The 57,671-nt window shown below is 72.1% G+C and carries 51 protein-coding genes and 1 tRNA gene (1 of these 52 running past the window's edge); 16 read left to right on the plus strand and 36 right to left on the minus strand.

Annotation, left to right across the window (positions count from 1 at the left end):
- Positions 1 to 31: 31 nt before the first annotated feature.
- From BI06_RS21745 to rfbB, 6 genes are all read right to left on the minus strand, one after another.
- Positions 32 to 940, minus strand: coding sequence for a glycosyltransferase family 2 protein (locus tag BI06_RS21745; protein WP_030393291.1), 909 nt, complete (start codon positions 938 to 940; stop codon positions 32 to 34).
- Between the two features lie 5 nt (positions 941 to 945).
- A complete protein-coding gene (locus BI06_RS21750; RefSeq protein ID WP_030393290.1) occupies positions 946 to 1,344 on the minus strand; it encodes a DUF2304 domain-containing protein in 399 nt (132 codons plus the stop codon).
- Positions 1,341 to 2,030: a glycosyltransferase family 2 protein gene (locus BI06_RS21755; protein ID WP_030393289.1), complete on the minus strand. Its 690-nt coding sequence runs from the start codon at positions 2,028 to 2,030 to the stop codon at positions 1,341 to 1,343. Before BI06_RS21755 ends, BI06_RS21750 begins: the two co-directional genes overlap by 4 nt.
- Positions 2,031 to 2,101: 71 nt before the next feature.
- Positions 2,102 to 3,439, minus strand: a complete 1,338-nt coding sequence (locus BI06_RS21760) for a lipopolysaccharide biosynthesis protein (protein WP_199523334.1) — start codon at positions 3,437 to 3,439, stop codon at positions 2,102 to 2,104.
- Positions 3,436 to 4,371 (minus strand): dTDP-4-dehydrorhamnose reductase, encoded by a 936-nt coding sequence (gene rfbD / locus BI06_RS21765; RefSeq protein ID WP_030393287.1) that lies wholly within the window; start codon positions 4,369 to 4,371, stop codon positions 3,436 to 3,438. The genes BI06_RS21760 and rfbD overlap by 4 nt, the downstream gene beginning before the upstream one ends.
- On the minus strand, positions 4,368 to 5,345 hold the full coding sequence (gene rfbB, locus BI06_RS21770) for a dTDP-glucose 4,6-dehydratase (protein WP_030393286.1): 978 nt from the start codon (positions 5,343 to 5,345) through the stop codon (positions 4,368 to 4,370). The genes rfbD and rfbB overlap by 4 nt, the downstream gene beginning before the upstream one ends.
- 81 nt (positions 5,346 to 5,426) lie before the next feature.
- On the opposite strand from rfbB, the gene rfbA reads away from it, so the two are divergent.
- Positions 5,427 to 6,302: a glucose-1-phosphate thymidylyltransferase RfbA gene (gene rfbA / locus BI06_RS21775; protein WP_030393285.1), complete on the plus strand. Its 876-nt coding sequence runs from the start codon at positions 5,427 to 5,429 to the stop codon at positions 6,300 to 6,302.
- A complete protein-coding gene (rfbC, locus tag BI06_RS21780) occupies positions 6,299 to 6,907 on the plus strand; it encodes a dTDP-4-dehydrorhamnose 3,5-epimerase (RefSeq protein ID WP_030393284.1) in 609 nt (202 codons plus the stop codon). Before rfbA ends, rfbC begins: the two co-directional genes overlap by 4 nt.
- 82 nt (positions 6,908 to 6,989) lie before the next feature.
- Here the strand turns inward: rfbC and BI06_RS21785 are convergent, their stop codons facing one another.
- The 9 genes from BI06_RS21785 to BI06_RS21825 form a co-directional block, all read right to left on the minus strand.
- A complete protein-coding gene (locus BI06_RS21785) occupies positions 6,990 to 7,448 on the minus strand; it encodes a GtrA family protein (protein WP_051741572.1) in 459 nt (152 codons plus the stop codon).
- Positions 7,445 to 8,404, minus strand: coding sequence for a glycosyltransferase family 2 protein (locus tag BI06_RS21790; RefSeq protein WP_037779660.1), 960 nt, complete (start codon positions 8,402 to 8,404; stop codon positions 7,445 to 7,447). Before BI06_RS21790 ends, BI06_RS21785 begins: the two co-directional genes overlap by 4 nt.
- A 144-nt stretch (positions 8,405 to 8,548) precedes the next feature.
- Positions 8,549 to 10,606 (minus strand): hypothetical protein, encoded by a 2,058-nt coding sequence (locus BI06_RS21795; protein ID WP_030393281.1) that lies wholly within the window; start codon positions 10,604 to 10,606, stop codon positions 8,549 to 8,551.
- Positions 10,607 to 10,798: 192 nt separating this feature from the next.
- The gene (gene tuf, locus BI06_RS21800) at positions 10,799 to 11,992 is read right to left on the minus strand and encodes an elongation factor Tu (RefSeq protein ID WP_030393280.1); all 1,194 of its coding nucleotides are present in this window, start codon (positions 11,990 to 11,992) and stop codon (positions 10,799 to 10,801) included.
- Between the two features lie 195 nt (positions 11,993 to 12,187).
- A complete protein-coding gene (gene fusA, locus BI06_RS21805; RefSeq protein WP_030393279.1) occupies positions 12,188 to 14,293 on the minus strand; it encodes an elongation factor G in 2,106 nt (701 codons plus the stop codon).
- 39 nt (positions 14,294 to 14,332) lie between these two features.
- On the minus strand, positions 14,333 to 14,803 hold the full coding sequence (rpsG, locus tag BI06_RS21810) for a 30S ribosomal protein S7 (protein WP_030393278.1): 471 nt from the start codon (positions 14,801 to 14,803) through the stop codon (positions 14,333 to 14,335).
- Positions 14,804 to 14,805: 2 nt separating this feature from the next.
- Complete coding sequence (gene rpsL, locus BI06_RS21815) at positions 14,806 to 15,177, minus strand: 30S ribosomal protein S12 (RefSeq protein ID WP_014144289.1); 372 nt, start codon at positions 15,175 to 15,177, stop codon at positions 14,806 to 14,808.
- A gap of 381 nt (positions 15,178 to 15,558) precedes the next feature.
- Positions 15,559 to 17,157 carry a DUF2142 domain-containing protein gene (locus BI06_RS21820; RefSeq protein WP_030393277.1) on the minus strand — a complete coding sequence of 533 codons (1,599 nt, stop codon included), beginning with the start codon at positions 17,155 to 17,157 and terminating at the stop codon, positions 15,559 to 15,561.
- Positions 17,158 to 17,475: 318 nt separating this feature from the next.
- Positions 17,476 to 18,099: a DUF1707 and DUF4190 domain-containing protein gene (locus BI06_RS21825; protein ID WP_369826169.1), complete on the minus strand. Its 624-nt coding sequence runs from the start codon at positions 18,097 to 18,099 to the stop codon at positions 17,476 to 17,478.
- Between the two features lie 293 nt (positions 18,100 to 18,392).
- Between BI06_RS21825 and BI06_RS21830 the strand changes: the two genes are divergently transcribed.
- From BI06_RS21830 to BI06_RS21885, 12 genes are all read left to right on the plus strand, one after another.
- Complete coding sequence (locus BI06_RS21830; protein WP_094745521.1) at positions 18,393 to 19,202, plus strand: ABC transporter ATP-binding protein; 810 nt, start codon at positions 18,393 to 18,395, stop codon at positions 19,200 to 19,202.
- The gene (locus BI06_RS21835; protein ID WP_043470755.1) at positions 19,199 to 20,881 is read left to right on the plus strand and encodes a hypothetical protein; all 1,683 of its coding nucleotides are present in this window, start codon (positions 19,199 to 19,201) and stop codon (positions 20,879 to 20,881) included. Before BI06_RS21830 ends, BI06_RS21835 begins: the two co-directional genes overlap by 4 nt.
- A 72-nt stretch (positions 20,882 to 20,953) precedes the next feature.
- The gene (locus BI06_RS21840; protein WP_043470757.1) at positions 20,954 to 21,820 is read left to right on the plus strand and encodes a hypothetical protein; all 867 of its coding nucleotides are present in this window, start codon (positions 20,954 to 20,956) and stop codon (positions 21,818 to 21,820) included.
- Between the two features lie 73 nt (positions 21,821 to 21,893).
- On the plus strand, positions 21,894 to 22,634 hold the full coding sequence (locus BI06_RS21845; RefSeq protein WP_030393272.1) for a Sir2 family NAD-dependent protein deacetylase: 741 nt from the start codon (positions 21,894 to 21,896) through the stop codon (positions 22,632 to 22,634).
- Positions 22,635 to 22,857: 223 nt separating this feature from the next.
- A complete protein-coding gene (locus BI06_RS21850) occupies positions 22,858 to 24,243 on the plus strand; it encodes a hypothetical protein (RefSeq protein ID WP_051741573.1) in 1,386 nt (461 codons plus the stop codon).
- Complete coding sequence (locus tag BI06_RS21855) at positions 24,240 to 24,758, plus strand: hypothetical protein (protein ID WP_030393270.1); 519 nt, start codon at positions 24,240 to 24,242, stop codon at positions 24,756 to 24,758. Before BI06_RS21850 ends, BI06_RS21855 begins: the two co-directional genes overlap by 4 nt.
- A 50-nt stretch (positions 24,759 to 24,808) precedes the next feature.
- Positions 24,809 to 25,471, plus strand: a complete 663-nt coding sequence (locus BI06_RS21860) for a VWA domain-containing protein (RefSeq protein ID WP_030393269.1) — start codon at positions 24,809 to 24,811, stop codon at positions 25,469 to 25,471.
- Positions 25,472 to 25,520: 49 nt separating this feature from the next.
- The gene (locus tag BI06_RS21865; protein ID WP_051741574.1) at positions 25,521 to 26,786 is read left to right on the plus strand and encodes a protein phosphatase 2C domain-containing protein; all 1,266 of its coding nucleotides are present in this window, start codon (positions 25,521 to 25,523) and stop codon (positions 26,784 to 26,786) included.
- Complete coding sequence (locus BI06_RS21870) at positions 26,783 to 27,775, plus strand: hypothetical protein (protein ID WP_030393267.1); 993 nt, start codon at positions 26,783 to 26,785, stop codon at positions 27,773 to 27,775. The genes BI06_RS21865 and BI06_RS21870 overlap by 4 nt, the downstream gene beginning before the upstream one ends.
- Before the next feature lie 168 nt (positions 27,776 to 27,943).
- The gene (locus BI06_RS21875; protein ID WP_030393266.1) at positions 27,944 to 29,158 is read left to right on the plus strand and encodes a cytochrome P450; all 1,215 of its coding nucleotides are present in this window, start codon (positions 27,944 to 27,946) and stop codon (positions 29,156 to 29,158) included.
- 20 nt (positions 29,159 to 29,178) lie between these two features.
- Positions 29,179 to 30,180 (plus strand): ADP-ribosylglycohydrolase family protein, encoded by a 1,002-nt coding sequence (locus BI06_RS21880; RefSeq protein ID WP_233290254.1) that lies wholly within the window; start codon positions 29,179 to 29,181, stop codon positions 30,178 to 30,180.
- Between the two features lie 129 nt (positions 30,181 to 30,309).
- Complete coding sequence (locus BI06_RS21885) at positions 30,310 to 31,620, plus strand: serpin family protein (RefSeq protein WP_043470763.1); 1,311 nt, start codon at positions 30,310 to 30,312, stop codon at positions 31,618 to 31,620.
- A gap of 10 nt (positions 31,621 to 31,630) precedes the next feature.
- Here the strand turns inward: BI06_RS21885 and BI06_RS21890 are convergent, their stop codons facing one another.
- The 17 genes from BI06_RS21890 to BI06_RS21970 all read right to left on the minus strand — a co-directional run bounded on the left by BI06_RS21890 (position 31,631) and on the right by BI06_RS21970 (position 52,779).
- A complete protein-coding gene (locus tag BI06_RS21890) occupies positions 31,631 to 32,737 on the minus strand; it encodes an ADP-ribosylglycohydrolase family protein (protein WP_030393263.1) in 1,107 nt (368 codons plus the stop codon).
- 124 nt (positions 32,738 to 32,861) lie between these two features.
- A complete protein-coding gene (locus BI06_RS21895; protein ID WP_341845482.1) occupies positions 32,862 to 34,181 on the minus strand; it encodes a DUF2786 domain-containing protein in 1,320 nt (439 codons plus the stop codon).
- A 152-nt stretch (positions 34,182 to 34,333) separates the two neighbouring features.
- Positions 34,334 to 34,966: a hypothetical protein gene (locus tag BI06_RS21900; protein WP_051741576.1), complete on the minus strand. Its 633-nt coding sequence runs from the start codon at positions 34,964 to 34,966 to the stop codon at positions 34,334 to 34,336.
- A gap of 172 nt (positions 34,967 to 35,138) precedes the next feature.
- The gene (locus tag BI06_RS21905) at positions 35,139 to 35,759 is read right to left on the minus strand and encodes a response regulator transcription factor (RefSeq protein ID WP_051741712.1); all 621 of its coding nucleotides are present in this window, start codon (positions 35,757 to 35,759) and stop codon (positions 35,139 to 35,141) included.
- Positions 35,760 to 35,815: 56 nt separating this feature from the next.
- Positions 35,816 to 36,997, minus strand: a complete 1,182-nt coding sequence (locus BI06_RS21910) for a sensor histidine kinase (protein WP_063764193.1) — start codon at positions 36,995 to 36,997, stop codon at positions 35,816 to 35,818.
- A gap of 133 nt (positions 36,998 to 37,130) precedes the next feature.
- Positions 37,131 to 37,811: a hypothetical protein gene (locus BI06_RS21915; protein ID WP_030393258.1), complete on the minus strand. Its 681-nt coding sequence runs from the start codon at positions 37,809 to 37,811 to the stop codon at positions 37,131 to 37,133.
- 175 nt (positions 37,812 to 37,986) lie between these two features.
- Complete coding sequence (locus tag BI06_RS21920) at positions 37,987 to 41,877, minus strand: DNA-directed RNA polymerase subunit beta' (protein ID WP_030393257.1); 3,891 nt, start codon at positions 41,875 to 41,877, stop codon at positions 37,987 to 37,989.
- A gap of 101 nt (positions 41,878 to 41,978) precedes the next feature.
- The gene (rpoB, locus tag BI06_RS21925; RefSeq protein ID WP_030393256.1) at positions 41,979 to 45,455 is read right to left on the minus strand and encodes a DNA-directed RNA polymerase subunit beta; all 3,477 of its coding nucleotides are present in this window, start codon (positions 45,453 to 45,455) and stop codon (positions 41,979 to 41,981) included.
- Between the two features lie 825 nt (positions 45,456 to 46,280).
- Positions 46,281 to 46,664: a 50S ribosomal protein L7/L12 gene (gene rplL / locus BI06_RS21930; RefSeq protein ID WP_030393255.1), complete on the minus strand. Its 384-nt coding sequence runs from the start codon at positions 46,662 to 46,664 to the stop codon at positions 46,281 to 46,283.
- A 90-nt stretch (positions 46,665 to 46,754) separates the two neighbouring features.
- The gene (gene rplJ / locus BI06_RS21935) at positions 46,755 to 47,318 is read right to left on the minus strand and encodes a 50S ribosomal protein L10 (protein ID WP_030393254.1); all 564 of its coding nucleotides are present in this window, start codon (positions 47,316 to 47,318) and stop codon (positions 46,755 to 46,757) included.
- Between the two features lie 350 nt (positions 47,319 to 47,668).
- A complete protein-coding gene (locus BI06_RS21940) occupies positions 47,669 to 48,547 on the minus strand; it encodes a hypothetical protein (RefSeq protein ID WP_030393253.1) in 879 nt (292 codons plus the stop codon).
- A gap of 145 nt (positions 48,548 to 48,692) precedes the next feature.
- Positions 48,693 to 49,523, minus strand: coding sequence for a hypothetical protein (locus tag BI06_RS21945; protein WP_030393252.1), 831 nt, complete (start codon positions 49,521 to 49,523; stop codon positions 48,693 to 48,695).
- A gap of 182 nt (positions 49,524 to 49,705) precedes the next feature.
- Positions 49,706 to 50,428: a 50S ribosomal protein L1 gene (rplA, locus tag BI06_RS21950; protein WP_030393251.1), complete on the minus strand. Its 723-nt coding sequence runs from the start codon at positions 50,426 to 50,428 to the stop codon at positions 49,706 to 49,708.
- Positions 50,429 to 50,504: 76 nt separating this feature from the next.
- Complete coding sequence (rplK, locus tag BI06_RS21955; protein ID WP_030393250.1) at positions 50,505 to 50,939, minus strand: 50S ribosomal protein L11; 435 nt, start codon at positions 50,937 to 50,939, stop codon at positions 50,505 to 50,507.
- A 167-nt stretch (positions 50,940 to 51,106) separates the two neighbouring features.
- Entirely contained in the window at positions 51,107 to 51,940 is an 834-nt protein-coding gene (gene nusG, locus BI06_RS21960) for a transcription termination/antitermination protein NusG (RefSeq protein WP_043471356.1), read from the minus strand.
- 286 nt (positions 51,941 to 52,226) lie between these two features.
- A complete protein-coding gene (gene secE, locus BI06_RS21965; protein ID WP_030393248.1) occupies positions 52,227 to 52,559 on the minus strand; it encodes a preprotein translocase subunit SecE in 333 nt (110 codons plus the stop codon).
- A 147-nt stretch (positions 52,560 to 52,706) separates the two neighbouring features.
- Positions 52,707 to 52,779, minus strand: a tRNA-Trp gene (locus BI06_RS21970).
- 257 nt (positions 52,780 to 53,036) lie between these two features.
- On the opposite strand from BI06_RS21970, the gene BI06_RS21975 reads away from it, so the two are divergent.
- Positions 53,037 to 54,281, plus strand: coding sequence for a pyridoxal phosphate-dependent aminotransferase (locus BI06_RS21975; protein WP_030393247.1), 1,245 nt, complete (start codon positions 53,037 to 53,039; stop codon positions 54,279 to 54,281).
- A gap of 142 nt (positions 54,282 to 54,423) precedes the next feature.
- Complete coding sequence (locus BI06_RS21980) at positions 54,424 to 55,452, plus strand: adenosine deaminase (protein WP_043470765.1); 1,029 nt, start codon at positions 54,424 to 54,426, stop codon at positions 55,450 to 55,452.
- Positions 55,453 to 55,477: 25 nt separating this feature from the next.
- On the opposite strand, the gene BI06_RS21985 is transcribed toward BI06_RS21980, so the two are convergent.
- The 4 genes from BI06_RS21985 to rpmG all read right to left on the minus strand — a co-directional run.
- Positions 55,478 to 56,524 (minus strand): UDP-N-acetylmuramate dehydrogenase, encoded by a 1,047-nt coding sequence (locus BI06_RS21985; protein WP_043470767.1) that lies wholly within the window; start codon positions 56,522 to 56,524, stop codon positions 55,478 to 55,480.
- Positions 56,525 to 56,627: 103 nt separating this feature from the next.
- Complete coding sequence (locus BI06_RS21990) at positions 56,628 to 57,050, minus strand: MaoC family dehydratase (protein WP_030393244.1); 423 nt, start codon at positions 57,048 to 57,050, stop codon at positions 56,628 to 56,630.
- Positions 57,051 to 57,055: 5 nt separating this feature from the next.
- Positions 57,056 to 57,517 carry a MaoC family dehydratase N-terminal domain-containing protein gene (locus BI06_RS21995; protein WP_030393243.1) on the minus strand — a complete coding sequence of 154 codons (462 nt, stop codon included), beginning with the start codon at positions 57,515 to 57,517 and terminating at the stop codon, positions 57,056 to 57,058.
- 129 nt (positions 57,518 to 57,646) lie between these two features.
- On the minus strand, positions 57,647 to 57,671 hold the 3' end of the coding sequence (gene rpmG / locus BI06_RS22000) for a 50S ribosomal protein L33 (RefSeq protein ID WP_006604855.1). It continues 140 nt past the right edge of the window; the window shows 25 of its 165 coding nt (coding positions 141-165); the start codon falls outside the window, past its right edge — the gene reads right to left on this strand; its stop codon occupies positions 57,647 to 57,649.

The raw sequence follows: 57,671 nt of genomic DNA on the forward strand, positions 1-57,671 counted from the left end.
CGTTCTGTTCGCCGTCGCCGGCGCGGGAGGCTCAGGCCTCGTGCCGCTGCCCCGAGGTCAGGGCGTGGCGCACGAGCACCTTGGCCCCGCCGCTCTTGCCGCGGCGCAGCGCGCCCGGCAGCATCGTCAGCGCGTGCAGGCGCGAGGCGCTGCGGAACCGGGCCGCCCGGGCGGCCTTCGGCCAGCCGCGGGCGTCCATCCGCTCCGCCACCGCGTTGAAGTACTTCTCCGCCTCCGCGAAGCGGGTGCCGGAGAACGCCTGCACGGAGGACTCGCTCACCGCGTGCCGGCGGTACTGGAAGACGACGGTGGTGTTGTCCACCATCATCGTCTCGCCGCGCTCCAGCAGGTCCACGACCAGTGCCAGGTCCTGGATGACCGAGTACTCGTCGCGGAAGTTGACCTGCCGCAGCACCTCGCCGCGCCAGCAGATCGACGGGAAGTACAGCCAGTTGCCGCGCAGCACGCTGGCCGCCAGCTCCTCGCCGCCCATCAGCCGTCGGCCCTTGACGCTCGGCGAGTAGAGCTTGTCCTTGACGTTGTCGGCCAGGCCGCTGGTGACCACGCCGGCGCCGTCGATCACCTCGACGCCCGGCTGCACCATACCCAGGTCGGGGTTGTCCTTGAGGACCGCCCGGACCGTCTCCAGGTAGTGCGGGTGCAGCAGGTCGTCGCAGCCCATGATGACCACGTGGTCCGCCGTGGAGAGCTCCACGCACTTCTGGAAGTTCTTGGTGATGCCGAGGTTCTGCTCGTTGCGCAGGTACCGGACCCGGTCGTCGCCGAGCCCGGCGAACCAGCCCGGGACCTCGGGCTCCTTGCCGTCGTCGACGACGGTCAGCCGGAAGTCCGGGTCGCTCTGGGTGAGGATGCTGCGCACGGCGGCCTGCATCAGGGCCACGTCGCCGTAGTACGGCAGCATGAACTCGAAGGTGGCCATGGAGGTCAGGCTCCGCTGCTGTTCACCGGGGCGGAGACCGGGAGGTCCAGGTCGAAGCGCTCCTCGTTCAGCCGGGCACCCTCGTTGATGGCCACGGTCCGGGCGAGGTCGGTGAGCTTCTTCTCCAGCGAGCGGAAGCGCAGGAAGGTGTTCAGGGTCAGGAAGCCCATGGCCAGGACCATCACGTACAGCACCAGGTCGGTGCCGCGGCCGACGCCCATCTTGTGGGCGAACCAGGTGACGTCGCTGGGGCGCAGGATCGCGTAGATGTTCGCGACCACGAAGACCGAGAACGCGATGCGCTTCCAGGCGCGGGTGTTCGCGGCGTCCCAGCGCCGGATGAACATGAACGCGAGGATGACCGCGCCAGCGATCAGGACCAACTGGATCCAGAAGTAGTTCATCGGCGGCCACGCTCCCGAAGCGAGATGTCGAAGATGATGTTGACGCCGTTGATCAGGGACTGACCCTTGGCGCGTGAGTAGTCGGTGTAGAGGATGTCGACCGGGAGCTCGGCGACCCGCAGGTCCGCGCCTGCCAGGAAGCTGACGATCTCCGAGGCGTGGGCCATGCCGTTCATGGTGATCCGCAGCCGGCCGGCCGCCTCACGGTTGAGCACTCGCAGGCCGTTGTGCGAGTCGGTCAGCTTGAGCTTGCGGGCGGTGGGGCTGACCGTCGCGGCGGTCCGCAGGACCACGCGCTTGATCCACGGCACCTGGCCGTTCTGCTCGATGAAGCGCGAACCGAGGACCACGTCGGCCTCACCGGTGCGCAGCAGCGCGACCATCTTCTCGACGTCGGCCGTCTGGTGCTGGCCGTCCGCGTCGAAGGTGGCGAAGTACTTGGCGCCCTGCTGGGCCAGGGCGTAGGCCAGGCCGGTCTGCAGCGCGGCGCCCTGGCCGAGGTTGACCGGGTGCCGCACCAGGTGCGCGCCGGTGCTCATAATGTGCTTGGCGGAGTCGTCGGCGCTGCCGTCGTCGACCACAACGATGTTCGGGAACGTCTTGCGCGCTCCCTCCACAACGTCAGCGATCACCTGGCCTTCGTTGTAGGCCGGGATCACCAGCCAGACATCGTCGTACTGGGACATGGGGGCTCCATGTTCGTGGTGTCTCCCGCGCTCGTGCGCGGCAAAAATCCGTATGTCGGGGGGCGAGGCGGTCATTCGCCGCTCACCCGGGCACTCATGGTGGGCACAGCCTGCTCCGACGTACTCGGCGCGGGACCGGCCTGGTTCGCCGTCGAACCGGGGAAGCTGCGCCTGAGAGCGGCAAGCATACCGAGCACGGTCGCCACCGATCCGGCGGTGTACGCCACCACCACCCGGGTGGCGACCTCGCCGGGCATGAAGGTGACGCCGGCGAGCACGCCGGTGCCGATCGCCCAGCAGAGCAGCTGCAGGTTGTGCCGCTTGAATACCATCAGCGCCTGACCCAGCACCATCGCGAACATGTACGCCACGGTACCGGCGGACATCCAGAAGAAGTCGAGGTGGCCGAGCACCGGCTCGGCCCCGAACAGCACCTGGATCAGCCGGGGTCCCAGGAGCACCGCCGGGATTCCGCCGAGCAGACCGAGACCGCCGACCACGACGCCGATCCGGCGAAGCATACCGGTGAAGGCCGCGCGGTCACCCACGGCGATCGCCGCGGAGAGGCCGCTGAGCAGCGAGGCCTGGAGCGAGCCGAACACGAAGAGCGGGACCCGGGCCAGCACCAGCGCGTTGAGCAGCGCCGCGATCAGCGCCGACTCCTCCGGGGCGAGCAGCTTGGTGCTCACCACCGCGGCGTTCACCACCACCTGCGACAGCAGGGTCGAGCAGATCAGCAGGCCGAGGCCGGAGCAGAGCTCGGACCAGGGGATCCGCGGGCCGGGCCGGACCGCCTTGAACAGCGGCGGCAGCGTCAGCAGAGTGGCCGCGACCGGCGCCAGGGCGAGGATCAGGCTGAACGCCAGCGCGGAGTGCACCCCGGCCAGGCCGGCACCGAAGGCCAGGCCGATCCGCAGACCGCCGTCGATGCCGAGCTGGGTGCCGTAGGCGCCGAACCGGCCGAGGCCGGCCAGTACACCGCGGGTGAGGTAGCAGACGGCCATGCCGGCGAACGCGCCGCCGAGGGCCAGCACCAGCGAGCGGTCGCCGTGGAACATCACATCGGCGATCTTCCGCGAGCCGATGCCGAGCGCCAGCAGGACGGCGGCGAGGATCCCGCCGGTCAGCAGCGTGGCGCGGCGCAGCACCGGTGCCGCGCCGTGGCCGAGCGCGGCGCGGGCCGCGACGATCCGGGTGAGTTCCTGCTCGATCGGGAAGAAAACACCGATCCCGACGGACATCACGATCGTCCACAGCAGGGAGACGTTGGCCATGTCGTCGACGGACAGGCTGTGCCCGGCCACCCCGAGGTGGATGTACGAGGCGGCCCCGAGCACCACGGTGCCGCCGGCCACCGCCAGGGTTCCCGGCGGCAGCGCGGCGGCGACCTTGGTCAGCGGATTCTTCACTGAGACCTGTCACTCTCGGTCGACCGGGCCACCGAGCCCAGCTCGGCGAAGACCGGCGTGCCGAGCGCCTCGGCCAGTTGCTCCCGCCAGTCCGGCAGCGGGCTCAGCCCGGCGTCGGCCCAGCGGTCGTGGCCGAGCACGCTGAACGCGGGCCGGACGGCCGGCGTGACGTACGCGGCGGAGGTGGTCGGGCGGATCCGCTCCGGGTCCAGCCCGCTCAGCCGGTACGCCTCCCGGGCCAGGCCGTACCAGGTGGTCCGGCCGCCGCCGGTGCCGTGGTAGACGCCGGCCGGCGCCTGCCCGGCGAGCGCGGCCAGGCCGAGCGCGACGAGCTGCCGGGCCAGGGCCAGCGACCAGGTCGGCTGGCCCTGCTGGTCGTCCACCACGTCGAGGCTGTCGCGCTGGGCGGCGAGCCGGAGCATGGTGGCCACGAAGTTCTTGCCGTGCTCGCCGTACAGCCACGCGGTGCGGACCACGTAGCCGTGCTCGGGGAGGAGCTCGGCCACGGCCTGCTCCCCCACCAGCTTGCCCCGGCCGTAGGCGTTGACCGGGCCGGTCGGCGCGGTCTCGGCGTACGGCTCGGTGGCGTCTCCGGGCAGCACGTAGTCGGTCGACACCTGGATCAGCCGGGCGCCGGTCTTGGCGCAGGCGGCGGCCAGGTGGCGGACACCGGTGCCGTTGACGGCGGTGGCGGCCTCCTCGGCCGTCTCGGCGCCGTCGACGTTCGTCCAGGCCGCGCAGTTGACGACGACGTGGTGGCCCTCGACGGCGGCCAGCACGGCCGCCGCGTCGGTGATGTCGAGGTCGGCCCGCCCGAGGGCGGTCACCTCGGCCGCCGGGTCGCCGGCCAGGACCGTGAGCAGGTCCTGACCGAGCATCCCGGCCGCGCCGGTGACCAGCCAGCGGACCGGACCCGAGGAGGTCCCGGTCACTTCTCCAGAGCCGCCTTCGTCTTCAGCGGCTCCCACCAGGCGCGGTTCTCGCGGTACCAGGTGATGGTCTCGGCGAGGCCGTCCTCGAAGCGGACCTGCGGCTCGTAGCCGAGCTCCTCGCGGATCTTGCTGATGTCGATCGAGTAGCGCAGGTCGTGGCCCTTACGGTCGGCGACGTGCTCGACCATGTCCCAGCCCGCCCCGGCGGCCTCCAGCAGGAGCCCGGTGAGCTCCTTGTTGGTGGCCTCGGTGCCGCCGCCGATGTTGTAGACCTCGCCGGCGCGGCCCTTGCGCATGGCCAGCTCGATGCCGCGGCAGTGGTCGGAGACGTGCAGCCAGTCGCGGACGTTGCCGCCGTCGCCGTACAGCGGCACCTTCTTGCCGTCGATCAGGTTGGTGGTGAACAGCGGGATGACCTTCTCCGGGAACTGGTAGTGCCCGTAGTTGTTGGAGCAGCGGGTCACCACGACGTCCATGCCGTGCGTGCGGTGGTAGGCCAGCGCCAGCAGGTCCGAGGAGGCCTTGGAGGCCGAGTACGGGGAGTTCGGCACCAGCGGCCACTCCTCCGTCCAGGAGCCCTCGCTGATCGAGCCGTACACCTCGTCGGTGGAGATGTGCACGAAGCGGCCGACGCCGTGCTTGCGGGCGGCGTCCAGCAGGACCTGGGTGCCGACGACGTTGGTCAGCACGAACGGGCCCGCGCCCGCGATGGAGCGGTCCACGTGCGACTCGGCCGCGAAGTGGACGACCACGTCATGCCCGGGCATGACGTCGTCGACGGCCGCGGCGTCGCAGATGTCGCCCCGGACGAAGGTGTAGCCACTGTGCCCCGCGACGGAAGCCAGGTTGGCCTCGACGCCGGAGTAGGTGAGCTTGTCGAAGACGGTGATCCGAGCCTCGGCGTCGGCTCCGAGGAGCTGACGGACGAACTCCGACCCGATGAACCCGGCGCCGCCGGTCACAAGGATGCGCATAATGCGCGCAGTCTATCGTCGTCCCGCACCCGCCAAGGACCCCGGCCGTACCCCCTGCCCGTTCTCGCATAAGGTGCACGCATGCGTGGAATCCTTCTGGCCGGCGGCACCGGCTCCCGGCTGTGGCCGCTGACTCGAGCGGTGTCGAAGCAGCTCCTCCCGGTCTTCGACAAGCCGATGATCTACTACCCCCTCTCGACCCTCGTGATGGCCGGGATCAGCGAGATCCTGATCATCACGACCCCGAACGACCGCGACCAGTTCGAGCGCCTGCTCGGCGACGGCTCCCAGTTCGGCCTCCGCCTGGAGTACGCCGTCCAGGAGAAGCCCGAGGGCATCGCCCAGGCCTTCGTCCTGGGCGCCGACTTCATCGGCGACGAGTCCGTCGCGCTGATCCTCGGCGACAACATCTTCCACGGCAGCGGCCTCGGCACTCGGCTCTCCGAGCACACCGGTGCCAAGGGCGGCCGGGTCTTCGCCTACCCGGTGGCCGACCCGACCGCCTACGGCGTGGTCGAGTTCGACGAGGACGGCCAGGCCATCTCCATCGAGGAGAAGCCGACCGAGCCCAAGTCCCGGTACGCCGTCCCCGGCCTGTACTTCTACGACAACCGCGTGGTCGAGATCGCCCGCGGCCTGAAGCCGAGTGCCCGCGGCGAGCTGGAGATCACCGCGGTCAACGAGGCCTACCTCCAGGCCGGCGACCTGCACGTGACGATCCTCGACCGGGGCACCGCCTGGCTGGACACCGGCACGTTCGTCTCGATGGTGCAGGCCTCGGAGTTCGTCCGGGTCATCGAGGAGCGCCAGGGCTTCAAGATCGGCTGCATCGAGGAGGCGGCCTGGCGGGCCGGCCTGATCGACGACGCCCGACTGCGCGAGCTGGCCGAGCCGCTGCTGAAGAGCGGCTACGGCCAGTACCTGGTGGCGCTGCTGGACGAGGAGGGCACCCGATGAAGATCCGCGAGCTGTCGATCGAGGGCGCCTGGGAGCTCACTCCCCAGGTGCACGGTGACGCGCGTGGCCACTTCACCGAGTGGTACCGCTTCGACCGGCTCGCCGAGGTGGTCGGCCACCCGCTGCGGCTGGCGCAGGCCAACCTGTCGCTGTCCAGCAAGGGCGTCGTCCGCGGCATCCACTTCGCCGACGTCCCGCCCGGCCAGGCCAAGTACGTCACCTGCGTGCGCGGCGCCGTCCTGGACGTCATCGTCGACCTGCGGGTCGGCTCGCCGACCTTCGGCAAGTGGGAGGGTGTGCGGCTCGACGAGACCGAGCGCAAGGCGGTGTACATCTCCGAGGGCCTCGGCCACGGGTTCTGCGCGCTGAGCGACGACGCGACGCTGACCTACCTCTGCTCGGAGACCTACAACCCGACCGGCGAGCACGGTGTGCACCCGCTGGACCCGGACCTGGGCATCGAGTGGCCGGCCGACGTGCCGCAGCTGTCCGCCAAGGACACCGAGGCCCCCTCGCTGGCCGAGGCGCTGGCGAGCGGCCTGCTGCCCGACTACAAGGCGGTCAAGGCGTTCACCGACGGGCTGGGCGAGGCCCACCGGGCCTGATCCGGAACGCTCAGAACGAGGAGGGCCCGGCCGCGTCGAACGCGGCCGGGCCCTCCTCGTCGTCGCGCGGCACCGGGCGGCCTCAGCGGCCCCGGAACACCCAGACCTTCAGCAGCAGGAAGCGGACCACCGTGGCGAGCCCGTTCGCCAGCACCAGTCCGGCCACCTCGACCGGGCGGGAGGCCTCCGGCGCCAGCCGGTCGAGCAGCTCCAGCACTCCCATGCTCAGGCCCAGCGCGATCAGGAAGGCCACCGCCCCCTGGGCCTGGTGGCGCAACGCGCCCTCGCTGCCGGTCACCCCGAAGGTGAAGCGCCGGTTGGCGGCCGTGTTGGCGACCGCGCTCACGGCCAGCGCGACCAGGTTGGCCACCTGGGCCGAGGCGACCTGGCGCAGCCCGACGAACAGCGCCAGGTAGAACAGGGTGCTCAGCGCGCCGATCACCAGGAAGGACGGCAGCTGCCGCCGGGGGCCCCGGCCGGGCGGTGCCGGGGGCGGTGCGGGTGGCGGCGTCGACGGCGCCGGATCGCCGGTGAACGTCATCGAGAATTGTCCCGGCGTTCATCGTCGACCGAGTCGTAGCCGACGAAGTAGGCCGGTCTGGCCTGCACCGCCGAGTAGATCCGCGCGGTGTACTCCCCCAGCAGGCCGACGCAGATCAGCTGCACCGCGCCGAGGAACAGCATCCCCATGAAGAGCGAGGACCAGCCGGGGACGGTGACCCCGATGGCGAACGCGACGGCGGTGTAGACGCTCATGACCAGGCACACCGCGAAGCTCAGCAGGCCGAGCCAGGTGGCCAGCCGCAGCGGGGCGGCCGAGAAGTTGACGATGCTGTCCAGCGCGAGCCGGACCATCTTCCCGAGCGGGTAGTGCGTGGTGCCGGCCACCCGCTCCTCGCGGACGTAGACGACCTCCCCGCTGGGGAAGCCCAGCCACGGCACCAGCAGCCGGTAGACCGGCTGGTGCTCGGGCAGGGCCTTGAGCGCGTCCACCGCGGCCCGGCTGAGCAGCCGGTAGTCGCCGGCCTGGTTGGGCATCCGCTTCCCGACGAGCTTGCGCATCAGCCAGTAGTAGGCACCGGCCGAGCGCCGCTTGAACGAGCTGTCCGTGGTGCGGTCGCCGCGCACGCCGTAGACGATGTCGAGGTCCTGCTCGCGGGCCAGCGCGAACATCTCCGGGATCTTCTCCGGCGGGTCCTGCAGGTCGGCGTCGAGGCTCACCACGTAGTCGCCGAGGGCGCGGTCGAGGCCGGCCTTCAGCGCGGCCTGGTGGCCGGAGTTGCGGGCCAGCCGGATGATCCGGAACTCCGGCCAGTCCTGGCGGATCTTCTGCATCAGCACGGGAGTCGCGTCGGTACTGCCGTCGTCGATGCCGACCACCTCGTAGCCCACCCCGAGCGCGTCGAGGATCGGCCGTAGCCGCTCGACGGTCCTCGGCAGCGCCTCCTGCTCGTTGTAGATCGGCATGACGACCGACAACTGCGGCGCTGTCGACATGAGTTGGTCCCGCTTTCGGCCGGGGCTGCTGGATCGTGGCCGACACTAGCAGCCGGTGCTGAGCCCGGAATGAGACCGGATGAGCAGTGCATGAGAGCCGTCCCCGCCGGTCGGGACGGGGACGGCTCCTGGTACCGGGCGGGGTCAGACCCCGGGGAAGCTCCGCTCCCACGGCTGGACCCAGTTGTTGCCCGGCTTGACCACGATCGTGATCTGCGGCTGGAAGCCCACGAGCTCGCGGCGCATCCGGTCGCCGGTCGCCTGGTCGGCCACCACCACGGTCATCGGCTCGCCCAGCCTCTCGGCGGCCTTCCTGACGTGCTCCATCGCCGCCTTGTGCTCCGGCTCGGCGCGCTCGGCGGCGCCGATGTTCACCCAGTGCGTCTCATAGAGCGGCAGCATGTCGCCGCCGCGCGAGCGGAGCAGGGCGGCGAGCCAGGTGGACTTGAGGTTCTTGTAGTCGTCGTTCGAGTAGAGCACCATCATCGGGCCCTGGATGCCGTCCAGGTCGCCCATCACGGTGGCGCCTTCCCTGGGGCCGATGTCGCTCCAGGCGTCGCCGCGGCTCCAGGCCATCAGCGGGTTGTTGCGCCAGGCCGAGGGCATGCCCTTGAACGAGTCCATGCCCCACTGGACGCCGGCGAACAGGCTGAGCGCCGTCGCCACCGCGAGCACCGAGAGCACGGCGTCGCTGATCCGGCGCCGCAGCACCGGGACCCGGGCGGGCGAGACGGTGCGCAGCAGCGGGCCGACCGCGCCGATCGAGATCAGCGCGATCACGATCCCGGTGCCGGCCAGCTTCTCGAAGTAGTAGGAGACCTGCCCGATGGTGCGGATCTGCCACCAGGCGAAGCCGCCGACCGCGGCCCCGGTGGCGAGCACCACCACGAACAGGGCCTGCCCGGTCGCGGTCCGCCGCAGGCTCGGCGACAGGGCGGCCAGCGCGCCCAGCAGCAGACCGCCGATCATGATGGCCCGGTCCGCGCCGACGCTGGGGCCGCCGAGGTTGGAGGTGCTGGCGACGTCGAGCTGGGAGAGCACGGACACCAGGCTGGGCAGGCCCGCGATGCCGAGTGCGACCGCGGCGGCCAGCGCGTAGCGCAGCCAGTGCGCGCGCCGGAACCGGCGGCGGTGGACCACCAGGGCCCCGACCACGGCGAGGCCGGCCACGGCGCCGAAGAGGTTGTAGACGTAGGTGACGGTGATCAGGCCGAGCGCCGCGACGAGCAGGAACTCGACCGTTCCCATCGCGGGCCGCACCATGAAGGCCGCGAGCAGGGCCACCATCAGCAGGCCGACGACGGTGGAGTCGAAGCCGTGGATGACCAGGTGGGTGTAGTTGCTGGAGAACACCAGCGCGGCGACCGTGCCGCACACCGCCGCCGTGCGCCAGCCCCGCAGTCGCGGGCCGCCGATCCAGCGGGCCGCCCAGACCAGGGCCGTGCCCAGCAGCGCGTACGCGGCCAGGACGTAGAGCAGGTAGCGGTTCATGGTGTCGAGCGGAGCGCCGAGGTCGGCGGCGGACCGCACCAGCGAGTCGACCCAGGCGAGCAGGAAGTGGGTGCCCTGCGGGTAGACCGCCTCGGACGGCGACATCATGTACGCCTTGGCGGCCTCCTGGTGCAGGAAGTTGTAGCCGCCGACGTGCTGGATGCCCACGAAGTACGAGAAGTGGTTGAGCCGGTCCTCGGCGGTGGTCAGGAACTCCAGGCGCCAGCCCGGTCCCTTGCCGATCAGCGGCTTGTACAGGTAGTGCCACATCACGTACGTGGTGCCGACCACCATGAGGTCGGAGGGCCGGAACCGCAGCGGCAGCCGCGGGGCCCGGCGGCCGAGCCAGCCGGTGAGGACCACGACGGTGAAGAGTCCGCCCGAGGTCGGAACGGGGTCGATGCCCCAGGGCCAGAGCGAGAACAGCAGCCCGAGCACGAGCACGCCGCCGGCCACGACCAGGGTCGCGGCCACCAGCCGGTCGAGCAGCACGCCGCCGGTCCTCAGCAGCGAGGCGACCGCCAGGACCAGTAGCGGCAGGACCAGGATCCCGACGCCGAGCGAGATCAGCGCGGCGGGCAGCAGCCAGCCGGCGACCAGCGCGCCGGCCAGGACCGGAAGACTGCGGGCCGGCCTGCGGGCCGGGGGACGGGAGCCGGCCGCCGGGTCCTCGGGAGTGTCCTCCTCGACCGAGGAACGCGCGGCCATCATGGTGCGGAGTCTTTCCATCGAGACCCTGAATCCCATCCCCTGCGTCGGACAAGTCCGTACGGCCGTTGACCCGCCGTTACGGAGCGATCCTAGTTGACCAAATGTTTTGCCAATGACAGAGGGCTTGACGAGGACCCCTGGGGGTCCTCGTCAAGCCCTCCTCGACCGGGGTCGACAGGTCAGAGCATCGAACTACTTGATGATCTTGGTGACCTGGCCGGCGCCGACGGTCCGGCCACCCTCACGGATGGCGAACTTCAGGCCCTCCTCCATGGCGATCGGCTGGATCAGCGCGACCGTCATGCCGGTGTTGTCGCCCGGCATGACCATCTCGGTGCCCTCGGGGAGGGTCACGACGCCGGTCACGTCCGTGGTGCGGAAGTAGAACTGCGGGCGGTAGTTGTTGAAGAACGGGGTGTGACGGCCACCCTCGTCCTTCGACAGGATGTAGGACTGGGCCTCGAAGTCGGTGTGCGGCGTGACCGAACCCGGCTTGATGATGACCTGGCCGCGCTCGACGTCCTCGCGCTTGATGCCGCGGAGCAGCAGACCGACGTTCTCACCGGCCTGGCCCTCGTCGAGCAGCTTGCGGAACATCTCGATGCCGGTGACCGTGGTGGTGGTCTTCTCGGTCTTGATGCCGATGATGTCGACGGTCTCGTTGACCTTGAGGATGCCACGCTCGATACGACCGGTGACGACGGTGCCACGACCGGTGATCGTGAAGACGTCCTCGATCGGCATCAGGAACGGCTGGTCCACGGCGCGGGCCGGGGTGGGGATGTTCTCGTCGACGGCGTGCATCAGGCCGAGGAGCTTCTGGCCCCACTCGGCGTCGCCCTCGAGGGCCTTCAGCGCGGAGACGCGGACGACCGGCAGGTCGTCGCCCGGGAACTCGTACTCGGAGAGCAGCTCGCGGACCTCGAGCTCGACGAGCTCCAGGATCTCCTCGTCGTCCACCATGTCGGCCTTGTTCAGGGCGACGACGATGTAGGGGACGCCGACCTGGCGGGCCAGGAGGACGTGCTCCTTGGTCTGCGGCATCGGGCCGTCGGTGGCGGCGACCACCAGGATGGCGCCGTCCATCTGCGCGGCACCGGTGATCATGTTCTTGATGTAGTCCGCGTGACCCGGGCAGTCGACGTGGGCGTAGTGACGCGCCTCGGTCTGGTACTCGACGTGCGCGATGGAGATGGTGATACCGCGCTGCCGCTCCTCCGGCGCCTTGTCGATCTGGTCGAACGGCGTGAAGGGGTTGATCTCCGGGTACGCGTCGTGCAGCACCTTGGTAATGGCCGCGGTCAGCGTGGTCTTACCGTGGTCGATGTGACCGATGGTGCCGATGTTGACGTGGGGCTTCGTCCGCTCGAACTTCGCCTTCGCCACTGAGTCCTCCTGAGGACAGTTCTGTACGCCGTGGTGACGTCAGTTGGTCTTTGATGTTTTGTGTGGGCTGTCCGGAGGACACCCCGTGCCGTCCCACTGGGTGGGGGGCCGGAGGCCCCGGGAGGATCCGACCGGATCCTCCCGAGTTGCCTCCCAATAGCCTAAGGGGTGGCTGTCGTCCCGAAAGTCGGGACGTTACTCGCCCTTGGCCTTCGCGATGATGTCGTCCGCGACGTTCCTCGGAACCTCGGCGTACGAGTCGAACTGCATCGAGTAGCTCGCGCGACCAGAGGTCTTGCTGCGCAGGTCACCGACGTAGCCGAACATCTCGGAGAGGGGCACCAGCGCCGTGACGACGCGGGCACCGTGACGCTCATCCATGGACCGGATCTGGCCACGGCGAGAGTTGATGTCGCCGATCACGTCGCCCATGTAGTCCTCGGGCGTGGTGACCTCGACGGCCATCATCGGCTCCAGGAGGACCGGCTTGGCCTTCCGGGCGCCTTCCTTGAAGGCCATCGAGCCGGCGATCTTGAACGCGAGCTCGGACGAGTCGACGTCGTGCGCCGCACCGTCGAGGAGCTTCACGCGAACGCCCTGGAGCGGGTAGCCGGCGAGGATACCGAACTCCATGGCCTCCTGGCAGCCGGCGTCGACCGACGGGATGTACTCCCGCGGCACGCGGCCACCGGTGACCAGGTTGACGAACTCGTAGCCCTCGGCCTGCTCGAGCGGCTCGATCGCGATCTGCACCTTGGCGAACTGACCGGAGCCACCGGTCTGCTTCTTGTGGGTGTAGTCGATGCGCTCGACGGCCTGACGGATCGTCTCGCGGTACGCGACCTGCGGCTTGCCGACGTTGGCCTCGACCTTGAACTCACGGCGCATACGGTCGACGAGCACCTCGAGGTGCAGCTCGCCCATACCCGCGATGATGGTCTGGCCGGTCTCCTCGTCCGTGTTGACCTGGAAGGACGGGTCCTCCTCGGCGAGACGCTGGATGGCAACACCCAGCTTCTCCTGGTCACCCTTGGACTTGGGCTCGATCGCGACGCGGATGACCGGGGCCGGGAAGTCCATGGACTCCAGGATGACCGGGTGCTTCTCGTCGGACAGCGTCTCACCGGTGGTGGTCTGCTTCAGGCCCATGACGGCGATGATGTCGCCGGCGCCCACCGAGTCGATCTCCTCACGCTTGTTCGCGTGCATGCGGTAGATCTTGCCGATGCGCTCCTTCTTGCCCTTGACGGCGTTCAGCACCGAGGTGCCGGACTCCAGGCGGCCCGAGTAGACCCGGACGAAGGTGAGCTTGCCGAGGTGCGGGTCCGACATGATCTTGAACGCGAGCGCGGCGAGCGGCTCGTCGTCCGAGGCCTTGCGGGAGATCTTGACGGTGTCGTCGCCCGGCTTGGTGCCCTCGATGGACTCGATGTCCAGCGGGGACGGCAGGTACTTGACGACGGCGTCGAGCAGGGGCTGAACGCCCTTGTTCTTGAACGCGGTACCACAGAAGATCGGGGTGAAGTCCGAGTTCAGGGTGCCCTTGCGGATCGCGTCCTGCAGCAGCTCGACCGGGATGTCCTCGCCCTCGAGGGCGAGCTCCATGATCTCGTCGCTGACGTTCGACACGGTGTCGATGAGCTGCTCGCGGTACTCGTCCGCCTGCTCCTGCAGCTCGGCCGGGATGTCGACGATGTCGTACATCTCGCCCTTGGCCGCCTCGGCGGACCAGACCAGCGCCTTCATGCGGACCAGGTCGACAACGCCCTGGAAGTCCGACTCGGCACCGATCGGCAGCTGCATGACCAGCGGGGTCGCGCCGAGGCGGTCCACGATGGTCTTGACGCAGAAGAAGAAGTTGGCGCCCGTGCGGTCCAGCTTGTTGATGAAGCAGATGCGCGGGACGCCGTAGCGGTCAGCCTGCCGCCACACGGTCTCGGACTGGGGCTCGACACCGGCGACACCGTCGAACACCGTCACGGCACCGTCGAGGACGCGCAGCGAACGCTCCACCTCGACGGTGAAGTCGACGTGGCCCGGGGTGTCGATGATGTTGATGGTGTGGTCGGCGTCGTCGACGGTCCAGTGACAGGTCGTCGCGGCCGACGTGATCGTGATGCCGCGCTCCTGCTCCTGCTCCATCCAGTCCATGGTGGCAGCGCCATCGTGGACCTCACCGATCTTGTACGACACACCGGTGTAGAACAGGATCCGCTCGGTGGTGGTGGTCTTGCCCGCGTCGATGTGCGCCATGATCCCGATGTTGCGGACCTTGGCGAGGTCAAGGGAGGTTGCAGCCATGGTGGCTCGTTCTCTCTCTGTCTAGTGACGGGGTACGGACTACCAGCGGTAGTGCGCGAACGCCTTGTTGGACTCGGCCATCTTGTGGGTGTCCTCGCGACGCTTCACGGAAGCGCCCAGGCCGTTGCTGGCGTCGAGGATCTCGTTCATCAGGCGCTCGGTCATGGTCTTCTCACGACGGGCGCGCGAGTAGCCGACCATCCAGCGCAGCGCCAGGGTGCTGGCGCGGCCCGGGCGGACCTCGACCGGAACCTGGTAGGTCGCGCCACCGACACGGCGGGACTTGACCTCGAGGGCGGGCTTGACGTTCTCCAGCGCACGCTTCAGCGTGACGACCGGGTCGGCGCCGCTCTTCTCGCGGACGCCCTCGAGGGCGCCGTAGACGATCCGCTCGGCGGTGGAGCGCTTGCCGTGCAGCAGGATCTTGTTGACCAGCTGGGTGACGACAGGGGAGCCGTAGACCGGGTCGATGATGACCGGGCGCTTCGGGGCGGGGCCCTTACGAGGCATTCTTACTTCTCCTTCTTGGCGCCGTAGCGGCTGCGAGCCTGCTTGCGGTTCTTGACACCCTGGGTGTCGAGCGAACCGCGGATGATCTTGTAGCGGACACCAGGAAGGTCCTTCACACGACCACCGCGAACCAGCACGATGGAGTGCTCCTGCAGGTTGTGGCCCTCGCCCGGGATGTAAGCGGTGACCTCGATCCCGCTGGTGAGGCGCACACGGGCGACCTTGCGAAGGGCCGAGTTCGGCTTCTTCGGGGTGGTCGTGTACACACGCGTGCAGACCCCACGGCGCTGCGGGGAACCCTTCAGCGCGGGAGTCTTGTTCTTCTCGACCTTGTCCTGCCGGCCCTTTCGGACCAGCTGCTGGATCGTAGGCACCGTTTCTCCGTTTTCTGTGTGCCAAGGCTTGGTGGAACTAACCTGCGGTGTTCCCTCGCACACGACCCCGTGGTTCGACCCACGCGGTCGGGTGTGTTGGGTTTTTTCCGGCACGGAATCCCGTGGGCTGATGTACAGCGACGGCGCTCTACGCGCGGCGCGCCGTAAAAGGCGCTCCGGCTCGGCGCGGCGACCGGTGTGCATGCACGCACAAGGACCCGGGGACACCCCAGGCACAAGGTCAGAGCGTACCTAGCGCATCGGGCTCGGTCAAAACAAATGGAACATCGCAGGTCGTGGCCGTGGTGCCGGGGTCCCCGGCACCACGACCGCTGCTTATAGCACACTCCCTCGGAGCGCGCCCCGCAACTCGTCCCGCGCTCAGCCGACCGGGGTCATCGGACGGTGACCGACCGGACGCACCGAGCGTTCCCCGTCCGCCGGGGGCCGCGGGGTCACCGGCGGGCTCGGCGCCCGGTCGCCGGCCAGGGCGATCACGGCCAGGCCGGTCGCGCCGATGCCGTAGACCAGCAGCCAGAGCAGCCAGCTGCCCGGCGGCGACCAGTGCGCGGGGTGGATGAAGAACGAGCCGCCGTCGCCGACGGCGTTGCGGCGCAGCGTCCAGAGGAAGGCCGAGACGTTCGCCACGGTCAGCGTCAGCGCCATCCAGCCGATCAGCCGCCGCCACGGCAGCCCGCCGGAGGGCACCCGCAGGGCCGCCACGGCCGCCGCCGTCATCGGCAGGCCGACCATGAAGGGCAGCAGGTAGCGGCCCTGCCAGACCATGCCGAGCTTGCTCGCCTGGATCGACTGGGCGGCCACCGGCACCACGATCAGCGCGGCCATGATGGCGATCACCACGAGGGCCTGGCGCGGACGGCCGAAGCAGAGCGCCAGCAGGATCAGCAGGATGACCGCGGCCGGCCAGAGCAGCCAGGTGATCGCCGGGGCCGGGGTGTCCAGCCAGCCGAAGTTGCCGATCATCTGGTGGATGAAGATCAGCGAGTGGTCGAAGGTCAGCCGCGCGGCGTTCAGCGGGGTGAACCAGTCCGGGATCTCGATCACCGAGTTGTCCGGGTGCGTCATCGACCAGGCCATGGCGACGCCGGTGCTCGCCGCGAGGACCGCCGCGCACACCCAGGTCGCCCTCGTCCGCACCACCATGCGGATGGCGGAGCGCTGGGTCAGCAGCAGCGCGCAGACGACCGCGCCGGCGAACCAGACCAGGCCCAGCGGTCGGATGTTGATCAGCACCAGACCGCCGATCGCCAGCCTCAGCAGCCGGCGGTTCAGCAGGGCGCGGTCGGGTGCCATGAACATCGGCAGCGCGGCGCTCCAGACCAGGACACCGGCGGCGATCTCGGGACCGCTCGGGTTCACCACCCCGCCCATGTACAGGGTCGTCGGCGTCAGGGCGGCGAGCAGCCCCGCGATCACGATCCCCCGCCGGCGCCACTCGGCGGCCGCGACCACCGCGCTGGCCAGCAGCGCGGCGCAGAACACCGCGGAGGCCAGCCGCATCAGGTACAGCCCGGGCTCGCCGGAGACGATCCGGCTGGGCCAGCCGACCAGGGTGTAGTACAGCGGGTTGTAGCGACCCGCCGCGGTGGTCACCTCGACGATCTTCTCCGAGCTGCCCAGCGCCGGGGCGCAGTCGGCCGACTGCCACTGCTGGAAGGCGTAGCAGGTGTGACGGGTGGACAGCTCGCGGTACCACTCGGGCAGCTGGACGCCGGTCTCGGCGAACTTGCCGTCCATACCGGCGACCTGGTGCTTGACCATCACCTCGGTGCCGTTGAGCTGCCCGCGGGCGACCGCGGCGGCCCGGACCAGGTGCGCGTACTCGTCCGGCGAACCGCCCATCGGGGTGGACACCGACCAGGCCGAACCGAGGAGCACGAACAGGAGGAAGGAGATTCCCCACAGCCGTCGCGGGGAGTTCACCAAACGGTCGGCTATCCGCTTGAAGGTCTTCGTCATCGGTCGGTTGGGATTAGGAGTCACTGCCGTCTCTTCGTGTCAGCATCGAGCCCGTCACCGGACTTTCTCCCCGGCGGCACTGGCACCGCCCGTCGAGGTCCTTCGAGCAGGTACCGGCGGGAATGAGATCGCGTCTCATGGAACCGCCCCGGGCACGAGGTCCGGGGCAGCCTTCCCGGCATCCTAAGGCTTGGTCTCCACGGCGGGTCCACCCGGACCTTCACCTGACCGTCACACCTGGCGGGAGGGGTCGCCCGGCACCGTCGCGGCGCGCCCCCGGACCGGACCGGTCGCGGCGCGCCCCCCGGCGGGGCCCCGTCAGCCGAAGACGGCCAGCGTCATCATGATCGTCACCCAGAAGGCGATCGACAGCCAGCCGAAGACGATCCCGGTGACGGCCATCCCGTCACCCTCCTCGTTCCGCTCGGCCGCCTGCCGGCGTCCGATGTGACCGGCGATCACGGCCGGCACCCCCAGCAGGCCGCCGGTCGGCACGCAGAGCAGGCCGAGGACCAGCGAGGTCACCGCCACGGCGTTGGTCCGCCGCTGCGGCGGCGGGGCCAGGAAGGTCGGCGGCACCGGGACCATGACCGGTCCGGCCTGCGCCACCGTCATCTGCGGGGCGACCATCGGCCCGGCCGGCAGGTCGGCGACGAGCCGGGCGAGCTGGCCGTAGGTCTGCGCGGTGCTGGCCGCCTCGAAGCGCTCGCCGTACTCGGCGGCACTGAGCCGGCCCTCGGCGAACGCGGCCTTCAGCACGTCCACCGTGCGCTCGCGGTCCGCGGTCGCCGCCCGCATCGCCGACTGCGGCATCGCGACCTGGGGCGGGGCGGTCGGCGGCATCGCGGGGTACGGCATCGCGGGGTAGGGCATCGCGGGCGGGCCCGGAACCGGCGGCCGGGCCGCCCCGAACTCCTGCTCACCCCACGGCTGAACGGCCATCCGCCACCTCCCGGTACCCCCGCGCGAACACGGAGTCCCCCCGTTCGTCGGACTCTCATAGTGCAGGACGAACGGGGGCTCCGAGTAGTTGCCGATTCTCCCGATCCGATACACCTCCGGTTCCGCCCGTCCTCACCCGCCGCACGGTTCACCCGTTCGGTCCCGACACACCTGGGGCATCACCACAGGAGACAGGCCGGGCCGGGCGGTGGCAGGCTGTCGTGGGGCCCGTTTCGATCATGGAACGACCGATCGGCCCCCGCCCGGTCCGACCACCAGCAGAGAGAGCCGCCATGCAGGCATCGGCGCCGCCGCCGTCCCCCGACCCGACCACCCCCGTGCCCTCGGCCGTGTCCATCCAGGGCCTGTGGAAGCACTTCGGGAGCCAGGCCGCCGTCGCCGGGCTCGGCCTGGAGCTGCCGACCGGGGCGTTCATCGGACTGGTCGGCCCGAACGGCGCCGGCAAGACCACCACGCTGTCGATGGTCACCGGCCTGCTCCGGCCCGACCAGGGGACCGTGCTCGTCCACGGCGCCGACGTCTGGGCCGACCCGGTCACCGCCAAGGCCCGGATCGGCATCCTGCCCGAGGGCCTGCGCATGTTCGAGCGGCTCAGCGGCCGCGAGCTGCTCCAGTACAACGGCCGGCTGCGCGGACTGCCGGGCGACGAGGTCGACCGCCGCGCCGAGGAGCTGCTCGCCGTCCTCGACCTCGCCGACCACGCCGACAAGCTGGTCGCCGACTACTCCACCGGCATGCGCAAGAAGATCGGCCTCGCCGCCGCCCTGCTGCACAACCCGGACGTGCTCTTCCTCGACGAGCCGTTCGAGGGCGTCGACCCGGTCTCCGCCCAGACCATCCGCGGCGTGCTCAAGCGGTACGCGGCGGCCGGCTCCACCGTGGTCTTCTCCAGCCATGTGATGGAGCTCGTCGAGCAGCTCTGCGACTGGGTCGCCGTGATCAGCGCCGGCCGGGTGATCGCCCAGGGCCCGCTCGACACCGTCCGCGGCGGGCGCAGCCTGCACGAGGCGTTCCTGGACCTGATCGGCGTCCGCGAGGACGACGGCCGGTCGCTCGACTGGCTCGGCGGGGGCGAGCGGTGAGCTCCTCCCCCGCCCCGCTCCCGGCCCCGGCCCCGCTCCCGACCGCCGCCCCGTTCCCGGCGGCCGGGGTCCCCGACGACCGGACGGTCGTCCGCACCCTGGTCTCGCTCAAGCTCCGGCTGCTGCGCAACGGGCTGCGCCGCAGCCGCGGCCGCGCCGCCCTCTACGTGCTCGGCAGCGTCGTCGGCCTGCTCTTCGCGACCGGCATCGCCCTGCTGCTGACGATCCTCCACGACCACGTCGAGCACGGCGCCGCCGGTGACGCGGGCGTCGTCCTGGCCGGCGCGCTCACCCTCGGCTGGGCCGCGATCCCGCTGTTCCTCTTCACCAGCGACGAGAGCGCCGATCCCACCCGCCTCACCATGCTGCCGCTGCGGCCCGGACCGCTGCTGCGCGGCTCGGTGCTGGCCGCGCTGCTCGGCCCCGGACCGCTGATCAGCCTGGTGCTGCTCACCGGCGCCGCGCTGTCCGGCGCGAACGGCGCCGCCTCGGCGGTGGCCGGCGCGGTCGGGGTGCCGCTCGCGGTGCTCACCGTGGTGACGCTCTCCCGCGCGGTCGCCGCCGGCAACGCCCGGCTGCTCTCCAGTCGGCGCGGCAAGGACTTCGCCGTCTTCGGCGGCCTGCTCTTCGCGCTGCTGGCGCAGATCGCCAACATCGGCTCGCAGAGCGTCTTCGGCAAGGCCGGCGCGAACGGCGCCGACCTCGGCCCGCTGGCCCCCTTCGCCGCCGTGCTGCGCTGGATCCCGCCGGTGAGCGCCGTCGACGCGACCCGCACCGCGGGCGAGGGCCGGTGGCCGCTCGCGCTGCTCCAGCTCGCCGCGACCGCCGCACTGCTCGCCCTGCTGCTGCGCTGGTGGCGCGCCAGCCTGCAGCAGCTGATGGTCACCGCGGACGCATCGACGGTGGAGGTCGTCCGCGGCGTGCAGCGGGCGCGGCGCGGCCCGCGCTTCCTGCCGGAGGGCCGGACCGGCGCGGTGATGCAGCGCCACCTGCGCTACGCCTGGCGCGAGCCGCGGGCCAAGGCCGCCGTCTTCACCAGCATCGGGATGACGCTGGTGATCTGCGTGCTGTCGATCGTCCAGGGCTGGTCGACGGTGTACCTGGTGGCGATGACCGGGATGTTCCTCGGGCTGCAGATGCTGAACCTGTTCGGCATGGACGGCTCCGCGTTCTGGATGGTCGCGGCCACCCTGCTCACCCCGGCGGACGCCCGGGACGAGCTGCGCGGGCGCGCGTTCGCCGTCCTCTCCTACGCCGTCCCGGTCACCCTGGTGCTCGCCCTGGTGCTCGCCGCCGCCACCGGCGACTGGTCCGGGCTGCCGGCCGCCGTCGGCGTCGCGTTCGCCCTGCTCGGCAGCGGCCTCGCGATCGGCGCCGTGCTCAGCGTGCTCGCGCCGTACACCATGCCCGCCGACAACAACCCGATGCGCAACGCCGCCCCGGGCCAGGGCGGGCTGGTGATGCTGAACAGCTTCGGCTCGATGTTCGGCAGCGCCCTCGTCGCCGCCCCGGTCGTCGGCTACCTGGTCTGGGCCCTCGCCACCGGCGCCGTCACCTGGCCGCTGCTGCTCGCCGGCCCCCTCTACGGCGCCGCCGTCGCGGCCCTCGGGCTGCGCCTCGCCGCCGGGCGGCTGCTGGAGCGCCTCCCGGAGATCCTCGCCAAGGCCGTCGAACGCTGACCCCGACGACGGCGGGGTGCCGGGCCGCGGAATCCGCTGGAGTCCGGCACCCCGGCGCCGGACAATGGCGCGGTGATCGAGGTGGAGCGTGACAGCGCCGTCAACGTCAACGGCACCGGGCCGGAGCACCGGTCGTTCCCGCTGACCTTCAGCGTCCGCGCGGCGGGCGGTTCCTGGCTGGTCGACGCGACGGCCGCGACGGCCGGGGAGCTGGCCGGGCTGCTCGCCGACCGGGCGGCCGGTCCGGTCGCCGTCGTGGACCTGCACACCTGCAGCTTCGTGGACGAGCACTCCCGGTCCTGGTCGCCGTCCCTGATCGCGGCGGAGCTGGGCGTCGACGGCGCCGTCCACCCGGTCGGCGTGTGGGCGTCGGACACCATCGGGGTCGGCGAGGAGTTCCTGCTCCTGGACCGCGCCGAGCTGCCCCGCCTGCTGGACGACACCTGGACGCCCTACCAGGTGGCCGTGGTCGACCTGCCGGGCGAGGTGCCCCCCGAGCGGCTCGACGAGCTCGCCCTGGTCGTCGGAACGACCGCGTTCGACCAGCCGCTCCTCCCCCACCTCGACGGCTCCACCCTGTGGTTCTCCGGCCACGACGACTGCTACCTGCGGGTGGAGTCGACGGACCCGGCGGTGCCCGGCGCCCTGCTCGGCCGGCTGCTGGCCCTCATGGCCGGCTCGGCCCTGACCGACGCCGACGACGCCGTGCCGGTCCCGGAGCCCGACCCCGCCCTGACGGACCGGCTGATCGCCGCGGGCCCGCACTGGGCGGGCACGGTGGCGGCGGTGTCCGCGACCGAGGTGACGCTGACGCTGACGGCGCTCCCCCGGCGCCGGCGGCTGAGCGACCCGGCCCCGGCCGGGGCCTGGCGCGCGGTGACGCTCGACCTCGTGCGCGGCCGGTGGCGGCTCGGACCCGAGCAGCCGGCGGCCCGGTAGCCCGGTAGCCCCGAGGACCGTACCGGCGGATTTTCGGTGGCGGGCGCCCGGCACGGACCGTAGCGTCCCGGGCATGAACGCCAAGCGCCCGCTGATCGCCGTCCTCACCGGCGCCGGGATCTCCACCGACTCCGGTATCCCCGACTACCGCGGCCCGAACGGCCTGTGGCAGCGCGACCCGGGCGCGCAGCGGCTGGTCACCGCCGGCCCGTACCTGTCCGATCCGGAGGTACGCCGCGAGGCGTGGCGGCTGCGGGCCGCGACCGGCGCGCTCGCCGCCGAGCCGAACGCCGGGCACCGGGCCCTGGTGGAGCTGGAGCGGTCCGGGCTGCCGGTGCGGGTCCTCACCCAGAACGTCGACGGACTGCACCAGCGGGCCGGGCAGACCCCGCGCAAGGTGCTCGAACTCCACGGCACCGCGCGGGAGGTGCAGTGCGTGGACTGCCGCGCGACCGGCCCGATGGAGCAGGCCCTGGAGCGGGTCGCGGCCGGCGAGCCGGATCCGGCCTGCCGGGCCTGCGGCGGGATCCTGCGCCCGCGCACCGTGATGTTCGGCGAGCAGCTGGACACCGAGGTGCTCCGGCAGGCGGAGGCGATCAGCACGGCCTGCGAGCTGTTCATCGCCGTCGGCACCAGCCTGAAGGTCTACCCGGTGGCCGCGCTGCCGTACGACGCGGTGCGGTCCGGCGCCCGGCTGATCGTGGTGAACGGCGAGCCGACACCGCTCGACGAGGCCGCCGAGGAGGTCCTCCGGGAGCCGATCTCGACCGCCCTGCCGGCCCTGGTGGAACGGCTGGTCGCCCGCTTCGGCTGACCGCCCGCGCACGCCGGGCGCGGGCCTCGGGCACGGGCGTCGGAAAGGCCGCGATCTTTCCGAACTGCCAAGTCCCGGTGGCCTGTTCTGCGCTACGCTGCCGCGCGTAGCGGCGTGGTCGGTTTCCGGCCACGGGGGGAGGCCGCGCGGGCGGGGCACGCCCGCGCGCCGCACCGGGGCACGGGCGTGCCCGCTCCGCGGCGGCGCGTACGAAGGAGCCCTCATGACCCCAGGCCTGCTGCTGGACCGCACCGCGCTCGGGGGCGAACTGCGGGCGCTGGCCGACCGCCCCGGACTGGCGCACCGTCAGGAGGAGATCCGCGAACTGGGTCTGGCGCTCTCCGGCGCCGGCGACCTGGACCGCTGGGCCGAACTCGACCTGGTGCACAGTTTCGTCCGGCCGGAGAGCGTACGGGCCGCGGTCCGGCCCCGGCCCGCGCCGAGGTTCTGGGCCTGGGCCGAAGTGGCGCTCGGCGGCCTGGTGTTCGTCCCCCTGCTGGTCACCTGGGGCGGGCTGATGCAGGCCAGCGGCGCCTACCGGGAACTGATCGGCGCGGACCCCCGGCAGGCCGCGCGGCCGTTCCTCCAGCTCTGGCAGACCGGCTTCGAGGGCCGGCTGCCCGGCTGGGCCGGTTTCGGCGACATCGCGCGGTCCGCGACCCTGTTCATCGCGCTGCTGCTGGCGCTGTCCGTCGCGCACGGCCTGCGCAGGGCGGGCGCCGAGCGCCGCGAGGCGGCGGCCGAGGCCGAGGCGGAGGACCTGCTGGCCGAGCTGGCGCCCCTGCTCACCCGGGCCCAACTGGTACTGAACGAGCGCCGCCGCTCGACGCCGCAGCGCTTCGCGGCCGAGCTCACCGGTGCGGCGGAGACCCTGGAACGACTCGCCCGGCAGGCCGCCGACACCCAGCGCGAGCTGAGCGCGGCGGCGCTGGCCGTCGAGCGCTCGGTCGCCGGGGCCGAGCAGCGGCTGGCCGAGGCGCGCGAGGCGGTGGACCCGCTGCGCCGGGCCGTCGACGGCGTGGAGAAGGCGGTCGACGGCATCGGCCGGGCCGTGGACGGCGTCGGCCGGGCGGTGAAGGACAGCGGGGACCGGCTCGCCGAGACCGTCCGGGACGGCGCGGCGGCCACCGACAGCCTGGTCCACCGGAGCGGGAAGCAGGCCGCCGACGCGGTCGACCTGGTCCGGCAGGCCACCGACCGGGTCGGCACCGGACTCGCGGACGCCGGGGAGCGGGTGGAGGACGCGGTGCGGGACCTCGCGGTCGCCCAGCGCGGCTTCACCACCGGCGCGGAGACCGTCGCGGACGTCGGCGGGCAGGTGCTGGAGCGGCTCGACGGCCTGGCACGGGAGGTCGTGGCGATGGCGGACCGGGTGGCCGCCGCGGCCTCGGCGGCCACCGCGGCGGCGGCCCGGCTGGACGCGGCGGCCGACCGGCGGGGCGACGCGGCCCCGGGGATCGTCATGGTGAAGACCTCCGCCGGCCCCGGGCCCGACGAGGGCGCCGCCCGTTCCCGGGGCACCGTCGCGGCCGGCGGTACGGCCGACGACCTGGACGACCGGACGCTGCTGGAGCTGGACGAGGTGCCGGTGCACGGGCAGGGCCGATGAGGGGCCGGTTCCGGACCGCGCGGCCCGGCCCGCGCGGCACCCACCTGGTCGGCTGGCTGTTCGCCGACATGCTGCTGGTGCTCGCCCTGGTCGCGATGGGCGACCAGGGCGACCCGGTGGCCGCCGAACGGGCCGCCGCGACACCCACCCCCGCCGCCGGCGCGAGCGCCACCGCGAGCGCCGCACCGCTGCCCACCCCCACCCCCACCGGGCCGCGCGGGGTCGAGCACGACCCGGTCACCGTCGACGTGACCGGGGACTCCTCGGACACGGCGGGCCTGGCCGCGCAGATCCGCGCCGCCACCGAGCCGTACGCCGGACGGCAGGCGGCCGTGGTCCTCACCTTCGGCAGCAACCGCGACCCGGGCGCCGGCCAGGCCTACGCCCACACCGTCAACGGCCTGCTCGCGCAGGCCCGTCCGGAGATGTTCCGGGGCACCACCGCACGGGACTTCATCTCGCTCGCGGACAACCCCCGGCACGCCTCGCTGGAGATCTACTTCTACACCGGCTGACCGCCACAGCGGCCGACCGCCGACGCCCTGCCGTTCGAAGGAGAAGTGCAGTGCAGATCCTCCCGTTCTACGCCGTCTGCGACGAGTCCTCGTCCATGACCTTGCACATCGACACCCTCAACAAGGCCCTGTTCGAGCTCCACCAGGAGATCAGCACCAACCCGACCGTCGCCGACAAGACCCGGTTCGGACTGATCGGCTTCTCCACCGACGCCCACGAGCTCCAGCCGCTGGTCGACCTGAGCGACCTCGAGGAGCTGCCGGCCCTGGAGGCCTCCGGCCTGACGTCCTACGGCAGAGCCTTCGACCTGCTCCGCCGGGCGATCGAGCGGGACGTGACGGAGCTGAAGGCGGAGGGCCACGACGTCTACCGCCCGGTGGTCTTCTTCCTCTCCGACGGCGAGCCGACCGACAACGACTGGGAGCAGCCCTACCAGGACCTGCTCGCCGCCGCGTTCCGGCCGCACATCATCGCCTTCGGCATCACCGAGGGCGCCGACCGGACGGTGATCGCGCAGGTCGCGACCTTCAAGGCCTTCATGCAGGAGGACGGGAACGCCGATGTGGCGCCCGCGCTGCGGGAGTTCGCGGCCAGCCTGACCCGGTCGATCGTGCGCTCGGTGAGCGGCGCGACCGCCGCCGGCACCGGTATGAGCCTCCAGGTCGACGACCAGGTGCCCGGCTTCACCGCCGTCTCGCTCGACAAGCTCTGAGCCGGGCCGCCGGATGAATCCGCACGAGAGTCAGCCACCGGGCGGCCAGGTGCCCGAGCCCTGGCCGGAGCACGCGCCGACCCGCAAGGACGACCCGTACGAGGTCACCGCCCCCGTCCACGAGGACTGGGTCCTCAAGCCGCCGGACCTTGCGCCGGCCCCGGCTCCCGCCGACGCCGTCGTGGGGCCCGTCGTCACCCCCGGGCGGGTGACGCCCGAGAACTTCCTGCCGCGGCCGATCGGCCAGGGCCCGGCCGCGGTCCGCGAGCCCTGGGCGGACCCGGTGTCGCCGCTCGGCGGCCCGGTCGAACCGGCCGCCGCCGCACCCCCGGCCGCGCACCCGGCCGGAACGACCGCGCCCACCGGGAGCGCGCCCACCGGCGCCGACCCGGTCGTCCGGCCGCCCTCGTTCCGGAGCCCGGGACCGCTCGCCCACGTCGGCCGCAAGGCCCCCGCCTACCCCGCCGAACCGACCGACATCCCCACCGTCCGCGGCGGCGACCTCTACGGCGTCCTGCTGCCCGACACCGTCGTGGACGGCGGCCGGTTCGGCCCGGTCACCGTCCGGGCCGCCTCCGTGCGCGGCGACTCGCACCGCTACGCGGCCGAGTGCCGGCAGGACGCCGCGCTGGTCGTCCGGGCCGGCGGGCTGCTGCTGGTCGCGGTCGCCGACGGCGTCGGCTCCCAGCCGCACTCCCACCACGGCTCCAACGGCATCGTCCGGCTGCTGGCCAAGCAGGTCCTGCCGCGGGCGGACATCCTGCTGGACCTGCTGCGGACCGGCGCGGCGGTGGACTTCGCCGACCTGACGGGCCGGCTCGTCGCCGCCGCGGCCGCGGAACTCGCCCAGGAGGCCGAGCGGTTCGGACATCCACCGAAGACCTGGTCGACCACCCTCCGGGCGCTGCTGGTACCGGCCGACCCGGAGGTCCGGACCAGGGGCTTCGTCGCGGTCGGCGACGGCGGACTGCTGCGGCTGCGCGCGGGCGGCTGGGAGAACCTGGACGCCGACGGGGACGGCGGCGGCGCCGGCCCGGGCACGCTGATCAGCACCCGGACGGACTGCCTGCCTGAGGCGTACGAGCGCGCCCGGACGGCGCTGATCACCGACACCCGCCCCGGTGACGTGCTGGTGCTCTGCACCGACGGGCTCGCCCTCCCCCTGGTCAAGGAGCCCGAGCTGCGGGGGTTCCTCGGCGGGCGCTGGGGCCGCGAGGTGCCCGGCCTGGCCGAGTTCCTCTGGCAGGCCCAGGTCCGGGTGCGCAGCTACGACGACGACCGCTCGGTCGTCTGCCTCTGGGAGGCCCCGGCATGACCGCCGACATCGCCGCCATCGCCGGCGCGCTGGCCGGCGGCACGGACCTCGGCCTCGCCCTGCTGCCCGCCGGCCCCGAGGCCGGCCGGGGCGGCCAGGGCCTGGTGCGGCGGCTGGACGGCGTCCCGGGCGTGCTGTTCAAGCGCTACCTGGAACCCGGGCGGGTGCGCGGCCCGGCCCTGGCCGAGCTGGTCGCGCTGCGGCTCGCCCTGCCGCCGGACGACCGGGACCGGCTGGACGCGCAGGCCGCCTGGCCGCTCTGCCGGGTGGTGGACGGCCCGCACTGCGTCGGCTTCCTGATGCGCGAGGCGCCCGCCCCGATGACCTGGCGGACGGCCTCCGGCGGGTCCAGGCTCACCGAGGCGCAGTACCTGCTCTACCCGGAGAAGCCCGCCACCCAGGGCGTCGTCCGCCCGGACCCGGAGCAGCGGCTCGCCCTGGTACTGGAGCTGCTGGGACTGATCGACCGGCTGCACCGTCTCGGGCTGGTGATCGGCGACCTCTCGCACGCCAATGTGCTCTGGTCGGTGCGGCCCGCACCGGCGGTGCACCTGCTGGACTGCGACGGCATCCGCCGGGTCGGGGCGGCGCCGGTGCTGGAACAGGCGGACACCCCCAACTGGTCCGACCCGCTCTCCCCGCACGGCAGCGCCTCCTCGGTGGACAGCGACCGCTACAAGGCGGCCCTGCTGGTCGGCCGGATCCTGGCCCAGGACCCGTACCTGGTGCCGGGCGCGCCGTTCGAGCCGCTGCCCGGGGTGCTGACGGAACGGCAGCTGGGCCTGGCCCGCCGGGTCTGGGAGCAGGCCGGCGGACCCTACGGGACCCGGCCGGACCCGACCGCCTGGCTGCCGGCGCTCGGCACCCGGGGCAGCATCCCGCTCGCCCCGGCCGTCGCGCCGGTGCCGCGTCCGTCCCGGCCGGTCGACGCGCGGCTGTTCGACGGCCGGGCGCCCCGGGGCAGCATCCGGCTGCGACGGCCGGACTGACGGGCGAACCGACGGGCGGGCCGACGGCCGGACCGGCGGGCGGGCGCCGGGCAGGACAGAGGCCGGGCAGGGCAGGGCGACGGCGGGCCCTCCGCCCCTGGGGCCGGACCGAGCGCGTGCGTACGATGATCCTTCCGGCTCCCCCTCACGGCCTGGAGTGATCGACCGATGACGACGACGGTGAAGTTCGACCCCTGGTCGGCGGCGTTCGTGGCCCACCCCTACGACGCGTACGCCGAGCTGCGCGCCCAGGGCCCGGCGACCTATTTCGAAGCCACCGACCAGTGGCTGGTCCCGCGCTACGCCGATGTCGGCGCGCTGCTGCGGGACCGCCGCCTCGGCCGCACCTACACCCACCGGTTCAGCCACCAGGAGTTCGGCCGCCCCGAACCCGACCCGGCGCACGAGCCGTTCCACACCCTCAACGACAACGGCCTGCTCGACCTGGAGGCCCCGGACCACACCCGGATCCGCCGCCTGGTCTCCAAGGCCTTCACCCCGCGCATGGTCGAGGGCCTGCGGCCGACCGTGCGGCGGCTGGCCGGCGAACTCGTCGACGACCTGCTCGCGGCCGGCGGCGGCGACCTGATCGCCGCCGTCGCCGAGCCGCTGCCGGTCGCGGTGATCGCCGAGATGCTCGGTGTCCCGGAGTCCGACCGGCACCTGCTGCGCCCCTGGTCGGCCGACATCACCGGGATGTTCGAGCTCAACCCGTCCGAGGAGACCGCCCGCCGGGCCGTCACCGCGAGCACCGAGTTCTCCGACTACCTCCGCGCCCTGATCCGCGACCGCCGCACCGCCCCCGGCACCGACCTGATCAGCGCGCTGATCCAGGCCCAGGAGGGCTCCGACGCGCTCAGCGAGCAGGAGATGGTGTCCACCTGCGTCCTGCTGCTCAACGCCGGCCACGAGGCCACCGTCAACACCACCGGCAACGGCTGGTGGGCGCTGTTCCGCAACCCCGCCGAACTCGCCCGGCTGCGCGCCGACGTGGACGGGCTGCTGCCCACCGCCGTCGAGGAGCTGATGCGCTGGGACACCCCGCTGCAGATGTTCGAGCGCTGGGTGCTGGAGGACATCGAGATCGGCGGCGTGACCGTCCCGCGCGGCGCCGAGATCGCCCTGCTCTTCGGCTCCGCCAACCGCGACCCCGAGCGCTTCACCGACCCCGACCGGCTCGACCTCGGCCGCGCCGACAACCCGCACATCACCTTCGGCGCCGGAATCCACTTCTGTCTCGGCGCCCCCCTTGCCAGACTGGAGCTCACCGAGTCCTACGGCACCCTGCTCCGCCGCGCCCCGGGTCTGCGGCTGGTCCGCGAGCCCGAGTGGCGCCCGGGCTACGTGATCCGCGGACTGGAGGAACTGCTGGTCGAGGTGTGACACAAGAGGGGGAGCGGGCCGTGGGCGACAAGGCGACGGGGGCCCTGCTGGGGCTGGCGATCGGGGACGCGCTGGGCAAGGTCACCGAGTTCTCGGAGGTCGAGCTGATCGCGTGGCAGTGGCCGGACTGGCGGCGGCTGCCGCTGCCGGACGACGGGCTGGTCACCGACGACACCCAGATGACGCTGGCCCTGGCCCGCGCCCTGCGCACCGCACTGGCGGACCGGCCGCTCACCCCGCAGAGCCTGGAACCGCCGCTGCGCGCCGAGTTCCTCGCCTGGGCGAGCTCGCCCGAGAACAACCGCGCCCCCGGCATGACCTGTCTGCGCTCCTGCGACCGGCTCGCCTCGCCCGGGGTGCGCTGGCAGCTCGCGAGCGACGTCGGCTCCAAGGGCTGCGGCGCCAATATGCGGGTCGCCCCGCTCGGCCTGGTCCGCGAGCTGACGACGGCGCAGCTGGCCGGCGCGGCCCAGCTCCAGTCCGGCCTCACCCACGGCCACCCCACCGCGCTCGCCGCCAGCGAGCTCACCGCCTACGCCGTCCGCAAGCTCGCCGAGGGCCTGCCGCCGGCCGGACTGCCCGCCGTGCTGCGCGCGTACGCGCTCTCCCGCCGCGGCCGCTATGACGCGCACTGGCTCGACGACCTCGCGGCGCACGCCCAGGACCGCACCACCGAGGGCTTCGCCACCCGCGGCTGGGACGAGTGCCTGGCGGTGCTCGACCGGCTCGACGCCGCGCTCGCCGCGCCGGACGTCGAGGCCGACCCCTGCCTGGCCACCGGCGCGGGCTGGATCGCCGAGGAGGCGTTCGCCACCGGGCTGCTCTGCTTCCTGCTGCTCCCGGACGACCCGGTGGCCGCCGTCCGCCGGGCCGCGTACTCCTCCGGGGACTCCGACTCGATCGCCTGCCTGGCCGGCGCCTTCGCCGGGGCCCACCTGGGCGCCGACGCCTGGCCGGCGGACTGGGTGGAGCGGATCGAGCACCGGGACGAGCTGCTGGAGTTCGGCGCGCTCTGGGACTGACCGGCGCTCCGGCCGCTCGCCGCCCGGCGGCGCGGCCCTCCCGGCGGAACCGGGTCCGAGCGGGCCGCGTCGAACCGGCACCGAGGTACGGGCACCGGCCCGTGCCGGGACCCAGGGGCGAGGTCAGCCATGTCCGCCACGACCGTCCGCACCCGCCGCCCGGCGGTGCTCCTGCTCTGCTGCGCGGCGCTGCTCGCCGCCTGCGGCTCCACCGGCGCCGGGACCGGGGTGGTCCGGGCCGACTCCGCCTCGCTGCCACCCGCGGACCCGGCGGCGGTCGCCGCCACCGCGACGGCGACCGCCGCGTTCGGGCTCGACCTGCTGCACACCCTCACCGCCGCTCCCGGCGCGGCCGGCGGCAACCTGGTGCTGTCGCCGTCCGGCCTGGCGACCGTCCTCGCCATGGTGCTGCCCGGGGCCCGGGGCACCACCGCCGAGCAGCTGGCCGAGGCCCTGCACACCGGGCTCTCCCCCGAGCAGTACGCACTCGCCACCGGCGCCCTGAACCGGGCCGGCGCGCCGGGCGGCAAGGGCGGAACCGTCCTGCGGCGCTCCGACGACGTCTGGGCCCAGCGCGACTTCCCGCTCGACCCGCACTACCTCGGGGTGCTGGCCGCCGGCTTCGGCACCGGTGTGCGCACCACCGACTTCCGCAAGGACCCGGAGGGCGCCAGGAAGGCCGTCAACGGCGTCGTCGAGAAGGCCACCGAGGGCCGGATCAAGGACCTCTTCGCCGAGGGGCAGATCAATCCGGACACCCGGCTCGCGCTCACCGACGCGCTGTACCTCAAGGCCGACTGGGCCCACCCGTTCAAGGCCGGGCGGACCACCGGCCTGCCGTTCCACCGCCTCGACGGCTCCGAGGCGGCTGTGCCGACCATGGCCGGCACCGAGTCGCTGCGCTACGCCGAGGGCTCCGGCGGCATCCTCGGCGAACCCTGGCAGGCCGTCGAACTCCCCTACGCGGGAAGCACCCTGGCGATGGACCTGATCGTGCCCGCGCAGGGCGGCTTCACGGCGTTCCGGCAGGGGCTGGACCGGGCGCAGCTGGACCTCGTACTGGGCGCGCTCACCGAGCGGACGGTCGATCTCACCCTGCCGAAGTTCCGCTTCGACAGCGGGAACGAGCTCACACCCGTGCTGAAGGCGCTCGGCGTCACCGCCGCGTTCGAGGCCGACGCCGATCTCTCCGGCGTCCCGGGGCCGGGCGCCGCCGAGCGGCTCCGGATCGGCCCGGTGGTGCAGAAGGCCACCGTCCAGGTCGACGAGCAGGGCACGGTCGCGGCCGCCGGCAGCGGCGTCGGGGTGGAGGCGGCGGCCGCGCCGGCACCCCGGGACCCGGCCCGGCTGCACATCGACCGGCCGTTCCTGTTCCTGGTCCGGGACACCGCGACCGGGCTGCCGCTCTTCCTCGGCCAGGTCACCGACCCCGCGGCGTAGGGCCCGTCGGTCAGACCGGGTAGCGGTCCCCGAGCGCCGGGTGGCCCGGCTCCCGGCTGCCGAACAGCACCAGCAGGTCGTCCGCCGTCCGCAGCAGCGTCTCCCGGCCCTCCACCGCCTCGGTCCAGTCGGCCGGCAGCCCCGAGGCGCCGTACGCGGCGCCGACCAGGTTGCCGCAGACCGCGCCGGTGGAGTCGCTGTCCCCGGAGTGGTTCACCGACAGCAACAGCGCCGCCCGGGCCGGATCGGCGTCCTCGGTCCCCGCCAGCAGGCAGTACACCGCGATCGCCAGGCACTCCTCGGCGATCCAGCCGAGGCCGACCCGCTCCACCGCCTCCGCCGACGGCCCGGACTCCTGGGCCACCCGCACCGCCCGGGCCAGCGCCTGCACCGTCTCCTTCGAGGCCGGCCACTCCCGGGTCTGCTCCACCGTCTCGCCGACCGCCGCCCAGGGCTCCGTCCCGGCCGCCAGCCGCTCCACCAGCGCCGCGAAGGCGCCCGCCGCCAGGTACCCGGTCGGGTGCCCGTGGGTCAGCTGCGCGCACTGCGCGGCCAGTCCGAACGCCTGCTCCGCCCCCAGCCGGCCGAGGCCGAACGGGGCCGAGCGCATCACCGTGCCGCAGCCCTTGGAGTGCGCGTTGATCGGTCCCGGCTGCCCCAGCGCCACCGGCGCCTCGAACACCGGGTGGTACTGCACCCCGGTCAGGCAGGCGTTGCCGGGCGCCCGCCGCGCGTACAGGAACGGCTCGCGCAGCAGCCAGCCGTCGTACGGGTGGGGCAGCGGCTCGCGGTCGGGCGCGCCCTGCTGCTGGGTGAGCAGCCAGCGCCGGTACGCGCCGTGCACCGCCTCCGGCACCGAACCGCCGCCGCCCGACCAGCCCCGGACGAAGCCGCGGATCAGGCCCTCGGCGGTGAAGAGGGTCATCTGGGTGTCGTCGGTGACCTCGGCGACCAGCCCGCCGCCCGGCAGGCCGGTCACCCCGTCCGGCCCGAAGCGCTCCCGGATCTGGTCCAGCCGCTGGAACTCCACCGGCCAGCCCAGCGCGTCGCCGACCGCTCCGCCGAGCAGGGCGCCGCGCACCCGGTCCCGGTAGCCGGTCTCCGTAGTCGTACTCACACTGCCCGCCCCTCGTCGGTCCCCGCGCCCTGTTGTACCAGGCGCCCGGATCCCGGCCGAGGCTCCCCGCCGGGCGACCCGCCCCGGGATCGGCCCCGGGCCGGCCGCGGCGCCGACCGCGGGCTCAGCCGCGGATCTCTCCCGAACGGCCGCGCAGGGACGCCCGGTCGGCCGCCGCCCGGCCCGCCGCCCAGCCCTCGCCGTCGCTCACCCGCACCCGCTGCGACACCAGCTTGGGGAACATCCGGCCGACCTCGTGGTCCACCGCCTCGGTGCGCGCCTTCAGGGCCGGCAGCAGCCGCTCGTCCGGGACCAGCTGCTCCGCAGTGCCGTCCTCGCGCAGGTGCCGGCCGGCCGCCGCGTCGCTGGTCGTCCGCTCGGTCGCCTCGGTCAGCCGCTCCCGGATCCGCGCCGCGTACGCGACCAGGAAGGACTGCCGGAACGCCTTGGTGCGGGAGGCCCCGTCCAGGTGCTGCCGGGCCCCGGCCTGCTGCATCGCGTGGGTGGCCTGCACCAGCAGCGAGGTGTAGAGCAGCTCGACGCCGTCGAGGTCGGCGTCGAAGCCGATCACGGTGCAGAAGCCGAACTCCTTCGCCCACACCACCCGGCAGCGGTTGGCCGCCGCCACGGCGTCCAGCAGCATCGTCTTGGGACCCTCGTACGGGTTGTCCACCCCGATCCGCAGCGCACCCGGGGCGTGCGGGTCGGCGCCCTCGACGGCGAGCAGCGCCTCGTCGATGCTGTGCTGGGCCATCAGCTGCTGGGCCTTGGCGGTCAGCGCCTCGGCCTCCTCGGGGAAGTCGGTGGACTCGGCCTTCGCCAGCAGCGCGCGGATCCGCGACAGCATCCGGGGCTCGCCCGCCACCGGACCGCGCTGCCGCTGCTCCGCGCGCGCCGAGTGCGCCGAGTGTGCGGCCCGCCCGGGGGCGGGGCCGACCGGGGCGATCGGCGGCAGCCGGCCCCAGCTGCGCAGCAGCTCCAGCAGCACGGTGGCCAGCGCGAACCGGTCCAGCCGGTGCCGCTGGGCGAAGCCGGACAGGTACGCCTCGTCGGAGGGCCACCAGACCGCCGCCTCCAGCTCCCGCAGCTGCTCCTGCCAGCGGCGGTCGAGCACGGCGGCCGGGTGGCGGCGCCCCTCGGCGGCGATGAGGTCCACGGCGAGCGCCAGGTGCACCGGCTTCAGATCGCGCCGCACCACCCGCACCAGGTCCGCCGGGCGCCAGCCGGCCGACCAGCACCGGCCGACCGCCGTGTCGGCGTGGCCCAGCGCCGCCCGGCTCACCGCCGGCCACAACCCGGCGGAGGCCGCCAGCAGTGAGGCGCCGGTGTCCAGCGCGAGGTCGAGTCCCTCCTCGGGGGCCGTCACCACCCCGCGCACCGCCGTGTCCAGCAGCACCCCGACGTCCCCGCCCTCGCCGTTGCCACTCTGTCCACGCCTGCCCACGCCTACCTCGTCCCACGAACGGTCCCGTGCATCTCCCGCCCATGATGCCGGACCGCCCCGCCGGACGTCGGGTCTCCGGCCGGGCACCCTGCTCCGGGGTCCGCCGCTCGGGCAGCTCGGACCGCTCAGGCCGCTCGGACCGCTCAGGCCGCTCAGGCAGCTCGGGCCGCTCGGGCCGCGACCGGCCGGCGGGCCCCCGGGCCGAATCCGGCCAGCGGGGCCAGCGCCACCAGCTGGCAGACCGCGGCGAGCGGCAGGAACGCGAGGTCCGCCGCCGTCAGCACGGTCCCGACGGCCACCAGCACCGGACTCCACCAGCGCAGCACCCGCCCGGCCCCGACCGAGGCGCCCACCAGCAGCGCCAGCAGCCCCAGGTGGAACAGCAGCGGGAGCACCGAGTAGAAGGCCGGTTCGACGCCCGGCCGGCTCTGCACCGCCTCGAACAGCCGGTGCTGGTCCGCCTTGTCCACCGCCACCGCACCGACGTACAGGTCGATCCCGATCTGCCCCAGCGAGGCGGCGAGCCCGGTGAGCGCCGCGCCGAGCGCCACCCGACCGGCCACCCGGGCCGCGGGTGTCCGACGCGGGCCGGGGGCCCGCTCCAGCGCCACCAGCAGCGGGGCGAACAGCAGCAGGGCCAGCATCAGCAGGCTGTGGCCGACCAGCCAGCCGGGGCCGGGGTCGCGCGATCCGTCCAGCAGCCGGATGCCGCCGTACAGCCCCGCCAGCACGGGGGCGGCGAGGACGGCGACGGTGGTGAGGCGGGCGGGCGGCACGGTGTTCACGGGGCACTCCTGACGAGGTGGGGTCCGCCGGCCCGGCCGGCGGCTCCGGCGACGGCCGGCACCACGGATCCTGTCGGCCGGGACCCTCGTCGCGAATCGCCCGCACCGGCGAACCCGGCGGCTCCCCCGCGCGAGGGAGGACACCTCAGCCCCGCCCCCGCCCCGCGCGCGGTCAGCCCTCGCCTGCCACCACCGCGCCCGCCTCGTAGGCGAACACCACCGCGTGCACCCGGTCCCGCAGCCCCAGCTTGGCCAGCACATTGCTGACATGGGTCTTCACCGTGTGCTCGCTCACCACCAGCTCGGCGGCGATCTCGGCGTTGGACAGCCCCCGGGCCAGCAGCACCAGCGTCTCCCGCTCGCGCGCGGTCAGCTGCTCCAGCAGCCGGGACGGCGGCCGCGCCGGGCGCTCGCCGGAGCCGGGACGCCGGGCGGCGAACTCGCCGATCAGCCGGCGGGTCACCGAGGGCGCCAGCAGGGCGTCCCCGGAGGCCACCATCCGGACGCCGTGCGCCAGGTCGTCCCGGCGGACGTCCTTGAGCAGGAAGCCGCTGGCGCCCGCGTACAGCGCGTCGAAGACGTAGTCGTCGATGTCGAAGGTGGTCAGCATGATCACCTTGGTGCCCGGGTACTCGGCGCACACCCGTCGGGCCGCCTCCAGACCGTCCATGACCGGCATCCGGACGTCCAGCAGCAGCACGTCCGGGCCGTGCACGCGGACCGCCTCGACCGCCTCGGCCCCGTCCGCCGCCTCGGCGACCACCTCGATGTCCGGCTGCGCGTCCAGGATCATCCCGAACCCGGCCCGCACCAGCTCCTGGTCGTCCGCGACGACCACCCTGATCGGCTTCACGCCCCCACCCTCTCCTCGCCGCCCAGCGGCAGCCGGGCGGTCACCAGGAACCCCCGGCCCTCCGGCCCGGGACCGGCCTCCGCCCGGCCGCCGCAGGCCGCCGCCCGCTCCCGGATGCCGACCAGCCCCCGGCCGCCGGAGAGGCCGCCCGCCGCGCGGTCCGGCCGCAGCCGCACCCCGCGCCCGTCGTCGGACACCAGCACCACCAGTTCCGTCCCCTCCCGGACCACCCGGACCTCGATCCGGCCGGCCTCCGCGTGCTTGACCGTGTTGGTCAGCGCCTCCTGCACGATCCGGTAGCCGGCCGCCTCGATGTCGGCGGGCAGCGGCCCGGCCGGATCGTCGACCTCAAGCTCGACCCGCACCCCGGTGCGGCGCACCCGCTCGGCCAGCGCGGGCAGTTCGGCCAGCCGGGGCTGCGGGGCCAGCTCCGGCACCGCGCCGTCCTCCTTCAGCACCCCCAGGACCCGCCGCAGCTGGACCATGGCGTCCCGCCCGGAGTCGGCGATGGTGTCGAAGACCTTGATCGCCCGGTCCGGATCGCCGCGCACCACCAGCGGCCCCGCCTCCGCCTGGATCACCATCAGCGAGACGGCGTGCGCCAGGATGTCGTGCATCTCCCGCGCGATCCGGGCGCGTTCCTCGACCACCGCGCGGGCCGCGTCACTGGCCGCCCGCCGGCCGGCCTCCCGGGCCCGCTCCGCCTCCACCGCCGCCAGCCGGCGCAGCTCCCGCACCAGGCAGCCGAAGACGAACGCCCCGACCGAGGTGAGCAGCGAGAACAGCGCGCCGTTCGGCGAGCGGGTGCCCACCACATTGGCGACCACGGTCACCGCCAGCACCGTCCAGCGCTGCCGCTCCCCGGCCCGGTCGGCCACCGTGTAGAGGGCGATCACCGCGTACAGCGGCAGTTGCGGCATCGCCGAGTGGGCGAGCACCGAGAGCAGCGCCGACAGCCCGCCGCTGAGCGCCAGTACGGTGACCGGCGCCCGGCGCCGCCAGGGCAGCGGCAGGGCCGTCCCGAACGCCAGCAGGTAGACCCACCAGTCCCAGGCGGTGTCGTCGTGGTACACCGACCAGACCGAGACCGCCGCCGAGCCCACCGCCAACAGGCCGTCGACCACGTACGGGTCGACCCCGGTCACCCGGGCACGCCACTGCGCCACTCGTTCCGTCACAGCATCTCCCCCGTACCCGGGGAACCCGTCCCCGCCCAGAAGATCATGCCCGACCGGCAGCTCGGTGGGCAGTCCCGGCCCGGCCCCAGGCCCAGGCCCAGCCCCAGACCCGGAGCCCGGCCCGGCCACCGGTTCAGCCACCGACGACCGCCACGCCCCCGGTCCCGGCCCGCGCCGTGATGCTGCGGGCCGCGCCGGCCTGCCGGGGCACCGTCACCTCGACCCCGCCGACGTCGGTCCCGGCGTCCACCGCGTACGGCTCGCCGCCGGGCACCGCGACCCGGATCCCGCCGATCCCGGCCCGGACCTCCACCGAGGTCGGGCTCGCGGCGAAGGAGAGCTCGACCCCGCCGGTGTCCGCGACCACCCGGACCTTCGCCGAGGTCAGACCGCTCGCCTCCACCCCGCCGACACCGGCCGTGGCCTGCACCTCCCCGGCCAGGCCGCGCAGCCGGATCCCGCCGGTCCCGCTGTTCAGCCGCACCGCCGTGCCGGCCGGGACGGTCACCTCGTAGCCGACCCCGCAGTGCGAGCAGTCGTAGTCCAGCCGGAGCGTGCCGTCCACCAGCGAGTGCCTGGTCCGCGGCGGGTCGCCGCGGTAGTCCTGCTTCTCGACCACCCGCAGGGTGTCCCCGGCCCGGACCTCGATGCCGCCGGTCCGCCCGTCCACCACCAGCTCGTCCACCGGCCCGGCCACCCCGTAGGAGACCGTCAGCCGCTCGCGGCCCTCCTCCCACTCCCAGAAGCAGCCGACCGAGCCCAGCGCCACCGCCCCGGTGATCGCCGCCGCCCCCAGCACCCGTCGCACGTCCATGCCCGCGTCCTCCACCCGTCCTCGTTCCGACGGTTACGAGCCTGGCGCTCCCCGCCCCCGCGACGCCTCCCCCGCCGGACCGGTTTCCCGCCCTCCCCCGCGCGACGGAGTCCGGGAACGCCGCAGGGCGGCCACCCCGTTCGGGGTGACCGCCCTGCGATCAGGAACCTTCGACTCAGCCGGTGTACGGGCCGTAGTCGTAGTCGTCCAGCGGGACCGCCTGGCCGGAGCCGGCGCCGAAGGGCGACAGGTCGTAGTCGTCGTAGCCGACGGCCGAGTACATCGCGGCCTTGGCCTCCTCGGTCGGCTCGACCCGGATGTTGCGGTAGCGGGGCAGACCCGTACCGGCCGGGATGAGCTTACCGAGGATGACGTTCTCCTTGAGGCCCAGCAGCGGGTCCGACTTGGCGTGGATCGCCGCGTCGGTGAGGACCCGGGTCGTCTCCTGGAAGGAGGCGGCCGACAGCCAGGACTCGGTGGCCAGCGAGGCCTTGGTGATACCCATCAGCTGCGGACGGCCGGAGGCGGGGTGACCGCCCTCGGAGACCACACGACGGTTCTCGGTCTCGAAGCGGCCGCGCTCGACGAGTTCGCCCGGGAGCAGCTCGGCGTCGCCCGACTCGATGATCGTCACGCGGCGGAGCATCTGCCGGATGATGATCTCGATGTGCTTGTCGTGGATCGACACACCCTGCGAGTTGTAGACCTTCTGGACCTCGGCGACCAGGTGGATCTGGACGGCACGCTGGCCCATGATCCGCAGCACGTCGTGCGGGTTGGTGGCACCCATGGTCAGCTTCTGGCCGACCTCGACCGCCTCGCCCTCGCTGACGAGCAGCTTCACACGCTTCGAGACCGGGTAGGCAATCTCGTCGGTGCCGTCGTCCGGCGTGACGACCAGCTTGCGGGTCTTCTCGGTGTCCTCGATGCGGACCCGGCCCTGGGCCTCCGAGATCGGGGCCACACCCTTGGGGGTACGGGCCTCGAAGAGCTCGACGACACGGGGCAGACCCTGCGTGATGTCGTCACCGGCCACACCACCGGTGTGGAAGGTACGCATGGTCAGCTGGGTACCGGGCTCACCGATGGACTGGGCGGCGATGATGCCGACCGCCTCACCGATGTCGACCAGCTTGCCGGTGGCCAGCGAGCGGCCGTAGCAGAAGGCACAGGTGCCGACGGCCGACTCACAGGTCAGGATCGAGCGGGTCTTGACCTCGCTGATGCCGTGGCGGATCAGCTCGTCGATCAGCACGTCACCGAGGTCGGTGTTGGCGGTGGCAAGGAGCTTGCCGTCCACCGTGATGTCCTCGGCGAGCATGCGGGCGTAGACGCTGGTCTCGACGTCGTCCGTCTTGCGCAGGACGCCGTTCTCGACCGTGCCGATCGCCAGCTTGAGGCCGCGCTCGGTGCCGCAGTCCTCCTCGCGAATGATGACGTCCTGGGAGACGTCGACCAGACGACGGGTGAGGTAGCCGGAGTCGGCGGTACGGAGGGCGGTGTCCGCGAGACCCTTACGGGCACCGTGGGTGGAGATGAAGTACTCCAGCACGGAGAGGCCCTCACGGAACGACGCCTTGATGGGTCGCGCGATGGTCTCGTTCTTCGCGTTGGACACCAGACCACGCATACCGGCGATCTGACGCATCTGCATCATGTTTCCACGAGCACCCGAGTCGACCATCATGAAGATGGGGTTCGTCTTCGGGAAGTTCTCGTTCATGGCCTCGGCGACCTCGTTGGTCGCCCGGGTCCAGATGCCGATGAGCTCCTGCTTGCGCTCGTCGTTGGTGATCAGACCGCGCTCGTACTGCTTCTGGATCTTCTCCGCCTGGGCCTCGTAGCCCTCGAGGATCTGGCCCTTGTTCGGCGGGACCACGACGTCGGAGATCGAGACGGTGACACCCGAACGGGTCGACCAGTGGAAGCCGGCCGCCTTCAGGTTGTCCAGGGTCGCCGCGACGGTGACCTTGGGGTAGCGCTCGGCCAGGTCGTTGACGATCGCGGAGAGCTGCTTCTTGCCCACCTCGTAGTCGACGAACGGGTAGTCCTCGGGCAGCAGCTCGTTGAAGAGCGCGCGGCCCAGGGTCGTCTTCAGGCGGAAGGACTCGCCCTCGAACCAGGACGACTGACCGTCCTCGTCCAGCGGCGGGGTCCAGCCGCGCGGCGGCACGGTGCCGATCGGCAGGCGCAGCTCGATCGGAGCCTGGACGCCCAGCTCGCGGGCGTCGAAGGCCATGATCGCCTCGGCGGTCGACGAGAAGGTGCGGCCGGCGCCCTTCACGTTGTCGCGGTCCGAGGTCAGGAAGAACAGACCGAGCACCATGTCCTGGGTCGGCATGGTGACGGGGCGACCGTCGGCCGGCTTCAGGATGTTGTTCGAGGACAGCATCAGGATGCGGGCCTCGGCCTGCGCCTCCGCGGAGAGCGGCAGGTGGACGGCCATCTGGTCACCGTCGAAGTCCGCGTTGAACGCGGTGCAGACGAGCGGGTGGATCTGGATGGCCTTGCCCTCGACCAGCTGCGGCTCGAAGGCCTGGATGCCGAGGCGGTGCAGGGTGGGCGCACGGTTCAGCAGGACCGGGTGCTCGGCGATGACCTCTTCGAGGACGTCCCACACGACCGGGCGGGCACGCTCGACCATGCGCTTGGCCGACTTGATGTTCTGCGCGTGGTTCAGGTCGACCAGGCGCTTCATCACGAACGGCTTGAAGAGCTCCAGCGCCATGGCCTTCGGCAGACCGCACTGGTGCAGCTTGAGCTGCGGGCCGACGACGATGACCGAACGGGCCGAGTAGTCGACTCGCTTGCCGAGCAGGTTCTGGCGGAAACGACCCTGCTTGCCCTTCAGCATGTCGCTGAGGGACTTCAGCGGGCGGTTGCCCGGGCCGGTGACCGGACGGCCGCGACGGCCGTTGTCGAACAGCGCGTCGACGGCCTCCTGGAGCATGCGCTTCTCGTTGTTCACGATGATCTCGGGCGCGCCGAGGTCGAGAAGCCGCTTCAGGCGGTTGTTGCGGTTGATGACACGGCGGTACAGGTCGTTCAGGTCGGAGGTCGCGAAGCGGCCACCGTCCAGCTGCACCATCGGACGCAGGTCCGGCGGGATGACCGGGACGCAGTCCAGCACCATGCCGTTGGGCTTGTTGGTGGTCTGCAGGAACGCGGAGACGACCTTGAGGCGCTTGAGCGCACGGGTCTTCTTCTGGCCCTTGCCGGTGCGGATGATCTCGCGCAGGCGCTCGGACTCCTCCGCCAGGTCGAAGGTCTCGAGGCGGTCCTTGAGGGCCGCCGCGCCCATCGAGCCGGAGAAGTAGGTGCCGAAGCGGTCGCGCAGCTCGCGGTAGAGCAGCTCGTCGCCCTCGAGGTCCTGGACCTTGAGGTTCTTGAAGCGGGCCCACACCTCGTCGAGGCGGTCGAGCTCGCGCTGCGCGCGGTCGCGCAGCTGCTTCATCTCGCGCTCGGCGCCCTCGCGCACCTTGCGGCGCACATCGGCCTTGGCGCCCTCGGCCTCCAGCTCGGCGAGGTCGGTCTCGGCCTTCTTGGCACGCGTCTCCAGGTCGGAGTCGCGACGGTTCTCGATCTGCTGACGCTCGACCGAGACGTGCGCCTCGAGGGACGGCAGGTCGCGCTGACGGCGCTCGTCGTCCACCCAGGTGATCATGTAGGCGGCGAAGTAGATGACCTTCTCGAGGTCCTTCGGCGCCAGGTCCAGCAGGTAGCCGAGGCGGGACGGCACACCCTTGAAGTACCAGATGTGGGTGACCGGGGCGGCCAGCTCGATGTGGCCCATCCGCTCACGGCGCACCTTGGCGCGGGTCACCTCGACGCCGCAGCGCTCACAGATGATGCCCTTGAAGCGGACGCGCTTGTACTTGCCGCAGTAGCACTCCCAGTCCCGGGTCGGACCGAAGATCTTCTCGCAGAAGAGTCCGTCCTTTTCGGGCTTCAGGGTGCGGTAGTTGATGGTCTCCGGCTTCTTGACCTCGCCGTGCGACCACTGGCGGATGTCGTCGGCGGTGGCCAGGCCGATGCGGAGCTCGTCGAAGAAGTTGACGTCAAGCACTGGTCGTCAAGCCCTCTTTCGTAAGTCGAGAGTCGTTCATGTGGTCTGAGGGGGGCCTGGGGGCGGGCCGGCTGCTCGGTGAGCAGCCGGCCCGGCCTCCGTCAGACCTCTTCGACGCTGCTCGGCTCGCGCCGGGACAGGTCGATGCCGAGCTCCTCGGCGGCGCGGAACACGTCCTCGTCGGAGTCCCGCATCTCGATGGACTGGCCGTCCGAGGACAGCACCTCCACGTTGAGGCAGAGCGACTGCATTTCCTTGATGAGCACCTTGAAGGACTCGGGAATGCCGGGCTCGGGGATGTTCTCGCCCTTGACGATGGCCTCGTAGACCTTCACACGGCCGAGGACGTCGTCGGACTTGATGGTGAGGAGCTCCTGCAGCGCGTAGGCCGCGCCGTACGCCTCGAGGGCCCACACCTCCATCTCACCGAAGCGCTGACCACCGAACTGCGCCTTACCACCGAGCGGCTGCTGGGTGATCATCGAGTACGGGCCGGTCGAACGGGCGTGCAGCTTGTCGTCGACCAGGTGGTGCAGCTTGAGGATGTACATGTAGCCGACCGAGACCGGCATCGGGAACGGCTCGCCGGAGCGGCCGTCGAACAGCCGGGCCTTACCGGTGGAGTTCACCAGGCGCTCACCGTCACGGGTGAGGGTGGTGTGGTCCAGCAGGCCGGTGATCTCGTCCTCGCGGGCGCCGTCGAAGACCGGGGTGGCGAGGTTGGTGCCACCGTCGACCTGGTCGGCGCCGATCGCCTGGAGGCGCTGGGCCCACTCGTCGGCGAGGCCGGAGACGTCCCAGCCCTGCTTGGCGAGCCACCCGAGGTGGATCTCCAGGACCTGTCCCGGGTTCATTCGGGACGGGACACCCAGCGGGTTGAGGATGATGTCGACCGGGGTGCCGTCCTCCAGGAACGGCATGTCCTCGACCGGCAGGATCTTCGAGATGACGCCCTTGTTGCCGTGACGGCCGGCGAGCTTGTCACCGTTGGTGATCTTGCGCTTCTGGGCCACGTAGACGCGGACCAGCTGGTTGACGCCCGGGGGCAGCTCGTCGCCCTCTTCGCGGTCGAAGACGCGGACGCCGATGACCTTGCCGGACTCACCGTGCGGCACCTTCAGCGAGGTGTCGCGGACCTCACGGGCCTTCTCGCCGAAGATCGCGCGGAGCAGGCGCTCCTCCGGGGTCAGCTCGGTCTCGCCCTTGGGCGTGACCTTGCCGACCAGGATGTCGCCGGTGACGACGTCGGCGCCGATGCGGATGATGCCGCGCTCGTCGAGGTCGGCGAGGACCTCCTCGGAGACGTTCGGGATGTCCCGGGTGATCTCCTCCGGGCCCAGCTTGGTGTCACGGGCGTCGACCTCGTGCTCCTCGATGTGGATCGAGGAGAGGACGTCGTCCTGCACGAGGCGCTGCGACAGGATGATCGCGTCCTCGTAGTTGTGACCCTCCCAGGACATGAACGCCACCAGCAGGTTCTTGCCGAGGGCCATCTCGCCCTCGTCGGTGCAAGGACCGTCGGCGAGCACCTGGCCGGACTCGACCCGGGCGCCCTCGTCCACGAGCACCTTCTGGTTGAAGGCGGTGCCCTGGTTGGAGCGGGTGAACTTGGCGGCGCGGTACGTGGTGTACGTGCCGTCGTCGTTCGCCACGGTGACGTAGTCGGCCGAGACCTCCTGGACGACACCGGCCTTCTCGGCGGTGATGACGTCCGCGGCGTCGACGGCGCAGCGGTACTCCATGCCGGTGCCGACCAGCGGAGCCTCGCTCTTCAGCAGCGGCACCGCCTGACGCATCATGTTCGAGCCCATGAGCGCGCGGTTGGCGTCGTCGTGCTCGAGGAACGGGATCATGGCGGTCGCGACCGACACCATCTGGCGCGGCGAGACGTCCATGTAGTCGATCTCGGTGCCGGGGATGTAGTCGATCTCGCCGCCGCGGCGGCGGACCAGGACACGCGGCTCCGCGAAGGTCAGCTCCGCCGTCAGCGGGGCGTTGGCCTGCGCGATGACGAAGCGGTCCTCCTCGTCGGCGGTCAGGTAGTCGACCTGCTCGGTGACGACACCCTCGATGACCTTGCGGTACGGGGTCTCGATGAAGCCGAACGCGTTGACCCGGCCGTAGGAGGCGAGCGAGCCGATCAGACCGATGTTCGGGCCTTCGGGGGTCTCGATCGGACACATGCGGCCGTAGTGCGAGGGGTGCACGTCACGGACCTCGAAGCCGGCCCGCTCACGGGACAGACCACCGGGGCCGAGGGCGGACAGACGGCGCTTGTGGGTCAGGCCCGACAGCGGGTTCGTCTGGTCCATGAACTGCGACAGCTGGCTGGTGCCGAAGAACTCCTTGATGGAGGCGACGACCGGCCGGATGTTGATCAGGGTCTGCGGCGTGATCGCCTCGACGTCCTGGGTGGTCATGCGCTCGCGCACGACGCGCTCCATACGGGCGAGACCCGTACGGACCTGGTTCTGGATGAGCTCGCCCACGTTGCGCAGGCGGCGGTTGCCGAAGTGGTCGATGTCGTCGACCTCGACCACGATGTCGCGGCCGGTCTCGTCACGCCAGTCGACCTCGCCGGCGTGCAGCTTGACCAGGTACTTGATCGCGTTGATGATGTCGGGCTCGGTGAGCACACCGGAGTCCAGCGACTCGGCGTTGCCGAGCTTGCGGTTCACCTTGTAGCGGCCGACCTTGGCGAGGTCGTAGCGCTTCGGGTTGAAGTACAGGTTCTCCAGCAGCGTCTGCGCGGCCTCGCGCGTCGGCGGCTCCCCGGGACGCAGCTTGCGGTAGATGTCGAGCAGCGCGTCGTCCTGGCCCTGGGTGTGGTCCTTCTCCAGGGTGGCGCGCATCGACTCGTACTCGCCGAACTCCTCGAGAATCATCTCGTTGGTCCAGCCGAGGGCCTTGAGCAGCACGGTGACCGACTGCTTGCGCTTGCGGTCGATGCGAACGCCGACCATGTCGCGCTTGTCGATCTCCATCTCCAGCCAGGCACCGCGCGAGGGGATGACCTTGCAGGAGTAGATGTCCTTGTCGGACACCTTGTCCAGGGTGGAGTCGAAGTACACGCCCGGCGAGCGGACGAGCTGCGACACGACGACACGCTCGGTGCCGTTGATCACGAACGTGCCCTTGTGGGTCATGAGCGGGAAATCGCCCATGAAGACCGTCTGAGACTTGATCTCACCGGTCTCGTTGTTGGTGAACTCGGCCGTGACGAAGAGCGGGGCCGCGTACGTGAAGTCGCGGTCCTTGCACTCGTCAATGGAGTTCTTCGGCGGCTCGAAACGGTGGTCGCGGAAGGTCAGCGACATCGACCCGCTGAAGTCCTCGATCGGCGAGATCTCCTCGAAGATCTCCTCCAGACCGGACTTCGTGGGGACGTCCTGACCGTTGTCCAGCGCCCGCTCGACCCGGGTCTTCCAGGCCGCGTTACCGAGCAGCCAGTCAAAGCTCTCGGTCTGCAGGGCCAGGAGGTTAGGGACCTCGAGGGGCTCCTTGATCTTCGCGAACGAGACGCGGAGCGGGGCGGTGGATGCGGCGGAATTGTTCGAGGCGTTGCGCGGCGCGGCCAAGAGGGGGGTCCTTCCGAGGGCTCGGAGCTCACTACGCGCGTACCGGCCGGGCCTTCAGTGGCTCGGTCCCACCTCCACTCCACTGGCCTCCGCCGAGGTCGAAACCTCAGGTCAGAGCCGTTTTGCAGAGGCGGTGCCAGACCCCTTCAGGGCAACGCAAACTCCGGGCGACGAGTCACGGAGCAGCTAACAGGCAGCGCAAAGGGACAGTGTAGCCAAAGGCGACACTGCTGTCCAGCTCTGATTCGGAGACCGAATCGGAGACTCCTCCCGGTAGCCGGCGGGCGCGAACGCCCTCCGGGTACTGCAGCGGCCCGGACTCGTCCGGGCCCACGACTCACGTGGAGTCACTTCCCTCCGGAGCCGCCGGTTATGCATCCGGCGGTCGACCAACCGGGGCGGACTCGCGCCTCGAGAATCGCGCGCGCCCGCCGGGTTCGTCAAGGGCCCGCCTCCGGTGCGGGCCTCGTCCCGTTCATCGCTCCGGGCCACCCCGGCGTTACAGAAGCCGTGGTCGGGGCCGTAGCCGATGACAGCGATCACCATACCCGTCCGCACCGACAGTGCCGAGTGCCCGATCGGCCACACCGGTGCGTTCGGCCGCGGACCCGCCGGGGACCCGCCGCGGACCGGCCGGGGAGGGCCCGGGGAACGGCCCTCCCGGGGCCCGGCGGCCACCGGGGCGGAGGTCGGACAGCGGCCCGGAACCGGCCGGGCCCACCGGCGTGGCGCCGGCCGGTGCGGGGCCGGAAACGCAAAAAGCCGGGCCGACCACCCGCAAGGGTGGTCGGCCCGGCCCACTGCCCCCTCAGAGGGGGCGGCGAGTCACTTGACGGTGACCTTGGCGCCGGCGCCCTCGAGAGCGGCCTTGGCCTTCTCGGCAACGTCCTTGGCAACCTTCTCCAGGACCTTGGCACCAGCGGTGTCAACGAGGTCCTTGGCCTCCTTCAGGCCGAGGGAGGTCAGGGTGCGCACCTCCTTGATGACCTGGATCTTCTTGTCGCCGGCACCCTCGAGGATGACGTCGAACTCGTCCTGCTCCTCGACGGCCTCGGCAGCGACGCCCGGGCCGGCGATGCCGGCAACGGCGACCGGCGCGGCGGCGGTGACGTCGAACTTCTCCTCGAAGGCCTTCACGAAGGCGGCCAGCTCGATGAGGGTCAGGTCCTCGAACTGCGCGAGCAGCTCGTCCTGGGTCAGCTTCGCCATGATTGGCGTCCTTCCACTAAATCGGCAGGTGGTGCCGGATGTACGGGTTGGCGGGCGTACGGGCCCGCAGCGAGGCAGAGCCTCGGCCGATCACTCGGCCGCGGTCTCCTCGGCGGCGGGAGCCGGCGTACCGGCACCGCCCTGCTCGACCTTTTCCCGAAGGGCCTCGACCGTGCGGACGAGCTTCGAGGGCAGGGCCTGGAAGAGCGCGGCAGCCTGCGACTGCTTGCCCTTCATGGCACCCGCCAGCTTGGCGAGCAGCACCTCGCGGGACTCGAGGTCCGCGAGCTTCTTGATCTCGTCGGCGGACAGCGCCTTGCCGTCAAGGACACCGCCCTTGATGACGAGAGCAGGGTTCTCCTTGGCGAAGTCACGCAGAGCCTTCGCCGACTCCACCGGGTCACCGGTGACGAAGGCGACAGCCGTCGGACCGGCGAACAGGTCGTCCAGCTCCGTGATCCCGACCTCGTTGGCCGCGATCTTGGTCAGCGTGTTCTTCACCACGGCGTACTGGGCGTTCTCGCCCAGCGAGCGACGCAGGGTCTTGACCTGCTTCACCGTCAGACCGCGGTACTCGGTCAGCACCGCAGCGTTCGAGCCACGGAAAAGCTCCGTGATCTCGGCGACGGCAGCAGCCTTGTCGGGCCTAGCCATAGGCTTACGCCTCCTTCCGTGATGTCGAAATCAGGCCGACCGCGAGAGTCGACCATTCGCGCCTCGGACCACCGGACGGAGGAGAACCTCTGCGGAAAAGCAGATGAGCCCCGGTGCGCAGGCGCACGGGGCTCGTGGTGAACTCGACGGGTCCGCGTGCGAGGCACGCGACCCGGAGGTCAAAGCTCCAAACAATCCTGCGCGGGCTGCCCGCGCACGAGGCGCGGATCCTTCGGTCACGCACTCCCTGACGGGGGCAGCGCGACAACCAGCGGTCTTTGGCTTCCGCCACAGTAGCCGGACGCCGCCGTCCGGGGCAAATCGCCCCTGGCCGCGGCGGCCGGACGGGCTCAGCGGGCCGTCGGCGGAGTGCTGCGGGTGCCGGTGTCCACGGTGTCCGACTCGGCCGGGGCCTGCGCCGAGAGCGGGCCGCCGGGCTCGGTGTAGAGCACCGAGTCGTCCAGCCGGCCGCTGTCGCCCGCCCCGGTCCGCTGCAGCCGGACCAGCTGGTCCTTGTCGTTCAGCCAGAGGTCCAGGGTGAGCGAGGCCGAGCCGCCGGGCGCCAGCGCGGTCCGCAGGCCCTCCCGGCGGGCCGGGCTCAGCTGGGTCTGCGCCGCCGCGTAGCGGGCCGCGTCAGTGCTCACCCGGTAGTGCTCCACCGTGGAGTCCTCGAACTTCTCCTCGCCGACGTACTGGGCGGTGGTCCCGTCGGCGGTGGCGGCGGCCAGCGCCACCACCGGGTTGAGCAGGTCGATCAGCCCCGCGTACGGGATCTCCCGGTGCCCGTCCGGGCCCGGCGCCCCGGCGAACCGCTCCCAGTGCCGCCCGCCCAGCCGGGCCGCGGTGGCCGCGTCGCCGCCCTCGTAGGCGACGGTGTCCACGACGATCAGCTGCTCGGCCGCCGCCGGGGTGGAACGTTTGACCTGGAGCGCGGTCTTCGGCTGCCAGAACAGCGGGCCGGAGCCGGCGTCCGAGCCCAGCCGGTAGCTCACCTTGGCCCGGCGCGCGGTCTGCATGGCCAGCTGGGCCGAGAGCAGCACGCCGTGCGGCGAGCGGTCGGTCGGCTTGGCCGGCCAGGTCGGGGAGGCGCTGCTGGGCGTCGGCGTCGGGGCGCCGGACGCGCTCGGGGAGCCGGCCGGGGCCGGGCCGTCCGCCCCGCCGCAGCCGCTCAGGCCGCCCGCCAGCACCGCGGCGGCGACCACCGCCGCCAGCCGCTGCCGCACCGCCATCCAGGCCTCCCCGTCGGATCCGTCCTCGGCGGACGGCCACCCAGGCCGGCCCGTCCGCTCCCGCCCACCTTGCCACCCGGTCCCGCGCGGCTCCGTGGCACCCCCCGCCACTCGGCCGCACCTCCCGTCCCGCGCCGGGGCCGGTTCAGCCCGCGGGGGTCGGCGGCGCGGCGGCAGCCCCGGCGGGCGCGTCGGTCGCGGCGCCCTCGGCCGGCTCGGCGCCCTCGGTGATGTCCGTGGTGGTCACCACGGCGCCGGACGCGCCCTTGACCGTGGACCGCACCCGCAGCAGCCGGTCCCCCGGCGCCACCCAGAAGTCGTACTCGACGGCGGCGACCCCGCGCCGCTCGTAGTAGTCGAGCATCTCGTTCAGCCGGGCCGGGCTCAGCCCCTCCTCGGCGCCGAAGTAGTCGGCGACCGGCGCGGCGCCCCGGTAGTGCGCGACCGTCCCGCCGTTCAGCTCCTCGCCGCCCAGCGGGGTGAGCTTGCCGGCCAGCGCCATCAGGCGCGCCGACCCGCCCGGATTGGCGAGCAGACCGGTGATCCAGCCCCCGGACCAGCCGCCCTGTCCGCCGGGGACGGCGCGCGGGTCCAGCGACTCCGCCCGGTCCCGGTCCGCGGTCCGGGGCGCCGCACCGGTGTAGCCGAGGTCCAGGGCGCCGTCCCGGCCCCGCAGCCGCCCGGTGCCCAGCTCGTCGGTGACGGTCAGCTCGGCCGAGTCGTGGGCGCCCCAGGACACCGTTCCGCTCGCGCTCCGCCGCCCCGACGGGCCCTCCTCGACCGCCTGGATCCGCGCCCCGCCGGCGTCGTCCAGCCGCTGCGAGGCGGACAGCAGCACCTGCCGGGGCGGACGGACAGTGGGCCGGTCGCTGATCGGGGTGCGGTCGCCGGAGACGGCCAGCACACTGCACGCGGTGAGGCCTGCGGCGAGCAGCAGCAGGGCCGCCCCCTTGGCGGCGGGGCGAAGGGCGGGCACGGCACACTCCGGCGGTCGGACGGCGGCGGGCTCCCTCGGCCGGGAACGCGCGGGCGGACCGGCCGAGCGTACGACGGACCGCGCGCCCGTTCCCCCGGCAGGGGGTATCGATCGGGAAACGACGGCGGGCCCGCACCCCCGGTGAAGGGGGTACGGGCCCGCCGTACGAAGGTCGGCTGCGATCAGACCGCGGCCGGGTCCTCCTCGACGAGGAGGTTGCGGGTGCGGTTCGGGTCCACCAGGATGCCGGGGCCGATGGTGGTCGAGAACGCGGTCTTCTTGATGTAGCGGCCCTTGGCGGCGGACGGCTTGGCGCGGAGCACCTCGTCCAGCGCGGCGGCGTAGTTCTCGACCAGCTGCTCGTCGGAGAAGGAGGTCTTCCCGATGATGAAGTGCAGGTTCGAGTGCTTGTCGACGCGGAACTCGATCTTGCCGCCCTTGATGTCGTTGACAGCCTTGGCGACATCCGGGGTGACGGTGCCGGTCTTCGGGTTCGGCATCAGACCACGGGGACCGAGCACGCGGCCGAGGCGGCCGACCTTGCCCATGAGGTCCGGGGTGGCGACGACGGCGTCGAAGTCCAGCTTGCCCTTCGCGACCTCGTCGATGAGCTCGTCGGCACCGACGATGTCGGCGCCCGCAGCACGCGCGGCCTCGGCACGCTCGCCGGTCGCGAAGACCAGGACCCGAGCGGTCTTACCGGTGCCGTGCGGGAGGATCACGGTGCTGCGGACCATCTGGTCGGCCTTGCGCGGGTCGACGCCCAGACGCATGGCGACCTCGACGGTGCCGTCGAACTTGCTGGTGCTGGTCGCCTTGGCGAGGCGGACGGCCTCGAGGGGGGCGTAAAGGCGCTCGCGGTCGACCTGGGCGTCCGCGGCCTTCAGGGCCTTGCTGCGCTTCATAGCTGCTCCTGAATGGTGAATGGAGTTGTGGTGTCACGGGCCTGCGCGGGCCCTACCACGGGGACGAGAAGGGTGATCAGCCCTCGACCGTGATGCCCATCGACCGGGCGGTGCCGGCGATGATCTTGGACGCGGCGTCCAGGTCGTTGGCGTTCAGGTCGGGCATCTTGGTCGTGGCGATCTCACGGACCTGGGCGGCGGTGAGCTTCGCGACCTTGGTCTTGTGCGGCTCGCTCGAGCCCTTCTCGACACCGGCGGCCTTCAGGATGAGGCGCGCGGCCGGCGGCGTCTTCGTGATGAAGGTGAAGGAACGGTCCTCGTAGACCGTGATCTCCACCGGCACGATCATGCCGCGCTGCGACTCGGTCGCAGCGTTGTAGGCCTTGCAGAACTCCATGATGTTGACGCCGTGCTGACCCAGCGCGGGGCCGACCGGCGGAGCCGGGTTCGCCGCACCGGCGTTGATCTGGAGCTTGATAAGCCCCGTGACCTTCTTCTTCTTGGGAGGCATGTCTCTCCGGGTCCTTCCGAGAGGTGATTGCTGGTGTGTGCGCGGACACGGGGCGACACCCGGTCGCCAGCACACACATCGGACCAGGCTAACGCCTCGGCGTCGCTGGACCAAAACGGATTCGGGGCGGGCCCGCAGGCCCGCCCCGAATCCGAAGACCAATGGGACTAGTTCTTCTGGATCTGGTCGAAGGAGAGCTCGACCGGGGTCTCCCGGCCGAAGATCTCGACCAGGCCCTTGACCTTCTTCGAGTCGGGGTTGATCTCGTTGATGGTCGCCTGCAGGGTCGCGAACGGGCCGTCGGTGACGGTGACCGAGTCGCCGACCTCGAAGTCGAGGACCTGGATCTCGCTGGGCTTGATCGGCGAGGGCTTGCCGGCCTCCTTGGCCGCCTGGCGCTCGACGTCGGGGGCGAGCATCTTGACGACCTCGTCCAGGGTCAGCGGGTACGGGTCGTAGGCGTTGCCGACGAAGCCGGTGACACCGGGGGTGTTGCGCACGACGCCCCAGGACTCCGGGGTGAGGTCCATGCGCACCAGGACGTAGCCGGGGAGCTTGTTCTGGCGGATGGTCTTGCGGTCGCCGTTCTTGATCTGGACGACCTCCTCCTGCGGCACCTCGGCCTGGAAGATGTACTCCTCGACGTTGAGGGAGACCGCGCGCTGCTCCAGGTTCTGCTTCACCCGGTTCTCGTAGCCGGCGTAGGTGTGGATCACGTACCACTCGCCCGGCATGAACCGGAGGTCCTCGCGGAACTTGGCGACCGGGTCGACCTCGACGGCCTCCTCCTCGGCGGCCTCCTCGGTCTCCTCGGCGGCGTCCTCGTCCTCGGCGTCCTCGTCGGCGGCGTCCTCGACGAGCTCCTCCTCGGTCTCCACGTGCAGCGCGACGTCCTCGGCCGGCTCGCCGGCCTCGGCCTCGTCGAACGCCTCGACCTCGTCCTCGTCGGCGTCGACCGCGTCCACGATCTGCTGCTCGTCGGACTCGACGGCGTCAGCCAGCTCGGCCGCGTCCTCGGCGGCGACATCCGCCTCGAGGACGGTCTCGTCGGCGTCGTACAGGGGGGACTCAGACACGGTGGCTGCTTCTTTCCTGGAGATGGTGAAGGTGGCGCGCTCCGCGACGGTCCGGCTCCGCTCCGCTCACGCGGTCGCCGGAAGTTCGCCTCGAAGACTTCAACAGTACCGAGTCAACGGTAGCGGCCCCGTACCTCCGACGCAGACAGCTCGACCCGGGCCGAGGACCGGCCCGGGTCGGGAGGTTGTACGCACAGGTGGAACGGCTTGGTCAGCCGAAGATCCAGAGGGCGGCCTTGGAGAAGCCGTAGTCGAGGCCGGACACGAAGGCCATCACGACCACGACGAACACGACCACGACCGTGGTGTAGCTCACCAGCTGGTTGCGGGTCGGCCAGACGACCTTGCGCAGCTCGGCGATGATCTGCCGGTAGAAGAGGGCGAGACGGGCGAAGACGCCCTTCTTGGCCCGCTTGCCGGACTTCTTCTCGCCAGAGCGCTTGCGGCGCGAATCACCCTCCGCAGGGGTGGTCTCGGCAGCGCCGTCGGCCCCCTCGGGGTTGCCGCTCTCAGGCGTTGCGGTGGAGCCCGTGGTCTCCGTCACTCGTCCTCACCTGAATCCGGGTCCTGCCGAGCGTCGACTGCGTACCCGAAGAGGCACGAGCGGCCGGCTAGCGGTGCTGATCGGCGCCCTCTCCGCATCAAGCCCGCTCGCTCTGTGGAGCGAACGGGCTGATGACGAATCGAGCAGCAGGGCAAGAGGGACTTGAACCCCCAACCGCCGGTTTTGGAGACCGGTGCTCTACCAATTGAGCTATTGCCCTACGGAACCTCGCGGCCCCAGTAGTGACGACCAACCTACCGTATCTTCCGCCGATCCCCGCACAGTTTCTGTGCGGCGGTGGAGGCTCCGGTTCGTTCGGTGGCCGTCGATCAGTGAGTGTACGGGGTCGAAGGGCGTTTGGTCGAACCTCTTCTTTTCGGGCCGTCACCAGGGCCGACCCGGCCGCCATGCGGACGCTCCCGTACATATCGTGAAACCGCCATGCCCGGGCGGTGTGCGGTCTGCGACGATGCAGGCATGAGCGCTTCCACCCCGCAGCCCGACCGTTCCGTCCGCCCCGCCGACCGCCGCGTCTCCGCCCGGATCGGCGCGATCGCGGAGTCCGCCACCCTCGCCGTGGACGCCAAGGCCAAGGCCCTCAAGGCGGCCGGCCGGCCCGTCATCGGCTTCGGCGCCGGCGAGCCGGACTTCCCCACCCCGGACTACATCGTCGAGGCGGCCGTCGAGGCCTGCCGCGACCCGAGGAACCACCGCTACACCCCGGCCGGCGGCCTGCCGGAGCTCAAGGAGGCGATCGCGGCCAAGACGCTGCGCGACTCCGGCTACGCGGTGGACCCCTCCCAGGTGCTGGTGACCAACGGCGGCAAGCAGGCGATCTACGAGGCGTTCGCGGCGATCCTCGACCCGGGCGACGAGGTCATCGTCCCGGCGCCGTACTGGACCACCTACCCGGAGTCGATCCAGCTCGCCGGCGGTGTGCCGGTGGAGGTCGTGACCGACGAGACCACCGGCTACAAGGTCTCGGTCGAGCAGCTGGAGGCCGCCCGCACCGAGAACACCAAGGTGGTGCTCTTCGTCTCGCCGTCCAACCCGACCGGCGCGGTGTACACCCGGGCCGAGGCCGAGGAGATCGGCCGCTGGGCCCTGGAGCACGGGCTGTGGGTGCTCACCGACGAGATCTACGAGCACCTCGTCTACGGCGACGCGGAGTTCGTCTCGCTGCCGGCCCTGCTGCCGGAGCTCGCGGACAGGACGATCGTGGTCAACGGTGTCGCCAAGACCTATGCGATGACCGGCTGGCGGGTGGGCTGGGTGATCGGCCCCAAGGACGTGGTCAAGGCCGCGACCAACCTGCAGTCGCACGCCACCTCGAACGTCTCCAACGTGGCCCAGCGCGCCGCCCTGGCCGCCGTCGCCGGCGACCTCTCCGCCGTCCACGAGATGCGCACCGCCTTCGACCGGCGCCGGCGCACCATCGTCCGGATGCTCAACGAGATCGACGGCGTGCTCTGCCCCGAGCCCGAGGGCGCCTTCTACGTGTACCCGTCCGTCAAGGCCCTGCTGGGCAAGGAGATCCGCGGGCAGCGTCCGCAGACCTCCGCCGAGCTGGCCTCGCTGATCCTGGACGAGGTCGAGGTCGCGGTCGTTCCCGGCGAGGCCTTCGGCACCCCCGGCTACCTGCGGCTCTCCTACGCCCTGGGCGACGCCGACCTCGCCGAGGGTGTCGGCCGGATCCAGAAGCTGCTGGCCGAGGCCCGCTGAACCCTCCCCGCCCGGGGCCCGCTCGCGGTGGCCTCGACGCGTGACGTCAACACCGATTGACCGGACCGCCCTCTTTTCACCCCTTCGGGGGCCGGAAAGAGGGCGGTTCCCGTAGGGGGCCCCGATACGGCAGGATTCGTGAATGGAACGCCTGCTGAACCCGCGAGACGTCAGGGACCTTCCGAAGGCCCACCTGCACCTGCACTTCACCGGCTCGATGCGCCCGGCCACCCTGCTGGAACTGGCCGAGAAGCACCGGGTCCGGCTGCCGGAGGCGCTCAGCTCCGGCGAGACGCCCCGGCTGCGGGCCACCGACGAACGCGGCTGGTTCCGGTTCCAGCGCCTCTACGACACCGCCCGCTCGGTCCTGCGCGACGAGGAGGACATCCGCCGGCTGGTGCTGGAGACCGCCGAGGACGAGCGGCGGGACGGCTCCCGCTGGCTGGAGATCCAGGTCGACCCGACCTCCTACGCGCCCCGGCTGGGCGGGCTGATCCCGGCCCTGGAACTGATCCTGGACGCGGTGGAGCAGGCCGCCGCCACCACCGGGGTCGGCATCCGGGTCCTGGTCGCGGCCAACCGGATGAAGTCCCCGATGGACGCCAGGACCCTGGCCCGGCTCGCCGTCCGCTACACCGACCGGGGCGTGGTCGGCTTCGGCCTGTCCAACGACGAGCGCCGCGGCCTGGCCCGCGACTTCGACCGGGCCTTCGACATCGCCCGCCGGGGCGGACTGCTGGCCGCCCCGCACGGCGGCGAGCTGGCCGGCCCGGAGTCCGTCCGGGACTGCCTGGACGACCTCGGCGCCGGCCGGATCGGCCACGGTGTGCGGGCCGCCGAGGACGAGCGGCTGATGCAGCGGCTGGCCGACCGCCAGGTGACCTGCGAGGTCTGCCCGTCCTCGAACGTCTCGCTGGGCGTCTACGAGCGCCCGGAGGACGTCCCGCTGCGCCGGCTGTTCGACGCCGGGGTGCCGCTGGCGCTCGGCGCCGACGACCCGCTGCTGTTCGGCGCCAGGCTCGCCGACCAGTACGAGCTGGCCCGCGACGTACTGGGCTTCTCCGACGCCGAGCTGGCCGAGCTGGCCCGGCAGTCGGTGCGCGGCTCGGTAGCCCCGGACAGCGTGCGGAAGGAACTGCTGGCGGACATCGACACCTGGCTGACGGCCTGAGGGCCGGACAGCGGGCCCGCGCGGCTCAGAGGCTGACGCCGACCATCACCGGCTCGTTCACCAGCTCCACGCCGAAGGCCGCCCGCACGCCGTCCCGGATCTCCCGGGCCAGCGCGAGGAGGTCCTCGGTGGTGGCCGCGCCGCGGTTGGTGAGCGCCAGGGTGTGCTTGGTGGAGAGGGTCGCCGGACCGCTCCCGTAGCCCTTGCCGAAGCCGGCCCGGTCGATCAGCCAGGCGGCCGAGGTCTTGGTGTGCCCGTCCGGCGCCGGGTAGGCGGGGGCGGTCAGCTCGCGCTCGGCGGCCAGCGCCAGGAAGGCCGCGTACTGCTCGGGGCCCAGCACCGGGTTGGTGAAGAAGGAGCCCGCCGACCAGGTGTCGTGGTCCGCCGGGTCCAGCACCATGCCCTTGCCGGCCCGCAGCCCGAGCACGGCCGCGTACGCCGCCCGCAGGTCGACCCGCTCGTCCTGGGCCACCCCGAAGTGCTTGGCGACCTCGGCGTAGCGGACCGGGGTGGAGAGCCCGGCGGCGTCCTCCAGTCCGAAGCGGACCCGCAGCACCACATAGCGCTCGGGGTCCGCCTTGAAGCGGCTGTGCCGGTAGGAGAACGCGCACTCGGCGTTGGGGAGGGTGACCACCTCGTCGGCCCGGCGGTCGTAGGCGACCACCTCGGTGATCGTCTGCGCGACCTCCTGGCCGTAGGCGCCGACGTTCTGCACCGGGGTCGCGCCGGCCGAGCCGGGGATGCCGGCCAGGAACTCGATCCCCGCCAGTCCGGCCCCGACCGCGCGGTCCACCGCGTCGGCCCAGACCTCGCCGGCCGCCAGCTCCAGGACGGTGCCGTCCAGGGCGAAACCGGTGGTGGCGATCCGCAGCACCGTGCCCGGGAAGCCGGCGTCGCCGATCACCAGGTTGGAGCCGCCGCCGAGCACCAGCAGCGGCTGCCCCGCCGCGTCCGCGGCGCGGACGGCGGCGACCACCTCGTCGTCGGTGTGCGCGGTCACCAGGCGGCGGGCCGGGCCGCCGAGCCGCAGGGTGGTCAGCGGGGCGAGGAGGGCGTCGAGTTCTTCCAGCACGCCCCCAGGGTACGGGGAGCCCGCCCCCGCCCGGCCCGGGGCGGGGCCGGGCCGGAGCGGGCGGGGTGCCCCGAGCCGCGCGGCGGGGCGAAGGGGCGCGGGCTCAGCCGAGCCGGACGACCGCCTTGGCCATGCCGAGCACCTTCTGACCCTGGTAGGTCGCCAGCAGGTCGACCTGGACCCTGCGGTCGTCGAGCAGCTTGGCCACCTTGCCGGTGACCTCGACCACCGAGCCGGTGCCGTCGTTGGGCACCGGCACCGGACGGACGAACCGCACGCCGTACTCGACCACCGCGGCCGGGTCGCCGACCCAGTCGGTCACCACCCGGACCGCCTCGGCCATGGTGAACATGCCGTGCGCGATGACGTCGGGCAGGCCGACCTCCAGCGCGAACTTCTCGTTCCAGTGGATCGGGTTGAAGTCGCCGGAGGCGCCCGCGTACTGCACCAGCGCGGCCCTGGTCACCGGGAAGGACTGCGCCGGCAGCTCGGTGCCGACCTCGACCTCGTCGTATCCGATCGCCATCGGGCTCACTCCCCCGCCTTCTCGTCGGCGGCCCTGGCCACCAGGGTCATGACCGACGTCACCACGTGCTCGCCGGACTCGTCCGCGACCTCGCCGCGCACGGTGAGCACGTCGTTGCCGGCCAGCGACTTGATGTTGTCGACGGTGACCGAGACGGTCAGCCGGTCACCGGCCCGCACCGGGCGGGTGTAGCTGAACTTCTGGTCGCCGTGCACGACCCGGCTGTAGTCGAGACCCAGCTCCGGGTCCTGGACCACCTGGCCGGAGGCCCGCATGGTGAGCACGATCGGGAAGGTCGGCGGCGCGATCACGTCCGGGTGGCCGAGTGCCTTGGCGGCCTCCGGGTCGACGTACACCGGATTGGCGTCACCCACGGCGACGGCGAACTCGCGGATCTTCTCCCGGCCGACCTCGTAGGGCTCGGTGGGCGGATAGGTCCGCCCGATGAAGGAAGGGTCGAGTGCCATCGGCAGCTCCTAGGAAACGCGGCGGACAGTCGGTTCGAACACAAAAGACTCCGGGCCGCACCCCCAAATGAGGGATGCGGCCCGGAGTCGTAGACCTGGTCACACAGGCCCGTTGCCCTGCAAGCAGGGTCAGCGGGTCTCGCGGTGCGCGGTG

The organism is Kitasatospora sp. MBT66 (assembly GCF_000710405.2).
Lineage (GTDB): Bacteria > Actinomycetota > Actinomycetes > Streptomycetales > Streptomycetaceae > Kitasatospora > Kitasatospora purpeofusca.

Bases quoted from the DNA above. Each gene is read 5' to 3' on its own strand.
- BI06_RS21990 (WP_030393244.1), bottom strand. From the start codon at position 57,050: ATGGCGATCGGATACGACGAGGTCGAGGTCGGCACCGAGCTGCCGGCG.
- BI06_RS21785 (WP_051741572.1), bottom strand. From the start codon at position 7,448: ATGACGTTCACCGGCGATCCGGCGCCGTCGACGCCGCCACCCGCACCG.
- BI06_RS21845 (WP_030393272.1), top strand. From the start codon at position 21,894: ATGAACGCCAAGCGCCCGCTGATCGCCGTCCTCACCGGCGCCGGGATC.
- BI06_RS21875 (WP_030393266.1), top strand. From the start codon at position 27,944: ATGACGACGACGGTGAAGTTCGACCCCTGGTCGGCGGCGTTCGTGGCC.
- BI06_RS21745 (WP_030393291.1), bottom strand. From the start codon at position 940: ATGGCCACCTTCGAGTTCATGCTGCCGTACTACGGCGACGTGGCCCTG.
- rplL (WP_030393255.1), bottom strand. From the start codon at position 46,664: ATGGCGAAGCTGACCCAGGACGAGCTGCTCGCGCAGTTCGAGGACCTG.
- BI06_RS21905 (WP_051741712.1), bottom strand. From the start codon at position 35,759: ATGATCCTGGACGCGCAGCCGGACATCGAGGTGGTCGCCGAGGCGGCG.
- rfbC (WP_030393284.1), top strand. From the start codon at position 6,299: ATGAAGATCCGCGAGCTGTCGATCGAGGGCGCCTGGGAGCTCACTCCC.
- BI06_RS21790 (WP_037779660.1), bottom strand. From the start codon at position 8,404: ATGTCGACAGCGCCGCAGTTGTCGGTCGTCATGCCGATCTACAACGAG.
- rfbB (WP_030393286.1), bottom strand. From the start codon at position 5,345: ATGCGCATCCTTGTGACCGGCGGCGCCGGGTTCATCGGGTCGGAGTTC.
- BI06_RS21980 (WP_043470765.1), top strand. From the start codon at position 54,424: ATGGAACGCCTGCTGAACCCGCGAGACGTCAGGGACCTTCCGAAGGCC.
- rplJ (WP_030393254.1), bottom strand. From the start codon at position 47,318: ATGGCTAGGCCCGACAAGGCTGCTGCCGTCGCCGAGATCACGGAGCTT.
- rfbA (WP_030393285.1), top strand. From the start codon at position 5,427: ATGCGTGGAATCCTTCTGGCCGGCGGCACCGGCTCCCGGCTGTGGCCG.
- BI06_RS21995 (WP_030393243.1), bottom strand. From the start codon at position 57,517: ATGGCACTCGACCCTTCCTTCATCGGGCGGACCTATCCGCCCACCGAG.
- BI06_RS21825 (WP_369826169.1), bottom strand. From the start codon at position 18,099: ATGGCCGTTCAGCCGTGGGGTGAGCAGGAGTTCGGGGCGGCCCGGCCG.
- rpsG (WP_030393278.1), bottom strand. From the start codon at position 14,803: ATGCCTCGTAAGGGCCCCGCCCCGAAGCGCCCGGTCATCATCGACCCG.
- fusA (WP_030393279.1), bottom strand. From the start codon at position 14,293: ATGGCTGCAACCTCCCTTGACCTCGCCAAGGTCCGCAACATCGGGATC.
- BI06_RS21975 (WP_030393247.1), top strand. From the start codon at position 53,037: ATGAGCGCTTCCACCCCGCAGCCCGACCGTTCCGTCCGCCCCGCCGAC.
- BI06_RS21830 (WP_094745521.1), top strand. From the start codon at position 18,393: ATGCAGGCATCGGCGCCGCCGCCGTCCCCCGACCCGACCACCCCCGTG.
- BI06_RS21940 (WP_030393253.1), bottom strand. From the start codon at position 48,547: ATGGCGGTGCGGCAGCGGCTGGCGGCGGTGGTCGCCGCCGCGGTGCTG.
- rplK (WP_030393250.1), bottom strand. From the start codon at position 50,939: ATGCCTCCCAAGAAGAAGAAGGTCACGGGGCTTATCAAGCTCCAGATC.
- BI06_RS21750 (WP_030393290.1), bottom strand. From the start codon at position 1,344: ATGAACTACTTCTGGATCCAGTTGGTCCTGATCGCTGGCGCGGTCATC.
- rplA (WP_030393251.1), bottom strand. From the start codon at position 50,428: ATGAAGCGCAGCAAGGCCCTGAAGGCCGCGGACGCCCAGGTCGACCGC.
- BI06_RS21850 (WP_051741573.1), top strand. From the start codon at position 22,858: ATGACCCCAGGCCTGCTGCTGGACCGCACCGCGCTCGGGGGCGAACTG.
- BI06_RS21855 (WP_030393270.1), top strand. From the start codon at position 24,240: ATGAGGGGCCGGTTCCGGACCGCGCGGCCCGGCCCGCGCGGCACCCAC.
- BI06_RS21915 (WP_030393258.1), bottom strand. From the start codon at position 37,811: ATGGACGTGCGACGGGTGCTGGGGGCGGCGGCGATCACCGGGGCGGTG.
- BI06_RS21755 (WP_030393289.1), bottom strand. From the start codon at position 2,030: ATGTCCCAGTACGACGATGTCTGGCTGGTGATCCCGGCCTACAACGAA.
- BI06_RS21795 (WP_030393281.1), bottom strand. From the start codon at position 10,606: ATGATGGCCGCGCGTTCCTCGGTCGAGGAGGACACTCCCGAGGACCCG.
- BI06_RS21820 (WP_030393277.1), bottom strand. From the start codon at position 17,157: ATGACGAAGACCTTCAAGCGGATAGCCGACCGTTTGGTGAACTCCCCG.
- BI06_RS21885 (WP_043470763.1), top strand. From the start codon at position 30,310: ATGTCCGCCACGACCGTCCGCACCCGCCGCCCGGCGGTGCTCCTGCTC.
- BI06_RS21870 (WP_030393267.1), top strand. From the start codon at position 26,783: ATGACCGCCGACATCGCCGCCATCGCCGGCGCGCTGGCCGGCGGCACG.